The sequence below is a fragment of the Streptomyces sp. NPDC048290 genome (genome assembly GCF_040652095.1).
Taxonomy (GTDB): domain Bacteria; phylum Actinomycetota; class Actinomycetes; order Streptomycetales; family Streptomycetaceae; genus Streptomyces.
Genome location: NZ_JBEZLM010000010.1, coordinates 115,344 through 173,014, shown reverse-complemented (window position 1 = coordinate 173,014; position 57,671 = coordinate 115,344). Strand labels below are relative to the sequence as shown.

The following is a 57,671-nucleotide window of genomic DNA, read 5'->3' as shown; positions in this document are numbered from 1 at the left end:
TCCCACAGGTCGCCGATGCCCACGCCGGTGAGGCCCACATAGTCGGACGACCAGCCGAGGAGGCCGCCGGTGTCCGTGCCGAACGCGATGGAGAAGCCGTACAGCACCCACAGGATGGTGACGATGCCGAGGCTGATGAAGCTCATCATCAGCATGTTCAGGGTGCTCTTGACCCTGACCATGCCGCCGTAGAAGAAGGCCAGGCCCGGGGTCATCAGCATCACCAGGGCGGAGCAGATGAGCATGAAGCCTGTGTTCGCGGCCGACAATTCTGTCATCGGCGTCTCCTCGTCGTTGGATACGGCCCCGTGCGGGCGAAGCCTGAGCGGGCTGAAGGGCTGGGCCGGTCGATGGGCAGAGATTGGCGCAGCGCGGTTTCCGTGGAGGCCCCGCGTTGTTTCGCGGCGGTGACGAAGGCACCGCGCGTGTTACGCCTCGATGAATTGCCGGGTGCCCACCGCGGCGCCCGTCCCGGACACGCGGCCCGGTCGCCACGGCCCGTACGGGGAGACGGGAACCGGCCGCGGTCGGCCTTCCGATGACCTGGCATGGGGGAGCCGAGTCGGGCAGTTCGGGAAGGCCGGCCGCGGCCGGGGTACGGGGGGTTCGGGCGGCTGCCCGCGCCGGTCAGACCGCCTCGGCGGCCTCCGGCAGTTCGACGGCGAGTTTTCCGGTGAGGTCGACGACCTCGGCGAGATCGCCGTACTCCCGGACGGCGGTGTCGACGGTCTTGCGGATACGGGTGTTGACGCGCTCGGAGCGCACCTTCTTGGCGACCTGCATGGCCTGCTCGGCGAGGACCGCGCCGCGCTCGGGCTCCCGGCGCAGCAGATGGACGCTGGCCATGCCGATCAGATTGAGCGCGTACGACCGCTGGTGCTCGTCGTCGGTGGCGAACAGCGCGACGGCGCGCTCCATCTTGGGTTCGGCGAGGGAGGCGTAGGCGGGGCTGCGTCCGGCCACATAGGCGAGGTCACGGAAGGAGTGGGAGTTCTCGCCGTACAGCTCGGCCTCGGAGAAGAAGCGGATCCAGTCGGGGTCCGGCTCGTCCCACTCGGTGGCGTCGGCGAAGGTGTCCTCGGCCATCCGCACCGCCCGTTTGCACTTGCCGGGCTGCCCCATGGTGGCGTAGGCGCGGGCCTCCATCGCATACAGCATCGACTGGGTGCGGGGGCTGGCGCAGTCGCGGCTGCCGTACTGGGCGAGATGGATGAGTTCCAGCGCGTCCTCGGGGCGCCCGAGGTGGATCATCTGCCGGCTCATGCTGGACAGGATGTACGAGCCGAGGGGGCGGTCACCGGCTTCCTTCGCGGCGTGCAGCGCGAGCACGAAGTACTTCTGGGCGGTGGGCTGGAGGCCCACGTCGTAGCTCATCCAGCCGGCCAGTTCGGCGAGTTCGGCGGCGACCTTGAAGAGCCGCCGGGTGGTGGGCTCGGGCTGGGACTCCTGGAGCAGGTCGGTGACCTCGTGGAGCTGGCCGACGACGGCCTTGCGGCGCAGTCCGCCACCGCACCGGGCGTCCCAGCGGCGGAACATGACGGTGGTGGACTCCAGCAGCTCCAGCTCGGGCTGGGAGAGCTTGCCGCGGCTGCGCTCGGGGGCGGTGGCGTCGAGGTCCACGGCCGGGGACTGGGGTCCGGAGACCAGCCAGCGCTGCATGGGCTCGATGAGGGCGGGTCCGGCGGACAGCGCGAGGGAGGTGCCGAGGAAGCCGCGCCGGGCGAGCATCAGATCGCTGCGGGAGTACTCGCCGAGCAGGGCGATGGTCTGCGGGGCGGTCCAGGGCAGGTCGACGCCCGCGGCGGACGGGGCCTGGCGGGCGGTGCGCAGTCCGAGGTCCTCGATGGAGACGACACAGCCGAAGCGCTCGGAGAACAGCTCGGAGAGGATTCTGGGGATCGGCTCGCGCGGGTTCTCCCCGTCCAGCCAGCGGCGGACCCGGGAGGTGTCCGTGGAGATGTGGTTGGCGCCCAGCTGCCGGGCGCGCCGGTTGACCTGCCGGGCCAGCTCGCCCTTGGACCAACCGCTGCGTACGAACCATGAGTTCAGCAGCTCGTTGGGACGCTTCTCGGCGTTCGCCCCGCCTGCGCCGTTGCCGCCCACTGGAATGCCCCCATTCCTCCGACCGCCTGCCGCCCGGTGCGCCAAGCCCTATCAGATTGCCCGTCGACCCGGCCGCCCGTCCGGCGATCGCCACCCTTCGAACGGAAGAGCGACTTGCCTCCGGCATACCCACTAGTGCATGTGCCTCTGACCGGCGTGTACTCAAAGTAATCCTACGATCACGACCCGGCCATGGCGATCCGGGAAACGCCACCATTCGCCACCCCTTCGAAGGAACTCACCATCGCCTTCACACGATTCACTTGGCTGAGGACAGGCGCGAGTTGACGGAGCGATGCACACAGGGGCGCGCGGCCATGAGTGCACCACCCACCGCACCTCAACGCGCTGTCTGGATCGGGCGGCAGTGGGAAGCGGGAACGATGGGCGGTCACGTTCCGCGTTCGTCTCGTAACCCCCGGTATGTGGGGAGCGTTGGAGGAGGCATGGGCTTCACGATCGGTACCAGCCGGAGCATTCGCGACATCCGGACCGGGGCACGCCGCCGCGGCCGGTCCTCGGACTGCACCGCCGTGGCCGAGTACACCGGACTGTGGGGCTGGGCCGTCGTGCCGGGCGCCCGAGCGGCCGGGGGCGTCTGCTCCTGCGGCCGTACCGACTGTCCCGCGCCGGGGGCGCATCCGCTGGACTTCGCGCCCGAGGTGCCGGCCGGGGCGACACTGGACGAGGTGACCGAGGCATGGGCCCGGTTCCCGGGGGCCGCGGTGATGCTGCCGGCCGGGCGGGCGTTCGACGTCCTGGAGGTGGCGGAGACCGTCGGCCGCCGCGCACTGGTCCGGCTGGAGCGGATGGGGCTGCCGCTGGGCCCGGTCGCCGTCTCCCCCGAGGGCCGCGCCCAGTTCTTCGTCGCCCCCGGCGCCGCCGCCGAACTCCCGATGCTGCTCTACCGCATGGGCTGGGACGACCCCCGGCTCGATCTGCGGGCCCTCGGCCGCGGCGACCACATCACCGCCCCGCCCTCCGACCGGGGCGGCCTCGGCCCGGTCCGCTGGCTGCGCACCCCCGAACTGGACACCGCCACCAGGCCGCCGACGGCCCGACTGCTGCTGGGCACGCTGGCGTACGTGGCACACCGCTCCCGCATCTGACCACCGCGCCCCTCCGCTCCCCCTCCCCCTCCCAGTCCCCGTCCCGCAGACCGAAGCGCGTCCGTCCGGGCCGCGAGGCAACCCGCGTCCTCCAGCCCCGTCCCGCGCACACCGAAGCGGCCTCCGCCGGGACCCGCGCATCAACCCCCGTCCCGCACACCGAAGCGCCCGCTCCCCCACTTCCGGGGAACGGGCGCTTTCGGTACGGGCGTGCGCGAGACGCGATACGACGTCGACGTCACTCCCCGATAAGGGCGTCAACGAACGCCTCCGGCTCGAAGGGGGCCAGATCGTCGGCGCCCTCGCCGAGACCGACCAGCTTCACCGGGACGCCCAGCTCCCGCTGGACGGCGACGACGATGCCGCCCTTGGCGGTGCCGTCGAGCTTGGTCAGGACGATGCCGGTGATGTCCACGACCTCGGCGAAGACCCGGGCCTGGACCAGACCGTTCTGCCCGGTCGTGGCGTCCAGCACCAGCAGCACCTCGTCCAGCGGGGCCTGCTTCTCCACCACCCGCTTGACCTTGCCCAGCTCGTCCATCAGACCGGTCTTGGTGTGCAGCCGTCCGGCGGTGTCGATGAGGACCACACCGGCCCCCATCTCCTTGCCCTCCTTGACCGCGTCGAAGGCCACCGAGGCCGGGTCGCCGCCCTCGGGGCCGCGCACGGTGTAGGCGCCCACCCGCTCGCCCCAGGTCTGGAGCTGGTCGGCGGCGGCGGCCCGGAAGGTGTCGGCGGCGCCCAGCACCACGCTCTGCCCGTCGGCGATCAGCACCCGGGCGAGCTTGCCGGTGGTGGTGGTCTTGCCGGTGCCGTTGACCCCGACGACCATCACGACGCCGGGTCCGCCGGTCTCGGGCTCGGTCCGCACGGACCGGTCCAGATCGGGGCCGACCAGGGTGAGGAGTTCCTCGCGCAGCAGGCCGCGCAGCTCGTCGGGGGTGCGGGTGCCGAGCACCTTGACCCGCTCGCGCAGCCGTTCGACCAGCTCCTGGGTGGGCATCACGCCGACATCGGCGGTGAGCAGGATGTCCTCGATCTCCTCCCAGGTCTCGTCGTCCAGATGCTCGCGCGAGAGCAGGGCGAGCAGCCCCTTGCCGAGCGCGTTCTGGGAGCGGGAGAGCCGGGCGCGCAGCCGCACCAAGCGGCCCGCGGTGGGTTCCGGCACCTCGATCTCGACGGCCGGGAGCGCGTCGGCGGGGCCGGCGGGCGGCTCCTCGACGGCGGTCGGCGCGGCGGCGCCGGGGAGGTCCACCTCCTCGATGGTGCGGCGGGGTTCGTCCCGCGGGGTCTCGGCCTCGTCGCCGACATGCGGCTCGGCCGGAGGGGCGGTGAGGTCGGGTGTCGTGGGCGGCGGCGGGGGCAGCGGCTTCTTGCGCCGGCTGCCGACGATGAGCCCGCCGAGCGCGCCGAGCACGACCACGGCGATGACTACGGCAAGGATGACGGTTTCCATAACCCGACCAGTATCGGCCATGGGTCCCCGGCGGAACCCCCTTGGAGGTACTCCGCACGCCGTCGGAACATTTCAGCCCATAGCGGGATCAACGTACGATGACCGGTCATGAGCCCCGCCGCTCACCGTGAGCACTCCCGGCCCGCCGCCGGACACCGGCTGGAGACCCGGGGCATCGAGCCCGTCCCGGACGCCGAGCGCACCGGGCGGCCCCGCGGGCTGTTCGCCACCTGGGCCGCCGCCAACATCACCGTGCTGCTGCTGACCGTCGGCGCGAGCCTGTCCGTGACCTACGGGCTGAACTTCTGGCAGGCCCTGGCCGCCGGTCTCGCCGCGCCCGTGCTGGCGTTCGGGCTGGTGGGGCTGATCGGGATCGCCGGGAAGCGGGGCGGGGCGCCGGGAATGGCGCTGTCCCGGGCCGTGTTCGGACAGCGCGGGAATCTGCTGCCCGGGGCGCTGATCTGGGTGGCGCGCTGGGGCTGGGAGACGATCAACGCGGTGACCGGCGCCTACGCCCTGCTCGCGGTGCTGGACATCCTGTTCGAGGTGCGCCGCACCACCGCGCTGACCGTGCTCGCCCTGGTGCTCTTCGTGCTGGCGACCTTCGTGATCTCCGGGACCGGCATCCGGGCCGTGCAGCGGTGCACCACCTGGGCGACCGCGCTCTTCGCCGCCTTCTCGCTGCTGGTGCTGGTCCGGCTGGTGGCGGCGACCGACTGGGCGGAGGTCTTCGGGCGGCCCGCGGGCTCCACCGCCGCCCTGATCACCGGCGTGGGACTGGTCGCGGCGGGCGGCATCAGCTGGGCCCCGACCTCCCCCGACTTCACCCGCTATCTGCCGCGCACGGCGTCCTCCGCCGCGCTGGTGCGGCACACCGTCGGCGGCGCGGCGGTCGTCGTCCTGCCGCTGGTGCTGATGGGTGACGTGATGGGGACGGACACCCCGCGGCTGGCGTCGGCCGCGGACCCGGTGTCCTTCCTCGGGGAGATCCTGCCGCTGTGGCTGGCGGTGCCGTATCTGCTGACGGCGCTGGCCGGGATGGTGCTGATCAACGCCATGTCGATGTACTCCGCCGGTTTCACCGCGCAGACCCTGGGCTTCCGGGTCCCGCGCCCCTGGGCGGTCCTGCTGAACGCGGTGATCTCGCTCGCCCTCGGCTCCGTCCTGATGCTGGCCGCGACCAGCTTCCTGGGCTCCTTCATCGCCTTCCTGTCCCTGCTGGCGGTGGCCTTCTCGGCATGGGCCGGTGTGTTCGGCGTGGACATGCTCCGCCGGACGTCCTACGACCCGGCGGCGCTGCTCGACACCGGGCCCACCAGCGCCTACTGGTACCGGGGCGGCTTCAGCCCGGCCGCGGTCACCGCCTGGGCGGTCGGCCTGGCCACCGGTCTGCTGTTCCTGCGCTCGGACTGGTTCACCGGCCCGTTCGCCACCGGCAACCCGGTCGGCGCGTACGGCCTCGGCTGGGCCGCCACCATCACCGTCTCCGGACTGCTGTACGCCCTGCTGCCGAAGCCCTCCGCGCCCGCCCTGGAAATCTGACGTACTGTCAGATAGCCTCCCCGCGCCGAACCGCCCGCCCGCCCAGGCGAAGGGACGCCCATGCCCGTCTCGGTCGTACGTCTCAACCTCGTCGCACCCGGCGCCTCGCCCGCCGCGCTCGGCGCCCGCTACCGCGCCGCCCTGGAGCTGGCCGCCTACGCCGACACTCACGGTGTGACGATGATCCAGACCGAGGAGCACCACGGCGCCGAGAACAACTGGCTGCCCTCCCCGTTCGTCTTCGCGGGCGCGGTGCTCGGCGCGACCCGCCGGATCTCGGTGACCGTCTCGGCGGCCATCGGCCCGCTGCACGACCCGCTGCGGCTCGCCGAGGACATCGCCGTCCTGGACCTGGTCAGCGGCGGACGGCTGGTCACGGTCGCCGGGATCGGCTACCGGCCCGAGGAGTACGCGCAGTTCGGCGTCGACTGGGAGCGGCGCGGACGGCTCCAGGACGAGCTGCTGGAGACCCTGCTGAAGGCGTGGACCGGCGAGGAGTTCACGTACCGGGGCCGTACCGTCCGGGTCACCCCGCGGCCGTCCACCGAGCCGCATCCGCTGCTGCTGGTCGGCGGCTCCTCCCGGGCCGCCGCCCGCCGCGCCGCCCGCCTCGGCCTGCCGTTCTTCCCCAGCGCCCACCTGCCCGAGCTGGAGGCGTACTACAAGGACCGGCTCGCGGAGTACGGCACCGACGGCTGGACGATGATGCCGGGCGCCGAGACCCCGCTGCTGCATCTCGCCGAGGACCCGGACGAGACCTGGGCGCGCCACGGCGAGCACTTCCTGCACGAGGCCCGCACCTATGCCGCCTGGCAGTCGGGCGGGGCGATGCGCTCGGCGGTCCGGTCCGCCGCCGGGACGGTCGCGGAACTGCGCGCCGAGGGCGTGTACCGGGTGGTGACGCCGGACGAGTGCCTGGCCCAGGGCCTGGACAACCTCGTCCTGCATCCGCTGGTCGGCGGGATGCCGGTGGCGGAGGGACGGCGGAGCGTGGAGCTGTTCTGTACGGAGGTGCTGCCGCGGCTGGGCGGTTGACCGGGGCGCAGCGCATCGCCCCCGGCGGTTGACCGGGGGCTCGGCCCAGCGCCCGCGGCGGTTGACCAGGGCTCAGCCCAGCGCCCCCGGCGGCTGACCGGAGCTCAGCCCACCACTCCCAGCGGCTGACCGCGGCTCAGCGCATCGCCCCCGGCGGCTGACCCGGGGGCTCAGCCCACCGCCCCCAGCGGCTGACCCGGGGGCTCAGCTCAGCGCCCCCAGCGGCTTACCGCAGCTCAGCCCACCACCCCCAGCGGCTGACCCGGGGCTCGGCCCACCGCCCCCAACCACCGACCCCCGCCCAGCCCCCCGCTCCCCGGCCGCCGACCCCGGCTCAGCCCATCTCCTCCAGCGGTTTGCCCTTGGTCTCCTTCACGAACAGCAGCACGAACGGGATGGAGAGCGTGGCGAAGCAGGCGTAGATGACATAGGTCGCCGACAGGTTCCAGTCGGCCAGGGACGGGAAGCTGGCGGTGATGGCCCAGTTGGCGAGCCACTGCGCGGAGGCGGCCACGCCCAGCGCGGCGGCCCGGATCTTGTTGGGGAACATCTCGCCGAGGAAGACCCAGACGACCACGCCCCAGGACAGGGCGAAGAAGAGCACGAACACATGCGCGGCGATCAGGGCGACCGCGCCTTCGGCGGACGGGAGCTTGCCGTCGACCAGCGGGTGGGAGAACGCCCATGCCTCCAGGCCGAGCGCGAGGGCCATCCCCGTGGAGCCGATCAGCGCGAGCGGCTTACGGCCGATGCGGTCCACGAAGATCATGGCGATCACCGTGCCGATGATGTTCACGATCGAGGTGGTGAAGGAGTAGAAGAACGACTCCGTCGGGTCGATGCCGACCGACTGCCACAGCGTCGCCGAGTAGTAGAACGCCACATTGATGCCGACGAACTGCTGGAACACCGACAGACCGATGCCGATCCACACGATCCGCTGGAAGAAGAACGACCCGCCCAGCAGATCCTTGAACGTCGACTTGTGCTCGCGCCGCATGGCCTGCTCGATCTCGTCCACCCGCGCGTCGAGCCCCGGATGGTCGCCCTCCACCTCGGCGAGGACCTTGCGGGCCCGCTCCCGCTTGCCGACCGAGAGCAGGAAGCGCGGCGACTCGGGGATGGCCAGCGACAGCAGCCCGTACAGCACCGCCGGGATGACCATCACGCCCAGCATCACCTGCCAGACCTCGAGGCCGAGCAGCTTGCCGCGCTGATTGCCGCCGGCCGCGTTCAGCAGCCCCCAGTTGACCAGCTGCGACACCGCGATGCCGACGACGATCGCGGCCTGCTGGAACGACCCGAGCCGCCCCCGGTACGCGGGCGGCGACACCTCGGCGATGTAGGCCGGGCCGATGACGGACGCCATACCGATGGCGAAACCGCCGACGATCCGCCAGAAGGCCAGGTCGTACAGCGCGAACGGCAGCGCGGAGCCGACGGCGCTGATGGTGAACAGCACGGACGCGATCTGCATACAGCGGATACGGCCGATGCGGTCGGCGATCCGCCCGGCCGTCGCCGCCCCGATGGCACAGCCGATCAGCGCGATGGCGATCACCTGGGCGAGCGCCGCGGAGCCGATGTGGTAGCGGTCCCGGATGGCCTCCACGGCCCCGTTGATCACCGAGCTGTCGTAGCCGAAGAGGAAACCGCCCATCGCCGCGGCGGCGGCGATGAAGATGACGTGCGCGAGATGCTCGGGGTGGGCCGGAGCGGCTCCTGGCTGCGGCGTCTGCGCTGTGCTCGTCACATTCCACTCCTCGGGCCACCCGTTGGTGGTACCAGTGGCGCACAGGTCCGCGTGGGTCACCACTTGGGCGCATCCGTCGGGAACAGACGGGAACAGGACGGGAACAGGACAGGAACAGGACAGGAACAGGAGGGGCCGGCGCGGTCAGCGCAGTCGCTGGCTGATCACCTTGGACACTCCGTCGCCCTGCATGGAGACGCCGTACAGCGCGTCGGCGACCTCCATCGTGCGCTTCTGGTGGGTGATGACGATCAGCTGGGACGCCTCCTGGAGCTCCTGCATGATCCGGATCAGCCGCTGGAGGTTGGTGTCGTCGAGCGCCGCCTCCACCTCGTCCATCACATAGAACGGGCTCGGCCGCGCCTTGAAGATCGACACCAGCATGGCCACGGCGGTCAGCGACCGCTCCCCGCCGGACAGCAGCGACAGCCGTTTGACCTTCTTGCCCGGCGGCCGGGCCTCCACATCGACGCCGGTGGTGAGCATGTTGTCGGGATCGGTCAGCACGAGCCGTCCCTCGCCGCCGGGGAAGAGCCGCCCGAACACTCCCTCGAACTCCCGTGCGGTGTCCCGGTACGCCTCGGTGAAGACCTGCTCGACCCGTTCGTCGACCTCCTTCACCACCTGGAGCAGATCGGCCCGCGTCTTGCGCAGGTCCTCCAGCTGCTCACTGAGGAACTGATGGCGCTCCTCCAGCGCGGCGAACTCCTCGAGTGCCAGCGGATTCACCTTGCCGAGCTGCTGATACGCCCGCTCCGCCGCCCTGAGCCGCTTCTCCTGCTCGCCGCGCGCGAACGGCTTCGGCTGATTGCGCGGATGCTCCGGATCCTCGGGCAGCGCCTCGCCCTCGGCGGGCAGCGACGGCGGCACCGGGAGCTGCGGGCCGTACTCCTCGACCAGCGCGGCGGGCTCGACGCCCAGTTCCTCCAGCGCCCTGGTCTCCAGTTGCTCGATCCGCAGCCGCTTCTCCGCGCCGAGCACCTCGCCCCGGTGCACCGAGTCGGTCAGCTTGTCCAGCTCCGCCTTGAGGTCCCGGCCCTGCCCCCGGGCGGCGGTCAGCTCCTGCTCCCGCCGCGCCTTCGCGGCCTCGGCGACGGTACGTTCCTGCTCCGCCCGGCCGAGGGACACCTCGACATGCGCCAGCAACTGCCGGGCGCCCGCGGCGACCGCTCCCGCGACCGCCGCCTCGTGGTGCAGCCGGGCCCTGCGCTGCTCGGCCCGCGCGCGGGCCTCGCGCTCGGCCCGCGCGGCCCGGTCCAGCGAGTCGGCCCGCCCCGCCAGCCCCTTGACCCGCTCCTCATGCGTACGGACCTGGAGGCGGGCCTCCATCTCGGTCTGCCGGGCATTGGCCCCATCGGCGGCGAGCCGGTCCCGGGCGTACGTGTCGGGCTCCTCGTCGACCGGCAGTTCCTCGGCGACGACCAGTCGTTCGGCGAGTTCCTCGACGTCCAGGAGCGCCTTGTCCAGGGCGTCCTGCGCGCGGGCGGCGGCGGCCGTACCGCGCTCGGCCTCGCCCGCCGCGCCCCTCGCCTGGCCCGCGAGGCGGCCGAGTTGCTGGGCGACGGCGGACTTCTCGCGCTCCGCGGCGCGGCGGCGCTCGCCGAGTTCCTCGACCAGGGCGGCGCGCTCCGCGCGGGTCGCCCTGGCGGTGGCCTGGTCCTCGGTGAGGCGCTCGCAGCGGATCGCCAGCTCGGCGAGTTCGGCGGCGGCCTCGTCCACCGACGCCTGGACCTCCAGCAGGCTGGGGGCTCCGGCGGAGCCGCCGTGCGCGAGGTGCGCGCCGAGCAGGTCGCCTTCGGCGGTGGCCGCGGTGAGGTCGGGGCGGTGGCGGATCAGGTCCTCGGCGGCTTCGAGGGTGTCGACCACGACGATGTGGTGGAGGAGGCGGCGGACGGCGGGCATGAGGTCCGCGGGACCTCTCACGAGGGTGGCGGCGGGGCGCTCCGCGTGGGAGGTGGGGCGCGCCTGGTGGGGGGCGGCGATCGGTTGTCGGGCGGGTGCGGGTGTGTCGTGGCTGGTCGCGCAGTTCCCCGCGCCCCTTGGCTGCGGGGAGGCAGGGGTGGGGGCATGGGGATCGGGGTGTACCGCGTCCCTTAGGGGCGTTGCCGGGCGGGTGGGGTCATCGGGAGCACGGTCCACCGCGGCCCGTACCGGCGTTGTCGGCGCCCCCGGCTCCCGGGGGTCCGGGGCGCCGGCCAGGAGGAGGGTCGCTCTGCCGCCGTCCTGTTTGCGCAGGAGGCGGATCGCGTCGGCCGCCGCGGTCGGGGTCGTCACGGCGATGGCGTCGGCCGCCGCGCCGAACGCCGCCGCCAGGGCCAGCTCGTAGCCCGGTGTGACGGTGAGGAGTTCCGCCGCCGGGCCCAGGATGCCGGTGAGGCGGTCGCGGGCGTCCAGGAGTATGCCGGTGCCGTCCTTGCGGCGGAGCCCGAGGGCGAGTGCCTCGTGGCGGGCCTGGGTGGCGGCGCGGGCGCGCTCGGCGGCGGTGAGGGCGTCCCGGGCGGCGGTGGCGGCGGCCTCGGCGTCGGCGAGGTGGCGCTTGGCGGTGCCGTGCCGTTCGGCGAGTTCGGCGTCGCCCGCGTCGAGTCCGTCGACCTCGGCCTTGAGCTGCTCGTACTCCTCCTGTGCGGCGACCGCGCGTTCCTGGGCCTCGTCGCGGGCGGCGGCCAGGCGGTCGATCTCGGCCTGGGCGGAGGCGGCGCGGGAGCGGGCCGCGTTGACCTGTCCGCCGAGTCGGGCGAGCCCCTCGCGCCGGTCGGCGATGGCACGGGCGGCGTCCTTCAGACGGCGCTCCTCGGCGGCGAGTTCGCGCTCCAGTTCGGCACGGTGGGCGACGGTGTCGTCCAGGGCGCGCTGGGCGGCTTCGAGGGCAGCCTCCAGTTCGGCCTCCTGCTCCCGGACCCGCAGGGCCTCGCGCTCCAGGTCCTCGGGGTCACGGCCGCGCCGCTCCTCGGGCGGGGCGGAGGTGGCGCTCTTGACCCGGGCGTCGGCCAGCGAGACGGTGCCGCGCACCCGCTCGGCGAGCTGGGACAGTTCGTACCAGGTCTGCTGGGCGCGCTGGAGGCGCGGGCTGAGCCGGCGTACCTCGTCCTCCAGGAGCGCCTCCCGCTGGAGGGCCTTGCGCAGTTCCTGCTCGGCGGCTTCCTTGCGCTCCTTGAGGGCGGCCTCGTCGGCGACCTCGGTCTTCAGCGCGTCCCGCAGCCGCACCAGGTCGTCGGCGAGCAGCCGCAGCCGGGCGTCCCGCAGATCGGCCTGGATGACGGCGGCCCGGCGGGCGACGGCGGCCTGCCGGCCGAGCGGTTTGAGCTGGCGGCGCAGTTCGTCGGTGAGGTCCTGCACCCGGGCCAGGTTGGCCTGCATCGCGTCCAGCTTGCGCAGCGCCTTCTCCTTGCGCTTGCGATGCTTGAGCACACCGGCGGCCTCCTCGATGAAGGCGCGTCGGCCCATCGGATCGGCGTGCAGTACGGAGTCCAGCTGGCCCTGTCCGACGATGACATGCATCTCGCGGCCGATCCCGGAGTCGGACAGCAGCTCCTGGATGTCGAGCAGTCGGCAGGTGTCCCCGTTGATCTGGTACTCGCTGCCGCCGTTGCGGAACATGATCCGCGTGATGGTGACCTCGGCGTACTCGATGGGCAGCGCCCCGTCGGAGTTGTCGATGGTCAGGGACACCTCGGCGCGGCCCAGCGGGGGGCGGCCGGTGGTCCCGGCGAAGATGACGTCCTCCATCTTGCCGCCGCGCAGCGACTTGGCGCCCTGCTCGCCCATGACCCAGCTGAGCGCGTCCACCACATTGGACTTGCCCGAGCCGTTCGGTCCGACGACGCAGGTGATACCGGGCTCGAACCGGAGCGTGGTCGCGGAGGCGAACGATTTGAACCCACGGAGGGTCAGGGCCTTGAGGTGCACGCCGCTGGACTCTACCTTCCGGGGTTGTCCCACTCCATGAACCCGCGGTTTCGCCGTTGAACGCGCAGGGCACACCAGACGTTAAAGACGGTGAAAGAATGCGGGGGGAAAGAAAGAAGGGACGCCGAAGCGTCCCTTGCGACTTCTTGACAACTTAGCGGTTGGAGCGGTTGTTCGGGCGACCCCACCACTGCGTGTCGTGATGCGATGCAGTGATCAGGTGAGCGCGGGCTCCGCCTGGTGTGCGTCGATGCTCTCCATGATCTCGTGGTGAGAAGCGGCAGCCGAAAGCGCGTCGTTCTCGGCCTGGATTCGTACCAGCTCGGATTCCAGGTCCTGGACACGCTGCTGGAGCCGTCGCATCTCGGCGAGGAGTCGAGGGTCGGAGCCGCCGACGTAACCGAGAAGCGCCTTTGCCATGGGAATGGTCCTCCACACTGAGTGACCGACCGAAACGGTGTGGGTCGTGAGGGAATCGCACCCGCGGTGCTTGGCACATCGAGTGGTAACTCTGCTGTTCTGCCATGCCAAACAGCTAAGGTGCGCGGGGCTTTCAGCGTCTCACCAAAAAGTTTGACGGTCAACACGATCACACCCCGTATTGGCGGGCGGCCCGGGGGCGCGCGGCCTGGGACGGCGGCGCTGCGACTCCTGCGGGCCCGTGGGGCGTGGCGATCATTTTTCCCCGCACGGCCGGACAGGGCAAGGGTTTCTCGGCAATCACCAGGAGCTTTCCCCCCGGGGCGCACTCCGGGGCACGACCGCGGTCCGGTCGTGCGGGTCCGTACGACCCCCCGGATCAGCGGATCGCGAAGCCGTCGTAGCCGCCGCGCGGTGTGTCCCAGATCTCTGTCACTCCGTCCACGCGGCCGGGCGTGTCGCCGGTCTGGAGCCACTCCAGGAGCCCTTCGCAGCCCGGCCGCGGCCCCTCGGCGACCACCTGGACCCGACCGTCCGCCAAATTGAGAGCAAAGCCACTCAGACCCCCGATCTCCAGCGCTTTGGCCCGGGTGAACCAGCGGAAACCCACCCCTTGTACCCGTCCCCGCACCCAGGCCACCAGTCGCGCGTCCTCGTTCATGACTGCAACTTAACCGGGCGATGTCACGCACGACACTTCCCCTTCGGGCACCATGCGGTACCGTCCCGACCCAGTGATTCTCAAGTGAAACTCACTCGATCGAGTGACTTGCGTTGACCGGGAAGGGCCAGTCGAGCGCACGCCACGAGGAAGGCCAGGACATGGGACGCCACCGACGCTCGGCCGCCGGGCGCGCCGCCAGGGACCGCGCCACGGGGGTCGTACCGCAGGTTTCCGGCGGCGAAGACGACGGCCCGCGCGGGGACGGCCGCCCGGTCAGGGGCATCGCGCCCTACCTCGACCCGGAGGCGTACGCGCGGTCCACGGCCCGCAGCGAGGAGTTCCTCTACGCCACCGACGACGACTATCCGCGTACCGGTCAGACGTCGGTGTTCGGCGCGGACGGCGACACGCCCGGGACGGACGGGGGCAGCGGCGCGCACCGCCGTCCCCGTAAGAAGGGCGCCCGCCCGGTGCGCACGGGACTGCTCGGCGTGTCGGCCGCGGTCGCGCTCGGCACGGTCGCGGTCGCCACCGGTGTGGTGCCCGGCACCGACACCTACCGGTTCGGCGGCGACGGCGACAAGATCCAGGCCGCCGACTCCCCCACCGGCACCCCGAGCGCCCAGGGCGGCACCTCCGGCGACGCCGAGGGGACCACGCCGGGCACATCCGGTACGTCCGGCGGCGCCCGGACCCCCGCCGCCCCGGCCCCGGGCACCGCCCCGGCCTCGCCCGACGCGTCCGCCGACCGGAAGACCCCGGAGTCCAAGGCACCGCAGAAGTCGGCGTCGCCCAGTAAGCAGACCCCGGAGCGGAAGACGACGGCACCGTCGACACCCGCGTCGAAGCAGCCCACCACCAAGCCCGCCACGCCCTCCCCGAGCCGTACGGCGACCAAGGCGCCGGTCGTGCCGCCCTCCACCCCGGCCCAGCCCTCCAGCCCGGGGACGGTGTCGCGGGAGGCGGTCGCCGCCGCCGAGGTGCTGCGGCTGGTCAATGTGGAGCGGGCCACCGCCGGGTGCGGCCCGGTCGCCGCGAACAGCGCGCTGTCGGGGCTCGCCCGGAACTTCAGCGCGGACATGGCCGCCCGTGGCTTCTTCGACCACACCGACCCCGACGGGGACACCCCGTGGGACCGGGCGGCACAGGCCGGGATAACGAACCTCGGCGGCGAGAACATAGCCCGCGGCCAGGCCGACGCCGCCGCCGTGATGGACGCCTGGATGAACAGCGAGGGCCACCGCGCCAACATCCTCAACTGCGACTTCACCACGCTCGGTGTGGGCGTCCAGTTCGGCTCCGGCGGCCCCTGGTGGACCCAGAACTTCGGCTACTGACCCGCTGACCTGCACGCTCACCAGCGGTGAGCGCACTCTGTCGGTCAGCGCCCCACTCCCGTACGCTCCTTTTCATGGACTCCCCGGACACCCTCGACCCGTCGGCCGCCCCTGGGGAGGCCGGACCGGACCTCGTGTACGACGTGTTCGCCAGGGCGTGTCCCTCGCGCCGCACGCTGGAGCATGTCACCGGACGCTGGGGCGCCCTCACCCTCGGCGCGCTCCACGCGGGCCCGCTGCGCTTCAACGCGCTGCGCCGCCGGGTCGACGGCGTCAGCGAGAAGATGCTCTCCCAGACCCTGCACGCGCTGGAGCGCGACGGCCTGGTCCACCGTGAGGCCCAGCCGGTCAACCCACCCCGGGTGGACTACGAACTGACCCCGCTCGGCCACCGGATCACCGAGCGGCTGCTCACCCTGATCGGCTGTGTGGAGAGCAGCATGGACGAGGTCCTCGCCGCCCACGGCCGCTACGACGAGCGGCACGACGGGACCGTCAGGCCGTGACGCGCGGCGGGCGCTGGCACTTCGGGCAGTAGTAGCTGGACCGGTTCATCCAGGGACGGCGGCGCATCGGCGTACCGCATCGCTTGCAGGGCAGTCCCTCACGGCCGTATGCGTCGAGCGAGCGGTCGAAGTAGCCCGACTCGCCGTTGACGTTGACATACAGGCTGTCGAAGCTGGTGCCGCCGACCGCGAGGGCCTCGTTCATCACCGCCCGGACATGGCCGAGGAGTTCGGTGGTGCGGGGGCGGGTGAAGCCGGTGGTGGGGCGTTCGTAGTGCAGCCGGGAGCGCCACAGCGCCTCGTCGGCGTAGATGTTGCCGACGCCGCTGATCAGGGACTGGTCGAGCAGGGCCCGCTTGATGGTGGTGCGCTTGCGGCGCAGCGCCTGGTGGAACGCCTCGTCGTCGAAGAGCGGGTCCAGCGGGTCGCGGGCGATGTGCGCGATGACATCGGGCAGGCCGTCGGCCGTGGTGTCGTGCAGGGAGAGCCCGCCGAAGGTGCGCTGGTCCACGAAGCGCAGCTCGGTGTCGACGGCGTCGGCGAACCGCACCCGAATCCTGAGGTGCTTCTCGTCGGGTGCCGTGTGCGGCTGGACCAGCAGTTGTCCGCTCATCCCGAGATGGGCGAGAACCGCCTGGTCGGTGTCCTCCAGCGGCAGCCACAGATACTTGCCACGCCTGCTGGGCACTCCCACGCGATGCCCCTTGAGCCGGTGCCCGAAGTCCTCGGCACCGGCCAGATGGCGGCGCACCGCACGCGGATGCAGCACCTCGGCGTCGGCGACGGTGCGATGGGCGACCCACCGCTCCAGACCACGCCGGACGACTTCGACCTCGGGCAGTTCGGGCATCGGATACCCCTTGGTGAGCGGCGGGTGCGGGGCGTCCCGGCGGAGGTGGCCGGTGACGAACCGAGCGCCCGCCCCGGGGAGCGGGACGGGCGCTCGGGCCGTACGGTGTGGTGGCTCAGGCGGGGGCGGGCGGCGGGTCGCCCGCCGCGGAGTCCGGAGGTCCGGGCTCCTCGACGGCGTCGGCCTGCTCGGCGGCATCGGCCTGGGCCTTCGCCTCGGCCGCCGCGCGCTCGTCCGCGGCGGCGCGGATGGAGCGCCAGGCGGACTCGGCGGCCTGCTGCTCCGCCTCCTTCTTGCTGCGGCCGGTGCCGGTGCCGTACGAGACGCCTCCGACGCGGGCGGCAGCAGTGAAGGTCTTCTCGTGGTCGGGGCCGGTCTCCGTGACCAGATACTCGGGGACACCGAGCCCCTCGGTCGCGGTCAGTTCCTGGAGGGAGGTCTTCCAGTCCAGGCCGGCTCCGAGATTGGAGGACTTCTCGATCAGCGGGTCGAACAGACGGTGCACCAGCTCCGCCGCCGAGTCCAGGCCCTGGTCGAGATAGACCGCGCCGATCACCGCTTCCAGGGTGTCGGCGAGGATGGACGCCTTGTCCCGGCCGCCTGTGCCCTCTTCACCCCGGCCGAGCCGGATGAAGGCGCCCAGGTCGAGACCGCGGCCGACCTCCGCGAGCGCACGCGAGTTCACCACCGCTGCCCGCAGCTTGGCCAGCTGACCCTCGGGCAGATCGGGGTGGGTGCGGTACAGCGTGTCCGTCACCACCAGGCCGAGCACGGAGTCCCCGAGGAACTCCAGCCGCTCGTTGGTGGGCAGTCCGCCGTTCTCGTACGCGTACGAGCGATGCGTCAGCGCGCGCACCAGAAGGGCGGACTCCAGCTGGTAGCCGAGCCGCCCTTCCAGAAGTGCGTGGGACGAGGACTGGTGGTCCGCCGATTTCCGGCCCTTTGGGTCCGGGTTGGCGTCATCCGCCTTCTTTGGCGTGGACACAGTGCCTCTCACCAGCCGCTCAGACCTCTAGGACCTGGCGCTTGTTGTAGGTGCCGCACGACGGGCACGCGATGTGCTGCTGCTTGGGCTCGTGGCAGCGCTCGCACGCAACCAGGGTGGGGACCGCAGCCTTCCACTGCGACCGGCGGTGGCGCGTGTTGCTGCGCGACATCTTCCGCTTCGGAACAGCCACGGCTACTTCTCCTGCTTCTCGTCGACGCCCGTATCGGCGCCGCTCGACGTGTCCTGATCGCCTTCTTCGAGTGAATCGGCGATTCCCTGCAGTGCCGCCCAACGGATGTCGACGGCGTCATGGTGGTGGTCCGGGTCGTCCGCGAGCCGGGCTCCACAGGTGGAGCACAGACCCGGGCAGTCTTCCCGGCACACCGGCTGCATCGGCAGTGCGAGCACCACCGCGTCCCGCAGCACGGGTTCGAGGTCGAACAGTCCGTCCTCGATGAAGAGCCTGTCCTCGTCGTCCTCGGCGTCGTCGCCCGGTTCCGCGATCACACGGCCCCGGTCGTCGGCGTCAGGGTACGAGAACATCTCCTGGAATTCCGCTTCGAGCGACAGCTCCAGCGGCTCCAGACACCTTACGCACTCCCCTTTGGCCTTCGCACGGGCGGTGCCTGTGACAAGCACCCCTTCCATGACCGATTCCAGCCGGAGCGACAGCTCCACCGGGGTGCCTTCCGGCACCGCGACGACGCCCTGGAGACCGAGGTCCTTGGGAGCGTCGACCGTGCGGGTCAGGCGCTGGAGCGCACCGGGCCGCCGGCCCAGCTCGTGCGTGTCGAACACGAGGGGGTTGCGGTGGTCGAGGCGGGCGTTCAGAGCCATTCCTGCTTTCGATCTGCTCAGCTGAAGAGGAAAACGCTGCCCGCCGGTGTGCGTGGGCAGCGCTGATCGCGGAAGTACACACGACCGAAGAAACAGGATACTGGACCTTTCGCTCATGGCCCAATCCGGTGCCCCGCTACAGGCCCCGGCCCTGCTCGTACGCCCGTAGCTGCTCGGCGCTGATCATGCCGGTGTCGAACAGACTGGTCTCGTCCAGGGCGTAGCCCTGCTGCGGCGAGGACTGGTGGGGCGGGGGCTGGTGGGCCTGCTGCTGGGGCTGGCCCGGGTCGTAGGCGCTGCCCTGGGTCTGGTCGTAGCCCTGGTAGGCGGTGGCCGCGTAGGGGTCGGCCTGCTGCGCCTGCTGGTAGCCGTACGGGTCCTGCTGCGGGTCGTAGCCCTGCTGCGGATAGCCCGTGTACGGGTCCGGCTGCTGCTGGTAGGCGGCGTACGCGGGCTCGGGGGCGGCGGGGGGCCGCGCGGGCGGCGCCACGGGCGCCGGGGGCGCGGCGGCGGGGCGGCGGTCCGGGGTGTCGGTGAGGGCCGCGAGGTCGGCGAGGTAGTCGGCGTCGCTGGAGTGCTGGACGGTGGTGAGGTCGTCGGCGAGGGCGCCGAGGTCGTCGGAGGCGATCCGGCCGTGCAGCTTCTGCCGGCCGCGGCCGACGGCCTCCAGCGTCTTGGCGAGCACCGCCTCGAACGCGCCGAGCTTGGCGTCGACGTACTGGTCGGCGGTGCGGCGCAGGGTCTCGGGGTCCTGGCTGCGCTCGGGGGCGTCCGGGTCCTCATAGCCTTGTTCGTCCAGGCCGGGGCCGGTGCCGAGGAGCTTCTCGCGGCCCCGGCCGACGGAGCCGAGGGTCTTGGTGAGGACGACCTCGAAGTTGGCGAGCTTGGAGTCGACGTAGTCGTCGGCCTCGGCGCGGATCTCCTCGGCCTCGGTGCGGGCGTCGCCGAGGATGCGGTCGCCCTCGGCCTGGGAGCGGCGGGCGACCTCGGTGTCGGAGATCAGCGAACCGCGCTCGGCGTGCGCGCCCTGGATGATCCGGTCGGCCTCCAGCCGGGCCTGCTCGACCATCTGCTCCCGGCCGCCGATCAGCTCCTGCGCCTGGGCGAGGGAGCCGGGCAGCGCCGCCCGGACCTCCTCCAGCATCGAGAGCATCTCCGCGCGGTTGATCACGCACGAGGCCGACATGGGCATCGACCGGGCACTGGAGACCGCGGCGACGATCTCGTCGAGCTTCTTCTGCACGTCCACCGTGTGCTCGCCACTCTCTACAGCTGTGTTGGAGACGGACGGGACGACTGTACGGCCCTGGGGGCGCACGGGGACACCGGTTCCGTCAGGCGGGGCCGGTGCGGGGTCAGTCGCGCTTCAGCCGGGTGGTGAGGGCCTCGAAGACCTCCGGGGGGACCAGGTGGGAGACGTCGCCGCCCCAGGTGGCGACCTCCTTGACCAGGGAGGAGGAGAGGAAGGAGTAGGTGGGGTTGGTGGGCACGAACAGCGTCTCGATGCCCGACAGGCCGATGTTCATCTGGGCCATCTGGAGTTCGTAGTCGAAGTCGCTGACCGCCCGCAGGCCCTTGACGATGGCCGGGATGTCGCGCTGCTTGCAGAAGTCGACCAGCAGACCGTGGAAGGACTCCACCCGTACGTTCGCGTACTCGGCGGTGACCTGGCGGATCAGGTCGATCCGCTCCTCGATCTCGAACAGGCCCTTCTTGGACTTGTTGATCATCACCGCGACGTAGACCTCGTCGTACAGACGGGACGCACGGGCGATGATGTCGAGATGTCCGTTGGTGATCGGGTCGAACGACCCGGGACAGACGGCGCGGCGCACTAGTGATCCCTCGCTCTCCGGTCCGGTCATCGTGCGTCTTCGCACAAAGAGGCGGCGCGACCGTACCAAAAGGTTCCTTCGCCGTAGCGACGGGACCGCAGCGCCGTGAAACCGTCCGGCCACCGGAATTCCCCGCCTCTGGTGCTGCGCTCCACGGTGACGAGAGCACCCGCCGCGAGCCACCCCTCCGAGCGGAGTGTGAGCAGGATCTCCCGAAGATCGTCGTCCGTGACCACATACGGCGGATCGAGAAACACCAGGTCGTACGGGGCGGAGGGGGGCGACTGGATGATCTGCTCGGCCTTGCCGGTCCGGACCTCCGCGCCGGGCAGAGCCAGGCTCCGTACGTTCTCCCGGACGATCCGGGCGGCGCGGGTGTCGGCCTCCACCAGCAGGGCGTGGCCCGCCCCGCGGGAGAGCGCCTCCAGGCCCACGGCGCCGGAACCGGCGTACAGGTCGAGCACGCGCTCGCCGTCCAGCGGGCCGCCGAGGAGGGACTGCCAGGTGGAGAAGAGTCCTTCGCGGGCGCGGTCGGAGGTGGGGCGTGTGCCGGTGCCCGGTGGGACGGTGAGTCGGCGCCCGCCAGCTGCGCCGGCGATCACGCGGGTCATGTGGGGGTCCTTGTCGGTGGGGTGGGGTGGGGAGGAGGCGGAGAGGTCGGGGGCGGAGGGTGGTCCGTGCGGGCGGTGGGCGGCTGTGTGTTCAGTGTGGCCGGTCGGGCGGCTCCTCGCGTGCCTGGGGTGGGGTCGGGGGGTGAGGTCGGGAGGTGGGGTCGGTCCTGAGGGGGGTGTGCGGGGAGGATCGCTGCGTGGCTTCAGGTGCGGCCCGGCTGCAAGTCCGGCACTGCTTCAGGTGCAGCCCAGCTTCAGGTCCGGCCCTGCTCAGGTCCCGCCCCGCTTCCGGTTCAGCCCTTCTCCAGGTACTGCTCCCGTTCCTCGTCCAGCAGGGCGTCCAGGGCCGTGCGCAGGCCGGGGAGGTCGGTGAGGTCGGGGTCGGCGGCCACCAGTCTCGTCGCCTCCTCGCGGGCCTCGGCGATGATCTCCTCGTCCTCGATGACCGCGAGTACGCGCAGGCTGGAGCGGGCGCCGGACTGGGCCTGGCCGAGGACATCGCCCTCGCGGCGCTGTTCCAGGTCGATCCGGGAGAGTTCGAAGCCGTCGAGGGTCGCGGCGACGGCGGCGAGGCGCTGGCGGGCGGGGCTGGCCTCGGGCATCTCGGTGACCAGCAGACACAGCCCGGGGGCCGAGCCACGGCCGACCCGGCCGCGGAGCTGGTGGAGCTGGGAGACGCCGAACCGGTCGGCGTCCATGATCACCATGGCCGTGGCGTTGGGGACGTTGACGCCGACCTCGATGACGGTGGTGGCCACCAGGACGTCCGTCTCCCCGGCGGCGAAGCGGCGCATGACGGCGTCCTTGTCGTCGGGCTGCATCCGGCCGTGCAGCACCTCGATCCGCAGACCGGCGAGGGGGCCCTTGGCGAGCTGGTCGGCGACGTCCAGGACGGCGAGCGGGGGGCGCTTCTCGGCGTCGTCCCCGGCGGGGGGTTTCGCCTCCTGGGCGGCTGTGGAGGTAGCTGACTTGGTCGTCGTCTTGGGCGTCTTGGTCGTCTTGGGCGTCTTCTTGGGGTCGTCCTCCTCGTCGCCGATGCGGGGGCAGACCACGTACGCCTGGTGGCCGTTCGTGACCTCCTCGCGGACGCGCTCCCAGGCGCGGGCCAGGAAGTGGGGTTTGTCGGCGGCGGGGACGACATGGCTGGCGATGGGTGAGCGGCCGGCCGGGAGCTGGTCGAGGACGGAGGTCTCCAGGTCGCCGAAGACGGTCATCGCGACCGTGCGCGGGATCGGGGTGGCGGTCATGACCAGGAGGTGCGGGGGCTGGGTGCCCTTGCCGCGCAGGGCGTCGCGCTGCTCCACGCCGAAGCGGTGCTGTTCGTCCACCACGACCAGCCCCAGGTCGTGGAACTGCACCTTGTCCTCGATCAGGGCGTGGGTGCCGATCACGATCCCGGCCTCGCCGGTGGCCAGGTCGAGCAGGGCGTGGCGGCGGGCGGCGGCGCCCATGGAGCCGGTGAGCAGCACCACCTTGGTGGCGTGTTCGGAGCCGCCGAGCATGCCGCCCTCGGCCAGCTCGCCCATCATCTCCACGATCGAGCGGTGGTGCTGCTGGGCGAGCACCTCGGTGGGCGCGAGCATGGCCGCCTGGCCCCCGGAGTCGACCACGGCGAGCATCGCGCGCAGGGCGACCATGGTCTTGCCGCTGCCGACCTCGCCCTGGAGGAGGCGGTGCATCGGATGATCGGTGGCGAGGTCGTCGAAGATCTCGCGGGAGACCTTCCGCTGGCCTTCGGTGAGGGTGAAGGGGAGGCGGGCGTCGAAGGCCGTGAGCAGTCCGTCGGGGGCGGGTTCGCGGGGGACGGCGGGGAGCTGGGCGTCGGTGTGGCGGCGGCGGGCCAGGGCGACCTGGAGGACGAACGCCTCGTCCCATTTGAGCCGGGCACGGGCCTCCTCGATGTCGGCCTTGGTGCCCGGTCGGTGGATCTTCACCAGGGCCTCGGGCAGCGGGAGCAGGCCACGGCCCTCACGCAGCGAGGCGGGCAGCGGGTCCAGGGCCTCCTGCGCGCGGGGCAGCACGGTCTGGACGGCCTTGCCGATCTTCCAGGACTCCAGCTTGGCCGTCGCCGGGTACAGCGGGATGAGGGCGCCCGCCCAGCTCTCGGCCGACTCCTCCGCCTCGCCCGCCTCCCCGCTGAGCAGTTCGTAGGCGGGGTGGGCGAGTTGGACCTTGCGGTTGAAGACGGAGACCTTTCCGGCGAACATCGCGCGGGTGCCCGGCAGCAGGTCCTTGTGGGGTTTGTGGACACCGTTGCCGAAGAACACCAACTGGAGGCGGCCACTGCCGTCGGTGATGGTGACCTCCAGGCGCTGGCCCTTGCCCCGCGGCGCGCGGGCGGAGGCGAAGGTGTGCAGCCGGGCGTCGGCCACCATGGCCACCACGGTGACGTGCTCGTCCATGGGGAGGTCGGCGAGGTGGGTGAGCTGGCCGCGCTCCTCGTATCTGCGCGGATAGTGGTGGAGGAGGTCGCCGACGGTGAGCAGGCCGAGGTGCTCGGCCATCACCTTGGCGGTGGCGGGGCCGAGCACCTTCTTCAGTGGTTCTTCCAGTGCGGGCACGAGATCCATTGCACACCACAGCACTGACATTGCCGTATACGTCTGAGGAAACCCCTGGTCAGACGGCTCGTTCGGGCTCTAGGATGACCCGCCCCAGGCCATCCAAGGCCGGCTGTCCGTCCGTTCCGTTCCGTCCGTCCGCCCATCCGCGGTCACCCTCAGCGGGGCCGCCCGACCCCGCGCCGCCGCGAAACCCCCCACCGGCGCAGCGACGATGGATTCACAGACCTCACAGTCATCCCAGGCTTCTCAGCCTCCCCACCCACCCCATACGTTCCAGGTCGACCTGCGTGGTCTGGTGGACCTGCTCTCCCATCACCTCTACTCCAGTCCCCGGGTCTACCTGCGCGAGCTGCTCCAGAACGCGGTCGACGCGATCACCGCCCGGCGGGCCGAACAGCCCGACGCGCCCGCCCGCGTACGCCTGTACGCCGAGGGCGGCGCCCTGCGGGTGGAGGACTCCGGTGTCGGACTCACCGAGTCGGACGTGCACACCCTGCTGGCCACCATCGGCCGCAGCTCGAAGCGGGCCGAGGGGCTCCAGGAGGCCCGCTCGGACTTCCTCGGGCAGTTCGGCATCGGGTTGCTGGCGTGTTTCGTGGTCGCCGAGAAGATCCGCGTGGTCAGCCGCAGCGCCCGCAGGCCGGACGCCCGTCCGGTGGAGTGGACGGCGACCGACGACGGCTCCTACACCGTGCGGACGCTCCCCGACTCGGCCCGGCCCGAACCCGGTACCACCGTCCATCTGGAGGCCCGCGCGGGCGCGGCCGAGTGGCTGGCCGAGGGCCGGGTCCTGGAGCTGGCCCGGGACTTCGGCTCCCTGCTGCCGTACGACGTCCGGGTCGGGGCGGAGGAGGTCACCGACCTGCCCGCCCCCTGGGACCGCCCCTACCCGTCCCCCGCGACCCGGCGGGTGGCGCTGGCCCGGCACTGCCAGGAGCTGTTCGGGTTCGGCCCGCTGGACTCGATCGACCTGGGCGTGCCGCTCGCCGGGGTCAAGGGCGTCGCGTATGTGCTGCCCTCGGCGGTCAGCCCGGCGCAGCGCGCCCGGCACCGGGTGCATCTCAAGGGCATGCTGCTCACCGAGCGGGCCGAACAGCTGCTGCCCGACTGGGCGTTCTTCGTGCGGTGTGTCCTGGACACCGACAGCCTGCGGCCGACCGCCTCGCGCGAGGCGCTGTACGAGGACGAGACCCTGGCCGCCGTACGTGAGGCGCTCGGCGAGCGCATCCGCTCCTGGCTGACCGGGCTGGCGGCGGGCGACCCGCAGCGGCTCGCCGCGTTCCTTTCGGTGCACCACCTGGGCGTGAAGTCGCTCGCCCGGCACGACAAGGACATGCTCCGCACGATGCTGCCCTGGCTGCCGTTCGAGACCACGGACGGCCAGCTGTCGCTGGAGGAGTTCGCGCAGCGGCATCCGGTGGTGCACTTCACCCGGACGGTCGAGGAGTTCCGGCAGGTCGCCCCGATCGCGTCGGCCCAGGGCATCGGCGTCGTCAACGGCGGCTACACGTACGACAGCGAGCTGGTGGAGGCGCTGCCGTCGGTACGGCCGGGCTCGTCGGTGGCGGAGCTGGACGCCGACACGGTGACGGCCCATCTGGACGCCGTGGACCCGGCGGAGGAGTTGGCCCTGTCCGGCTTCCTGGGCGCCGCGCGGGCGGCCCTCGACCCGCTGGGCTGCGATGTCGTGCTCCGCGCGTTCCATCCGCTGTCGGTCCCGGCGCTGCATCTGGACGACCGCCAGGCACGGCACGAACAGGCCCGCGCGGAGGCCGAGGCGCAGGCCGACGACCTGTGGGCGGGCATCCTGGGCTCGCTGCGCGGCAGCGCCCCCCGCGCGCGGCTGGTCCTCAACCATCTCAACCCGCTGATCCGGCGGATCAGCGCCCTCCAGGACCGGGAACTGATCGGTACGGCCACGGAGTCGCTGTACGGGCAGGCCCTGCTGATGGCCCAGCGCCCGCTGCGCCCGGCGGACTCCGCGCTGCTGAACCGGGCGTTCATCGGGCTCCTGGAGTGGGCGACGCATGGGGACGGGTCGGGGGGCGGAGGGCCGGACGAGCCTGGCGGTTTCGGGGGGCCGGGCGGTTTCGGGGGTCCGGGGGGTCCGGGGGGTCCGGGGGGTCCGGGGGGCTTCGGAGGCCTTGGGGGCTCTGGGGGGCTTGGGGGCTCCGGGGGTCCTTGGGACTCGGGTGGCTCTGGGGGTCCGGGAGGCTTCGGAGGCTCAGGGGGTTCCGGGGGCTCTGGGGGCTCTGGGGGCTCGGGCGGCTCTGGGGGTCCTGGAGGCTCCGGGGGTTCCGGGGATTCCGGGGGCTCGGGCAGCTCTGGGAGTCCGGGAGGCTCAGGACGTTCCGGGGATTCTGGGGGCTCGGGCAGCTCTGAGGGTCCGGGAGGCTCAGGACGTTCCGGGGAATCCGGGGGCTCGGGGAGTTCCAGGAGCTCGGGCGGTCTGGGTTCCCCTGGCGACTCCGGGGGACCTGACGGCTCTGGGCGCTCGGGCGACTTGGGGGGCTCGGGTGGCTCCAGCGGCTTCGGTAGCTCGGGCGGTTTCGGAGGCTCAGGCGGTATCGGGGGCTCGGGCGGCTCCGGGGGCCCTGGAGATCCGGCCCCAGGCGGGGCGGGGGGCTCCGGCAGCTTCCGCGGCGCTGAGGGCTCAGGAGGCCAGGAGGGTCCCTCCAGGCCCTCCGACGGCTCCACCGGCCCTCGGGACTCCCTTGGTCCCGCTGGCCCGTCTGAGCCGTCTGGCCCGTCTAGGCCCGCCAGCCCCTCCGGGCGATCCGGGCAATCCGGATCCGGGCAATCCGAGCCGTCTGAGCCGTCCAGACCGTCCGGGCCAGCTGAGCTATCCGAACGGACGGAGCCATCGGGGTCATCGGTGACAACCGGGGCGTCCGGGCCACCGGGCCTCGCCGCGCGGTCCGGGCCACCCGCCTCGCCGCGCGGTCCGAAGCACCCGGTCCCGCCGCGCGCCCCGAGCCGCCCGAGCCCTCCGGCCCCTCCCGACTTCCTGGTCCCAGCGGCCCCGACTCAGACTCCCCCGGGAACGGTCACCGATGAGTGAGATCACCGACTTCGACTCGCTGCGCCAGGCCATGGCGGAGAACTCCGAACGCCCGGAGGGCCCGGCCCGCAACGCGCGCGCGGAGCAGTTGCTCGCCGAGGCCGAGAAACTGGACGTCCCGCTGGCCGTGATCGAGGCACTCGGCCACCAGCTGAAGGTCTACAACTACAGCTCCGAGAAGGACAAGATGTTCGTCCCCTTCGCGCGGCTGCTGCGCATGTGGGACGAACGGCCCGACGACTTCGACGCCTACGAGACGCACTCGTTGCACTGGGTCTTCAAGTGGATGTCGGCGGGCATGCTGGACCAGCCGCACATCCCGCTCGCCTCGATCGAGAAGTGGCTCGGCGAGATGGAGCACCGCTATCGGCTCGCCGGGCACTCGGAACGCGCGGTGCGCAGCGCCGAGTTCAGCGTCGCCGCACATGTGGGCGATGTGGAGCGCGCAGAGCGGGCCTACTCGGCGTGGCTGGCGGCGGACCGGGACGACATGGCCGACTGCCACGCGTGTGAGTTGCACGGACAGGGCTGGTGGCAGGCGGAGCGGGGCCGGGACGCGCAGGCGCTCGACCTGTGGGGGCCGGTCCTGGAGAGCGAGTACACCTGCGCGCACGAGCCGCACACCGCGCTCGCCTCGTCCCTGCTGCCGCTGCTGCGGCTCGGCCGCCTCGACGAGGCCCGCTCCCACCATCTACGCGGCTTCCGACTGGTGCGGCCGATGGAGAGCATGCGGGGCGCCTACGCGGACCATGTGGAGTTCTGCGCGTTGAGCGGGAACGAGGCCCGCGCGCTGGAGCTGCTCGCGGAGCGCCCGGCGTACTTCACCGACGCCGGGCATCCGCGCAGCCGGCTGGACTTCCTGAGCGTGGTGGCCCTGCTCATGGACCGGCTGACGGAACTTGGCCTAGGCGACGGCCCGGTGCCTGGTCCGGCGGGCCGCGCCTGGACGGCCGCCGACCTGGCCGGGCACGCCCGCGCGGAAGCCCTCGCCCTGGCGGCCCGTTTCGACGCCCGCAACGGCACCTCGTACGTCACCGAGCGGGCCCGCGAGCGGATGGCTCAACGCCCGCTGACGGAACGTCTGCCCCTCGGGGTGCGCTCCATACGCGCGGTGTCCACGACCGCCCCCGTCCGCCCCGGGCCGATCCTGGACGAGTCCCCCTCGGCACCCGATCTGGCGGCGCTGCTGGCCGAGGCGCGGCGCCAGTCGGACACGCTCCAGCCGCACGCCGTGGAGGCGTGGGCGGCGGTCGCGCGCGCCGCCGAGGGCGTCGAGCTGGAGGCGCGTGACCGCGCGGAGATCGCCGACCACCGCGCGATGGGGCTGGGCCCGGAGGGCTTGGAGTCCTTCGAGCGGGCGGCAGAGTTCTACGCGGCGGCGGGCGACCCCGGCGAGGCCCTGGCGGCACGCGCGCGGGCGCTGTACGTGCGGGCGCTGTCCGGACAGGTCGATGAGGCTCTCGCGCTGGTGGCGGGGCCGTACGACGAGGTGCTCGCGCTGTACGCGGCCGAGGGCACGGGTCTGCGGCAGACCGCGTCGGTGGTGATGGCGCGGGCCCGCATCCTGATGCGGCGCGTCCATGAGGCGGGCGAGGAGACCGGGCAGGGCGTCCTGGACACCGCCGAGACGGCTGTGCGCGAGGTGGCGGCCCTGGTCGAGGGCCGGACCGGGGAGGACGTACAGCTCGCCGCGCGGGCCGCCGAGACGCGGGCGATGCTCGCCGAGCTGGCGGCGCGCCGCGGGGACCTGCCGGGGGCCGCCGAGCTGTTCGAGCGGGCGGCGGCCGGGTTCGTGGACGCGGGGCTGCCGTGGTTCGCGGTGGAGTACGAGGCCCGGCTCGCCGGACTCGCGCACCACCTGGGCGATCCGGCCGGGGCCGAGCGGGCGCTGCGGGCCGCGCTGGAGCACGGCGGGGCGTATCTGGAGCCGCCCGGCCGGGCCCGGCTGAACCTCCAGTTGGCGGAGGTGCTCGGGGCGACCGGACGGCCCGCCGAGGCCGCCGATCACGCCCTGGAGGCCGCGCACTGGGCCGACGAGGCGGGCGAGGGCCCCGAGCTGGGCGCCTGGGCGCGGCAGCTGCTGGGCGGCTTCCTGCTGCCCCAGGGGCGCTTCGCGGAGGCCGCGGAGGTGCTGGAGTCCGCGCTCGGCGACCTGAGGGTCGAGACACACGGCGACGGGGCGGTGGTCCAGACGCAGTGGTGGCTCGGGGACGCGCTCAGCGAGCTGGGCGAGCACCGCGCGGCGGCGGAGCGGCGGCTCCAGGCGGCGGACCTCGCCCGGCACTGGCCGGAGCAGCAGGACCACGCCACGCTGGCCCATCTCGCCGCGGAGTCCCTCGGCGCCGCCGGGATGCTGACCGAAGCGGACCGGGCGTACGACCGCGCGGGCGAGCTGTGGCGCTCGCTGGGCGACCTCCACGGCCTCGTGCGTGCCCTGCGGGCCCGAGCCTGGCTGGCCCTGCGCGAGGAGGGCACTCGGGACGCCGCGCCGGAGCTGATGGCCCGCGCGGTGCGGGAGTGCGCGGCGGCCCTGGGGGCGGCTCCCGACGGCGAGTCCCGGCACGCGCTCACCCTGGAACTCGGGCACACCCATCGTCAGTTCGGCGATCTGCTGGCCCGCGCGGCGGGCGGCGACGAGGACGGGGACGGCGCTTTCGAGCCCGGCTTCGAGGCGGCGCTGACCGAGCTGACCCACGCCGTGGAGGTCTTCGGGTCCCTGGGCCCGGCCGCCCTCCACGCCCGCACGGGCGCCGAACTCGCCGCGGGCTGGCTGGAGGCCGACCTCGGCCGCCCCGACGCCGCCCGCAGCCGCGCACGGGCGGTCCTCGCCGCCTACGCCGACGCCGCCGCCGAGGACGGCGGCGGGAACGAGGCGGCGGGCCTGCGCCGCCGGGAGGCGGAACGGATGCTGGAGACCCTGACGGAGGACGACACCGCCACCGAGGACGGGGAGGCATAGCGGGGAGCGGCCCCACGCGGGAGCCCCGTCCAGCGAGGGCGCCGCACAGGACCCTCGTCCACAGCAAGGCCGTCACACAGGAGCCTCGTCCAGACAGGCGACCGCTGCACAGGAGCCCCGGCCCGGGAAAGCCACCCAGGGCCGGGGCTCCCGACGGAACCGCACCCCCTACTCCACCCCGATCAGCAGCAGCGCACCCTGCCGACCGCCCCGGTACACCACCGTGTCCACCGCCAGGTACGACTCCCGGACCCGGGACTCCAGATGCTCGGCGATCGCGGCGGGTGCCTCGTCCCCGAGGACGAGGGTGACCAGCTCGCCCCCCGCAGACAGCATCCGGTCCAGGACCTTGGCCGCGATGGCGGTGACCTCGGAGCCGATCACCGCGACATCGCCGTCGATCAGCCCGAGCACGTCCCCGGCCTGGCAGATCCCCGCCATGGTCCAGGACTGGCGCTCCGCGACCGCCACCTCGGCGTAGCGGGTGGCCCCGGCCGCCGAGGTCATGGCGACCACGTCCTCGTCGAACCGCCGCTCCGGGGCGTGCACGGCGAGCGCCGCGATGCCCTGCACCGCCGACCGGGTCGGGATCAGCGCCACCCGGACGCCCTCCACACGTGCCTGCTCCGCCGCCGCCGCTGCCGTGTGGCGCAGCTCGGCGTCGTTGGGCAGCAGCACGACCTCGCGCGCGTGGGCCCGCCGTACCGCCTCCACCAGTTCCCCGCTCGCGGGCGGCTCCCCGGGGCGGGCCAGCACGGTCGTCGCCCCCGCCTCCGCGTACAGCCCCGCCAGCCCCTCCCCCGGCACCACCGCCACCACGGCTCGCTGCGCCCGCTCCCGGGGCATCCGCTCCGTCCGCGCGCTGTGCACGTCCCCGGCACCGAAGTGGGTGATCCGGATGCGGTACGGCCGCCCGGCCTCGACCCCGGCCTCCACGGCGGCCCCGGCGTCGTCGACGTGCACATGGACGTTCCACAGCCCGTCCCCGCCGACCACGACCAGCGAGTCGCCGAGCGCGTCGAGCCGTTCCCGCAGCCGTGCCACGGCCGGTTCACCGGCTTCCAGGAGGTAGATCACCTCGTAGGCGGGGCCTTCGCCGTCATGGGTCTCGTCGGCGCACTCCACGGCGGGGGCCGCGTCCGGGACCGGTCCGGCGAGGCTCGCGGGCGGCGCCCCGGGGCTCTCCCCCGTGAACGTCTCCACCAGCGCCCCCAGCACCGCCACCAGGCCCCGTCCCCCGGCGTCCACGACCCCGGCGCGGCCGAGCACGGCCAGCTGTCCGGGCGTCGCCGCCAGCGCCGTACGGGCGGCCTCGTAGGCCGCTCGCGCGACCGTCCCGCAGTCGTCCCCGGGGCGGGCCGCCCGGGTCGCGTCGGCGGCGGCGGAGGCCACCGACAGCACGGTCCCCTCCACGGGGTGCGCCACGGCCTCGCGGGCCGCGTCGGCCGCGTGCCGCAGGGCGCGCCCCAGCCGCGGGCCGTCGGCACGGACCGCGCGGGCGCCGCCACCGTCGTCACCCGTCCTGTCCAGGTCGCCGCTCCCGTCCGCGGCACGCCCGTCCCCGTCCCCGGCCCCGTCCCTGGCCAGCACCTGCGCCATGCCCCGCAGCAGCTGCGCCAGGATCGTCCCGGAGTTGCCCCGCGCCCCGATCAGTGCACCGTGGGCCATCGCGTGCGCCGCGTCGGCGAGCGAGGGCCCCTCGGTGGTGCGGGTGCCGACCTCGTGGCCCGCGAAGACCGCCTCCACGGCCGCGGCGGCCGACTCGACGGTCAGATAGAGATTCGTCCCGGTGTCCCCGTCCGCGACCGGATAGACATTGATCGCGTCGATCTCCTCCCGCGCGCGACCCAGTGCCTCCAGCGCGAGACCGCACCAGGTACGCACCGCGAGAGCATCGAAGAATGTCTGCGGCACCTGCGCCACTGCGCCTCCTAGGGACCTGCCGGACGTGGGACGCAGCGTAGTCCCGGGCCCGCCGACGGGCCCGAGGAGGGCGGGGCGGGCAGGGCAGGCGGGGATCGGGCCGCTCAGGGGCCATGGTAATTTCGTTGCACCGCTGCAGCCGTTGTATGCTGCTTCGGTTGCCCGATCCTGATCGGGCCATTCCCCCTGGCAACGCCACCCAGATCATTTCGATCCCGGCCCGCCGGGGTCCACCGTAAGTTCATCTGAAGTCTTTGGAGTGACCCGTGGCTGCCAACTGCGACGTCTGCGGCAAGGGGCCGGGCTTCGGCAACAACATCTCGCACTCGCACCGCCGTACGTCCCGCCGCTGGAACCCGAACATCCAGCGTGTACGTACCGTGGTCGGCGGGACGCCGAAGCGCGTGAACGCTTGCACCTCGTGCATCAAGGCCGGCAAGGTCTCGCGCTGACGCTCAGCTGAGCGCGCGGCCACAGCTGGTTCGCCGCATCGAGCCGACCCACTTCGGTGGGTCGGCTTTTTGCCGTGCCCAGACTTCCGTGGGGGTCGCCTGGACCGCCGTACGGAACAGGGCCATAGGCGGCTGTACGAGAGGAATCCGTACCGCACGCATCCGCCCCCTCCGGGCCACCTACCCGCGCCCAGACCCAGACCCCGTCCCCCGCGCCAGCTCCCACCCGTGGTCCACCGGTCCGATCCCGCCGCCCAGCGCGAATCCGGCCGCTATCGCCCCGGTCACATAGCGTTTCGCCGCGGTCACCGCCTCCGGTACCGGGTCGCCGAGGGCGAGCCGGGAGGCGATCGCGGAGGCGAGGGTGCAGCCCGTGCCATGGGTGTGGCGGTTGTCGTGGCGCGGGGCCCGCAGCCAGTGCTCCTCGGAGCCGTCCGTGAGCAGGTCCACCGCCTCGCCGGGCAGATGCCCGCCCTTCACCAGCACCCAGCGCGGGCCCCATACGAGGAGCGCTTCGGCGGCCGTGCGCATGTCCGCCTCCGAGCCGACCCGGACGCCGGTGAGCTGGGCCACCTCGTCCAGGTTCGGGGTGACGACGGTCGCGCGGGGCAGCAGCAGGCCGCGTACGGAGTCCAGCGCGGACGCGGCAAGCAGGGAGTCGCCGTGCTTGGAGACGCCGACCGGGTCGATCACGGCGGGGGCGTCCGTGCCGCCGAGCAGGTCGGCGACCGTCTCCACGAGTTCGGCGGAGGCCAGCATGCCGGTCTTGACCGCCTGGACGCCGATGTCGTCGACGACACTGCGGAACTGGGCGCGGACGGCCGCCACCGGGAGTTCCCAGGTGCCCTGCACACCGAGCGAGTTCTGCGCGGTGACGGCGGTGAGAACGCTCATGCCGTGCACGCCGAGGGCAAGCATGGTCTTCAGATCGGCCTGGATACCGGCGCCGCCGCCGGAGTCGGAGCCTGCCACGGTCAGGACGCGCGCGGGGGCGGTGCTCATGACTCGATGTCCCCGAAGTGGTCCCAGCCGCCCTTGCGGGTCCATGGTGCCCCGTCCACGGTCACCTGCGGCAGCGCCGAGGGGTTCAGCACCTCGCCGATCACCTTCCAGCGGGCGGGCAGTTTCACGTCCGGCGGGAAGGTGGCGACGATCGCATGATCCTCGCCCCCGGTCAGCACCCATTGGAGCGGGTCCACGCCGACGGCCTGGCCGATGTCGTTCATCTGGGAGGGGATGTCGATGGCGCCGGAGCGGATGTCGATCCGTACCTTGCTGGACTCCGCGATGTGCCCGAGGTCGGCGATCAGCCCGTCGCTGACGTCGCACATGGCGGTCGCGCCCAGCCCGGCGGCGGCCGGTCCCGCGTGGTAGGGCGGCTCGGGGCGGCGGTGGGCCTCGACGAAGGCGCGCGGTGAGCGGAAGCCGCGCGAGAGCACCGCGAACCCGGCCGCGGACCAGCCAAGCCAGCCGGTCACCGCGACCAGGTCGCCCGGCCGGGCACCGGCCCGCGTCACCGGCTCCTGGTTGCGCAGATCGCCGAGCGCGGTGATCGACACCATGATGGTGTCCCCGCGCACCACATCGCCGCCGACCACGGAGGCACCGGCGACCTGGCACTCGTCGCGCAGTCCGTCCATCAGCTCGGTCGGCCAGGTGACCGGGAGTTCGGCGGGGACCACGAGGCCCAGCAGCAGGGCGGTCGGCACGGCCCCCATGGCGGCGATGTCCGCGAGGTTCTGGGCGGCGGCCTTGCGGCCGACGTCGTAGGCGGTGGACCAGTCGCGGCGGAAGTGCCGGCCCTCCAGCAGGATGTCGGTGCTCGCCACGACACGCCGGTCGGGCGCGGCGACCACCGCGGCGTCGTCGCCGGGGCCGACCCGGACCGCCGGGTTGGTGGTGAGCCGGGAGGTCAGCTCCCTGATGAGCCCGAACTCACCCACCTCACCCACAGTGCCCTTCATTGCGCTTACGCCCCTTCTGTCCCGGTACGACCGCGGCGGCCGTCAACGTCCGTCGTATGTGCACCCTGGCGCGTGCGCGCCCGGCCTCGCCAGGTCTCCCCGTGGCGTGCGGCGACGCGATACCGTGGCGTTCCTTTTCCCCACATGATCCTCGTGGCCGCCCTGGAGGTTCCGTGGTACAGGCGTACATCCTGATCCAGACGGAGGTCGGCAAGGCGTCGGCCGTCGCCGACACGATCAGCAAGATCCCTGGTGTCGTCCAGGCCGAGGACGTGACGGGTCCCTATGACGTCATCGTCCGCGCCCAGGCCGACACCGTCGATGACCTGGGCCGCATGGTGGTCGCGAAAGTCCAGCAAGTGGACGGCATCACGCGCACCCTGACCTGCCCGGTGGTCCATCTGTAGCCCCCGTCTACGCTGGGCCGGTGCGTCTCTTCCGTCACCGGCCGCTCGGCCTGCCCCCGCTCGTGCTCGTCCTCGCGATCACCGTCGCGGGCTGCTCATCAGCAGACGACACCGCCACCGCCGAGGTTCCGTCGCCGGACGCGACGGTGACCGAACTGTGCGGAAAGCTGGACGATGCGCTGCCCGCGACGGTGGCCGGTCGGGAACGTGACGATCCGCAGCCGGCTTCCACGCTGACCGCGGGGTGGGGGAGCCCGGCGATCATACTGCGGTGCGGGGTCGTACGACCGCCGAAGATGATCGATCCCAAGGTGGCGGAGGGCGGTGACGCCGACGCCGTCGCGGGGGGCGTCGACGGGGTCGACTGGCTCCAGGAGAAGGCCGGTGACGGGGGGTTCCGCTTCACCACCGCGAGCCGGGTCGCGTATGTGGAGGTCACGGTGCCCGGGGAGCGCGAGGGCGACAGCGCGGGGGTGCTGGTGGATCTGGCACCGGCGATCAAGGGGGCCGTTCCCGAGGGGATCGCCGACTGACGGCCGGGCGGGGCGTTCTGGAGGCGTTCAGTCCAGGCGCCAGGCGGCCTACCTGTGTCCCGCCCGGGTATCCGGCCCGTGTCCCGCCGGGCGCCCCACCTGTGTCCCGCCCCGGTATCCGGCCCGTGTCCCGCCGGGCGCCCTACCTGAGCCCCGTCGAGCGGTCCAGCGCCGCCTGGATGAGCCGGTCGACCAGCTCCGCGTAACCGACCCCGCTCTTCTCCCACATCTGCGGGTACATGGAGATCGGCGTGAAGCCGGGCATCGTATTGATCTCGTTGATCACGAAGTCACCGGAGTCGGTCAGGAAGAAGTCCGCGCGGACCAGTCCCTCGCAGGACGCGGCCTCGAACGCGGCCACGGCCAGCCGCTGCACCTCGGCGGTCTCCTCGGGCGTCAGCGGCGCGGGAACGATTCCGGGCGTGGAGTCGATGTACTTGGCCTCGAAGTCGTAGTACGCGTGCTCCTGCGGCGGCGGGATCTCGGCCGGTACGGAGGCCCGCGGGCCGTCCTCGAACTCCAGCACCCCGCACTCGATCTCCCGGCCCCTGAGCGCCGCCTCGACCAGGATCTTCGGGTCGTGGCGCCGCGCCTCGGCGAGGGCCTCGTCCAGTGCGGCGGGGCCGTCGACCTTGGTGATGCCGATGGAGGACCCCGCGCGGGCGGGCTTCACGAACAGCGGCCAGCCGTGTTCCGCGGCGAACTCCACGATCCGCGCGCGGACGGCGGACTCGTCACCGCGCCACTCCCGGGGGCGGATCACCAGATACGGGCCCACCGCGAGCCCGAAGGAGGTGAACACCCGCTTCATGTACTCCTTGTCCTGGCCGACGGCCGAGGCGAGCACCCCGGAGCCGACATAGGGAATCCCGGACAGCTCCAGCAGCCCCTGAAGGGTGCCGTCCTCGCCATAGGGGCCGTGCAGCACCGGGAAGACGACATCGACCTCGCCCAGCGCCTTGGGCACCGAGCCGGGTTCGCTGTAGACGACTTCACGGTTCGCGGGGTCCACGGGGAGCACCACGACCCCCTCGTCTGACTCGGCCAGGTCGTCCACGCTGGGCGTCCGACGCTCGGAGATCGCCATCCGCTCCGGGGCGTCGGCGGTGAGCGCCCAGCGGCCGTCCTGGGTGATGCCGATCGGCAGGACCTCGTACCTGGTCCGGTCGATGGCCCGCAGGACGGCACCGGCGGTGACCACGGAGATCCCGTGCTCGGAGCTGCGCCCACCGAACACGACGGCCACACGCGGCTTACGGAAGGTCTGTCCGGGACTCTGGGGGAGGTTCTCGCTGCTCATATCGCGTTGAGCGTACCCGCAGACCTGCCCGGCTCCTAGCGCCCCGGTCCGGGGCGTCGCACATATGTCCCGGCTCCGGGAGGCGGCACATACGCGGGGGCGGGCCGGACCGTATGTCCCTCGTCCGCCCCCTCACATGCACGGAACCCGCCCGACCGTACGGCCGCACGGAACCTGCCCGGCCCTATGGCCCTCTCCGACCCGACCCGGCCGCCGGACCCGCGTACCGGGTTCCTCGGAACTCCCCAGGAACAGCCCTGGAACTCGCCGGTTCCCCGCGCGTCATAGGCGCCGCGCCCGGTCACCGCTCCCGGCGACACACGGTCACCTGCCCCGGTCACCGTTCCGGGCGAAGCCCGGTCACCCGCCCGGTCTCCCGCTCAGCGGCGTTCCGGCTTGGCGCTGCGGGACATCAGTTCCTTGAGGGCGACCACAGGCGGTTTGCCCTCGTGGACGATCCCGACGACCGTCTCGGTGATGGGCATGTCGACACCGTGGCGACGGGCCAGATCGAGCACCGACTCGCAGGACTTGACGCCCTCGGCGGTCTGCTTGGTGACCGCGATCGTCTGCTCCAGGGTCATGCCCTTGCCGAGATTGGTGCCGAAGGTGTGGTTGCGGGACAGCGGCGAGGAGCAGGTGGCCACCAGGTCGCCGAGCCCGGCGAGGCCCGAGAAGGTCAGCGGATCGGCGCCCATGGCGAGCCCGAGCCGGGTGGTCTCGGCGAGCCCGCGGGTGATGAGCGAGCCCTTCGCGTTGTCCCCGAGACCCATGCCGTCCGCGATACCGACGGCCAGCCCGATGACGTTCTTCACCGCGCCGCCCAGCTCGCAGCCGACCACGTCGGTGTTGGTGTACGGGCGGAAGTACGGGGTGTGGCAGGCGGCCTGAAGACGCTGGGCGACCCCTTCGTCGGCGCTGGCCACGACGGCGGCGGCGGGCATCCGCGCGGCGATCTCCCGGGCGAGGTTGGGCCCGGTGACCACGGCGATGCGGTCGGGGTCGGACTTGGTGACGTCGGCGACGACCTCGGTCATCCGCATGGTGGTGCCCAGCTCGACCCCCTTCATCAGGGAGACCAGGACCGTGCCGGGGGCCAGCAGCGGGGTCCAGGCGGCGAGATTGGCGCGCAGGGTCTGCGAGGGGACGGACAGCACGGTGAAGTCGGCGTCCGCGGCGGCCTGGGCGGGGTCGGTGGTGGCCCGCAGATTGCGCGGCAGCTCGACACCCGGGAAGTAGTCGGGGTTGGTCCGGGTGGAGTTGATGGCGTCCGCGACCTCCGCGCGGCGCGCCCAGAGGGTGACCTCGCACCCCGCGTCGGCGAGCACGATGCCGAACGCCGTGCCCCACGAACCGGCGCTGAAGACCGCCGCCTTGACCGCCTTGCTCACTTGCTCCGCCCCTCCGCCTGCTTGCCCTGCGACTGCGACTGCTTGCCCTGCGCCTGCGCCCGCGCCTGCTTGCCCTGCGACTGCGATTCGGACTGCGCCCCGGACCGCGAACGCGACCGCGCCGAAGCCTCCACCTGCTCAGGCTCAGACTCAGGCTCCAGCTCCGACGCTGGCTCCTGCTCCTCGTGCCGCGCACCGGTCTGCTCGCGAGACTCGTCGTCCCGGGTCCGCTCACGGGACGGGTCCCGCGTCTGCTCCTGGGTGCGCCGACGCTGCTCGATACGCTCCCGGCGAGGATCGTAGGGCGTGGCGGGCGCCTGCTCGCCGCGGATCTCCTCAAGATGGCGGGTGATCGCGGCCATGATGACCTCGGTCGCCTCCTTGAGCACCTCCGCGGTCATCTCCCGGCCGTAGAAGCCGGAGAGGTCCACCGGCGGCCCGGCCAGCACATGGTGGGTCTTGCGCGGGAAGATCCGGAGCTTCTTGCTGTACGGCGGGAGCAGCTCGTTGGCGCCCCACTGGGCGACCGGCACGACCGGGCACTTGGTCTTCAGGGCGACCCGCGCGGCCCCGGTCTTGCCGGTCATGGGCCAGCCGTCCGGGTCCCGGGTGATGGTGCCCTCCGGGTAGAAGGCGACGCACTCACCGCGCTCCACGGCGCCGATGGCGGCCCGGAAGGCGCTGAGGGCGTCGGTGCTCTCCCGGTAGACGGGGATCTGCCCGGTGCCGCGCATGGCGGCGCCCACGAACCCCTTCTTGAAAAGACCGCTCTTCGCCAGGAATCGCGGAACGCGTCCGGTGTTGTACTGGAAGTGCGCGTACGCGAAGGGGTCGACGTGGGAATTGTGGTTCACCACCGTGATAAATCCGCCCTCGGCCGGAATGTGCTCCATTCCGCGCCAGTCCCGCTTCAGCAGAACCAGCAGGGGCGGTTTGCAGAGGACCGCGGCCAAGCGGTACCAGAAGCCCTTTCTGCGGCGGGGCACGCGAACACCTTCCTCTAGGGCCTGGGGGGCCGCACAAGTGTCGCCCCAGGCCGCCTGTCTGTCGAGAACACCGTACGCCCGCCGGTCACCGGCCACCGCTCCCCGCCGTGGCCCCGCACGCTCCGGCCGAGGAAACCGTGTGACGGTCCGGGTGACAATGGCCGCGACAAGAGAAGGACGGAAACGCTGGTGCAGTGGACCCTGGTGATACCCCTGAAGCCCTTGGCGCGGGCCAAGAGCAGGCTCGCGGACACCGCCTCCGACACACTGCGGCCGAGTCTGGCGCTGGCTTTCGCCCAGGACACCGTGGCGGCGGCCCTGGCCTGCCCGGCGGTGCGCGATGTGGCCGTCGTCACGGACGACGCCCTGGCCACCCGTGAGCTGTCCGCGCTGGGCGCGGGCGTCCTCCCCGACGAGCCGGGCCGCGGTCTGAACGCCGCGCTGGAGTTCGGCGCCGCAAAGGTACGGACCGCCCTCCCCAATACCCCGGTGGCTGCCCTCAACGCCGATCTCCCGGCACTGCGCCCCACGGAATTGGCCCGGGTACTGGACGCGGCGGCGCAATTCCCGCGCGCTTTCCTGCCGGATGCGGCCGGTGTCGGCACCACTCTCCTCGCCGCGGGCCCCGGCATGGAATTGCGTCCGGCATTCGGCACGGATTCCCGAGCCCGCCACCACGCCTCCGGCGCCCGGGAACTCGTCCTCGACACGGTGGATTCGGTACGACAGGACGTGGACACCGGCGCCGATCTGCGTGCGGCACTGGCCCTCGGCGTGGGTCCGTGGACGGCCGCGGCCGGGGCGCGGCTGCTGATCGCCGGGCAGTAGGCTGCGGTCATGCAGGCGACCGCATACACGTACGACGCCGACACCCGCAGCGGTCAGGTGCTGCTGGACGACGGCACCCCGGTGCCGTTCGACGCCGCCGCCTTCGACGCGGGCGGGCTGCGGCTGCTCCGTCCCGGCCAGCGGGTGCGCATCGAGACGGCGGGCGAGGGCGAGGCCCGCCGGATCACCCTGGTGACCCTCCAGACGCTGTAGCCCCTCCCGTCACCAGGGCCACAGCCCTGCCGCGAGGCCACACACCCGGACCGCGCCGGAACCAGCCGGGGCGCGGGCGAACCCCGCCGGTCGGCAGCGAAACCAGCCCGCCCACGGCAAAACCAGCCCGCCCAAGGTAAAACCGGCCCACCCACGGCGAACCCAGCCACACCGCAACGAACCCAGCCAGACCCCAGCAAAGCCCGCCAAACCACGGCGAACCCAGAAAACCACAGGTCAAACCCCCCACCCACCCCCCCGATCCCCCACACACCCACCCATTGACTCGTGACACGCCGCGGGCCGGGCTCCCTGGGGAGCCCGGCCCGGCGCGTGAGTGCCCTGCGGTCCGCCTACTTGCGGGCGGTGGCCTTCTTGGCGGTGGTCTTGCGGGCCGTCGACTTCTTGGCGGGGGCCTTCTTGGCCGTCGCCTTCTTCGCCGGGGCCTTCTTGGCCGTCGCCTTCTTGGCGGTGGTCTTCTTCGCCGCCGTCTTCTTGGCCGCCGCCGTGGTCTTCTTGGCGGTGGTCTTCTTGGCCACGGCCTTGGTGGCCACCTTCTTCGCGGTGGTCTTCTTCGCCGTGGTCTTCTTGGCCACGGCCTTGGTGGCCGCCTTCTTCGCGGTGGTCTTCTTGGCCGCGGCCTTCTTCACCGTGGCCGAGGCACCCCCGGTCAGGCTGCCCTTGGGGGCCTTCTTCACGGCAATGTCACCCTTCGGGAGCTTCTTCGAGCCGCTGACCAGGTCCTTGAAGCCCTGACCCGCGCGGAAGCGCGGCACAGAGGTCTTCTTGACCCGAACCCGCTCGCCCGTCTGAGGGTTGCGGGCGTAGCGAGCGGGACGCTCGACCTTCTCGAACGAGCCGAACCCGGTGACCGAGACCCGGTCGCCGGCGACGACCGCGCGGACGATGGCGTCCAGGACCGCGTCGACGGCATCGGCGGCCTGCTGACGGCCGCCCATCTTGTCGGCAATCGCTTCTACGAGCTGCGCCTTGTTCACGTCTTCCCCTTCGGAGACATTGCCGGAACGAAAGTGTTCAGGCTTTTTCGCACGTTAGGCAGATATATACCGCAAATCAAACACGAAACGGGCTTATCACCCTTGTGCCGCAACGGACTCGACTGCCCTGTCTCGTTCAGCCTTCCTCGTCGGGGAATCGACCCTCGTCGAGATCAGCGGTGAACGCCTCCAGACGCCTTGCCGCATCGGCGAGATCGTGCTTGGCCGCGGCCGTAATGACCAGCAGCTTCCGGGTCAGCGCCATCCGTACGCCCTCCGGGACTTGCAGTGCGCGCACTGCTGTGTGCGCTTCCTTGAGCTGGTCCGCGACCGCCGCATAGAGCTTGAGTTGGCCGTCGTGTCCCATGCACAGATTGTGCCATCTGGGGCGAGTTGTCGCCTGCTCGGGGGGCAACTGCCCCCTCTAACGGCCCTTTCGGGGCCCGCCCGGGGCTCCCCGGCCCACGCCCCGATTTCCGTCAACCACCCCTGTGACATGGGACGTTGTGGACCGCTCCGGCACGGCATGCCGCCGTACGGGTACAGAAACGCCCGTACCCCCGATCGGGCCGATCGGGGGTACGGGCAGGGTATGCGATGGCCGAATTTCGACCGTGAGACAAGGTCGGGCGGGGTCGGGCGGGTCGCGGGGACCCGCCCGGCTCACACGCTCAGGGTGCGCGGCTTGTAGGAGGGCCGTCCGGCCTCGTACGTGGCGATGTCGGCCTCGTTCTGGAGCGTGATGGAGATGTCGTCCAGCCCGTTCAGCAGCCGCCAGCGGGCGTTCTCGTCCAGTTCGAAGGCGGCGGTGATGCCCTCGGCCCGGACCTCACGGCTCTCCAGGTCGACGGTCACCTCGGCCTCGGGGTCGCGCTCGGTCAGCTCCCAGAGCGCGTCCACGATCTTCTGCTCCAGCACCACGGTGAGCAGGCCGTTCTTCAGCGAGTTGCCCCGGAAGATATCGGCGAACCGGGAGGAGATCACGGCCTTGAAGCCATAGTTCTGGAGCGCCCAGACGGCGTGCTCACGGGACGAGCCGGTACCGAAGTCGGGCCCGGCGACCAGCACGGTCGCCCCCTGCCGCTCCGGACGGTTGAGCACAAAGCTCTCGTCCTTGCGCCAGGCCTCGAACAGCCCGTCCTCGAACCCGTCCCGGGTGACCTTCTTGAGCCAGTGGGCGGGGATGATCTGGTCGGTGTCCACATTGCTGCGGCGCAGCGGGACGGCCCGGCCGGTGTGGGTGGTGAATGCTTCCATGGCGGTTCAGACTCCAGCGGGCGTGCGGTCGTCGGTCAGGTCGGCCGGGGAGGCGAGGTGCCCGAGCACCGCGGTGGCAGCCGCGACCTGCGGAGACACCAGATGCGTACGGCCGCCCTTGCCCTGCCGTCCCTCGAAGTTGCGGTTGGAGGTGGACGCCGAGCGCTCCCCCGGGGCCAGCTGGTCCGGGTTCATGCCCAGACACATCGAGCAGCCCGCGTGCCGCCATTCGGCGCCGGCGTCCTTGAAGACCGCGTCCAGACCCTCGGAGACGGCCTGGAGCCCGACCCGCGCGGAGCCCGGCACGACCAGCATCCGTACCCCGTCGGCGACTTTGCGGTCCTTGAGGATGGCCGCCGCGGCCCGCAGGTCCTCGATCCGCCCATTGGTGCAGGAACCTACGAAGACGGTGTCCACGTTGATGGAGCGCAGCGGCTGCCCGGCCGCCAACCCCATGTACTCCAGGGCCTTTTCGGCGGCGAACCGCTCCGAGGCGTCTTCGTACGAAGCCGGGTCGGGGACGTCCGCCGAAAGGGGCGCACCCTGGCCCGGGTTGGTGCCCCAGGTGACGAACGGCGACAGCGCGGCGGCGTCGATGACGACCTCGGCGTCGAACTCGGCGTCGGCGTCCGTGCGCAGCGTGCGCCAGTAGGCGACGGCGGCGTCCCAGTCCTCGCCCTCGGGGGCGTGGGCGCGTCCCTTGAGGTAGGCGAAGGTGGTCTCGTCGGGGGCGATCATGCCCGCGCGGGCACCGGCCTCGATGGACATGTTGCAGATGGTCATCCGGGCTTCCATCGAGAGCTGCTCGATGGCCTCGCCGCGATACTCCAGGACATAGCCCTGGCCGCCGCCGGTGCCGATCTTCGCGATGATCGCCAGGATCAGGTCCTTGGCGGTGACCCCGTCGGGCAGCGCGCCGTCGACCGTGATCGCCATGGTCTTCGGGCGGGCCATCGGCAGCGTCTGGGTGGCGAGCACATGCTCGACCTGCGAGGTGCCGATACCGAACGCCAGCGCACCGAAGGCGCCGTGCGTGGAGGTGTGCGAGTCGCCGCAGACCACGGTCGTGCCGGGCTGGGTCAGGCCCAGCTGCGGGCCGACGACATGGACGACGCCCTGCTCGACGTCCCCGAGCGGGTGCAGTCGGACCCCGAAGTCGGCGCAGTTCTTGCGCAGCGTCTCCAGCTGGGCGCGGGAGACCGGGTCCGCGATGGGCTTGTCGATGTCGAGGGTCGGGGTGTTGTGGTCCTCGGTGGCGATGGTGAGGTCCAGGCGGCGCACGGTACGCCCGGTCTTGCGCAGTCCGTCGAACGCCTGCGGGCTGGTCACCTCGTGCAGCAGGTGCAGATCGATGTAGAGAAGGTCGGGCTCGCCCTCCGCGCGCCGGACGACATGGTCGTCCCAGACCTTCTCCGCGAGTGTCCTACCCATCGCTTTCCCTCCGGCCGGCGCACTGCGCTCCGGCCCAACTAGAGATCGAGAGGCGGCGGCGCCCTCCCCCTCGGTTCCGGGCGCGGACCGCCAGGCCCCTGCGAAACCGCGGGCCCCTGTGCCTTCGTGTATGTCCAGAGTGGCGCGTTCCACGAAAAATTGAACTTGCGTTTCACAGAGTGAGACGCGAATATCGTTGCATGGACAACAGTAGCGGCGTCGGCGTTCTGGACAAGGCGGCCCTCGTCCTGAGCGCTCTGGAGTCCGGCCCGGCCACCCTCGCGGGTCTGGTCACGGCCACCGGACTGGCACGACCCACGGCTCACCGCCTGGCCGTGGCCCTGGAACACCACCGCATGGTGGCACGCGACATGCAGGGCCGTTTCATTCTCGGTCCGCGTCTCGCCGAGCTGGCGGCGGCGGCCGGCGAGGACCGTCTGCTGGCCACGGCCGGCCCGGTCCTCACGCATCTGCGGGACGTCACGGGCGAGAGCGCCCAGCTCTACCGCCGCCAGGGCGACATGCGGATCTGTGTGGCGGCGGCGGAACGCCTGTCCGGCCTGCGGGACACGGTCCCGGTCGGCTCGACGCTCACCATGAAGGCGGGCTCCTCCGCCCAGATCCTGATGGCCTGGGAGGAGCCGGAGCGGTTGCACCGCGGCCTCCAGGGCGCCCGCTTCACGGCCACGGCCCTGTCGGGCGTACGCCGCCGGGGCTGGGCCCAGTCGATCGGCGAGCGTGAGCCCGGTGTCGCCTCGGTCTCGGCGCCGGTACGCGGCCCGTCCAACCGCGTGGTGGCCGCCGTCTCGGTCTCCGGCCCCATCGAACGCCTCACCCGCCACCCCGGCCGTATGCACGCCCAGGCCGTCATCGACGCGGCAGGCCGCCTCTCAGAGGCCCTCCGCCGCACCGGCTGACCAGCGGAGAGGGCGGAAGGGGGCCCCAACGCCGCGACCCCCGCACCGCCCACCTGCTCGCCAAACCCAAGGGAACCCGCACCCCCAGCGACCCTCTTCGTGATCACCGGGAACGCAGGGACCTGCGCACCTTCGAGGAACAAGGGGACCTGCGCATTGTGCGGGGGCACGGGAAACTCCGCGCCTTTCGGGAACGCGGGCACCCGCACGTCTTTTGAAGCGGAACAGGGGGCCCGCACGTCTTTTGATCGGGAACAGGGGCGGACGTCTTTTGATCGGGGGCGCGGGGAACTGTGCATCTCTTAGGGGCGCGGGGAACTGCGCAAAACCCCCCACAACCCGCACCCGCCCCCCAACCCCAGCGACCCCACCCCCGTAGGCACAACGCCCACCAAAGTCACCCGGCACACGAAAAATGGCCCCCCACCCAACCTCCCGGTCAGGCGAAGAGCCATCGTTCCCGTACCCCCGACCGGATTCGAACCGGCGCTACCGCCTTGAGAGGGCGGCGTGCTAGGCCGCTACACAACGGGGGCGAGGATCATACGTTTCCGCAGATCCGAGCTGGTCTACCTGGACTCGAACCAAGACTAACTGAACCAGAATCAGTCGTGCTGCCAATTACACCATAGACCAATGTGGTTTAGACCAGTTTGTACCCCCGACCGGATTCGAACCGGCGCTACCGCCTTGAGAGGGCGGCGTGCTAGGCCGCTACACAACGGGGGCCCTAGCGATCCTGCATCGACGTCAGCGGGAGCGACCCTGCTGTCATCGCGGGAAGGATCTGTACCCCCGACCGGATTCGAACCGGCGCTACTGCCTTGAGAGGGCAGCGTGCTAGGCCGCTACACAACGGGGGCTTTGCGGATGAGATCCGCGGTGCAGATGAAGCTCTGCGAGCTGGCCTACCTGGACTCGAACCAAGACTAACTGAACCAGAATCAGTCGTGCTGCCAATTACACCATAGGCCACTGGAACGCAAGCCCCTGCGGGGATCTTGTTCTAGTCTGCGACGCTGGGTCTGGCCTCTCGGCCCGCTCTCCGGCGGCGCAGGAAGAACATTACCCGAAGGTGGACGGGGCTCCAAAACGGGTATCCGCGCCGAGCAGCGCGGGGAGTTCGGCGAGCGAGACGATCCGGTGGCCGCCCTCGGGGACGGCGGCGGTGTCCGTGCCGGTCCGGTCGATCCACACCGACAGCAGCCCGGCGCTCGCCGCCCCGCGGCCGTCGATCTCCGGGTGGTCGCCGACGTAGGCGATCTCGTGGGCGGGCAGGGCGAGGGCCTCGCAGGCGGCGTGGAAGGCGGCGGGCTCGGGTTTGCTCACGCCGAGATCGGCGGCGCAGAGCACGGCCTCGAAGCGGTCGCGGACCCCGAGCAGGCGCAGCTTGCGGTCCTGGACGTGGAGGCTGGAGTTGGAGAGGACGGCGTGCCGGTGGCTGGCGGCGAGGGCGTCGAGGACCGGCAGGACGTCCGGGAAGAGCGACCAGGCGGCCTCGTAGTGGGTGACGTACCGCGCGTACCAGTGCTCGGCCTCGGTGTCGGTGAGGTTCTGGTCGAGGAAGACGCGGACCCGGTCGCGGCGCTGTTCCTCGAAGGTGACCTCGCCGGCGGCGAAGCGGGCCCACTGGCGGTCGGTGATCGTCCGCCAGCGGGTGAGGGCGGCCTCGGCGCCGCCGTGCGCGTCGAGCAGGCCCTCGGCGGCGAGATGGCTGCCCATGCCGGACCGGTCGGCGGTGGTGTAGTCGAACAGGGTGTCGTCGACGTCCCAGACCACGGCTCGGATGCTCATGATCCGACGGTAACCCGCGCGGCGCGAACGGGGCAGGGGGCGGCGCCCGGTGGAAGGGCGCCGCCCCCTGGCGGACGTACGGGCCGGTGGTCAGGCGGTGAGCCGGGCCAGGGCGCTGTCGATACGGGCGAGAGTGGTGTCCTCGCCCAGCACCTGGAGGGACTCGAAGAGCGGGAGGCCGACCGTGCGGCCGGTGACGGCGACGCGGACCGGGGCCTGCGCCTTGCCGAGCTTGAGGCCATGGGCCTCACCGGCGGCCAGGACGGCGTCCTTGAGGGAGTCCGGGGAGGTCCAGTCGGCCGCCGCCAGCTTCTCGCGGGCGGTGCGCAGCAACGCGTCCGAGCCCTCCTTCATCGCCTTGGTCCAGCTGGCCTCGTCGTGGACCGGCTCGGCGAGGAAGAGGAAGTCGACGTTGTCGGTGATCTCGGAGAGGACCTTGAGGCGGGTCTGCGCGTGCGGGGCGATCGCCTGCCACTTGGTCTCGTCGAAGTCCTCCGGGGCCCAGGGGGCGAAGGGGGCGCGCAGCCAGGGGGCGCAGCGCTCGGTGAAGTCCTTCACGTCCAGCAGCCGGATGTGGTCGGCGTTGATCGCCTCGCACTTCTTGAGGTCGAAGCGGGCCGGGTTGGGGTTCACGTCCTTGATGTCGAAGGCCGCGACCATCTCGTCGAGGGAGAAGATGTCCTGGTCGGCGGAGAGCGACCAGCCCAGCAGGGAGAGGTAGTTGAGCAGTCCCTCGGGCAGGAAGCCGCGCTCGCGGTAGAGGTTGAGGGAGGACTGCGGGTCGCGCTTGGAGAGCTTCTTGTTGCCCTCGCCCATGACGTAGGGGAGATGGCCGAAGGCGGGGACGTCCTTGGCGATGCCCAGTTCGATCAGCGCCTTGTAGAGGGCGATCTGGCGGGGGGTGGAGGAGAGCAGGTCCTCGCCGCGCAGGACGTGGGTGATCTCCATCAGGGCGTCGTCGACCGGGTTGACCAGGGTGTAGAGCGGGGCCCCGTTGGCGCGGACGATGCCGTAGTCCGGGACGTTCTCCGGGGTGAAGGTGAGGTCGCCGCGGACCAGGTCGGTGAAGGTGATCGTCTCGTCGGGCATCCGGAAGCGGACGATCGGGGCGCGGCCCTGGGCGCGGTACTCCTCGACCTGGGCGGGGGTGAGGTCGCGGCAGTGGCCGTCGTAGCCGGAGGGCCTGCCCGCGGCGCGGGCGGCGTCGCGGCGGGCGTCCAGCTCCTCCTGGGAGCAGTAGCAGTGGTAGGCGTGCCCGGCGTCCAGGAGCTTCGCGGCCACGTCGGCGTAGATGTCCATGCGCTGCGACTGGCGGTAGGGGGCGTGCGGGCCGCCGACCTCGGGGCCCTCGTCCCAGTCGAAGCCGAGCCAGCGCAACGCGTCGAGCAGCTGCTCGTAGGACTCCTCGGAGTCGCGGGCCGCGTCGGTGTCCTCGATGCGGAAGACCAGGGTGCCCTGGTGGTGCCGGGCGAACGCCCAGTTGAACAGGGCGGTGCGAACCAGGCCCACATGGGGGTTACCGGTGGGCGAGGGGCAGAAACGGACGCGTACGGGGGCGGGTGCGCTAGCCACGCTTGACAACCTTGTTGGTGAGAGTGCCGATGCCTTCGATGCTGACGGCGACCTCGTCGCCGACGTTGAGGGGGCCGACCCCGGCGGGGGTGCCGGTGAGGATGACGTCTCCGGGGAGCAGGGTCATGGCCTCGGTGATGTGGACGATCAGATCCGCGATGGAGTGGATCATCTCGCTGGTGCGGCCGAGCTGGCGCTGGGCGCCGTCGACCGTGAGCTGGACGGTGAGGTCGGACGCGGTGGCGAGGTCCATGCCGGTCTCGACCCAGGGGCCGAGCGGACAGGCGGTGTCGAAGCCCTTGGCCCGCGCCCACTGCTTCTCGCTGCGCTGGACGTCCCGCGCGGTGATGTCGTTGGCGCAGGTGTAGCCGAAGATCACTTCCTCGGCGCGCTCCCGGGGCACCTCGCGGCAGAGCCGCCCGATGACGACGGCCAGCTCCGCCTCGTGGTGGACCTCCTGGGAGAAGGAGGGGTACTGGATGTCGTCGCCGGAGCCGATCACCGAGGTGGACGGCTTGAGGAAGGCGAAGGGGGCGTCGGGGACCTCGTTGCCGAGTTCGCGGGCGTGCTCGGCGTAGTTGCGGCCGTAGGCGACGATCTTGCTGGGGAGCACCGGGGGCAGCAGCCGTACCTTGCTCAGCGGGACCTTGGTGCCGGACAGCTCGAAGTCCGTGAAGGGGATGCCCTTGATGATGTCCAGGACGAGCTGGTCGGGCTGGTCGCCCTCGACCGCGCCGAAGGCGACGTTCCCGTCGATGGAGAACCTGGCGATACGCACGGGATGCTCGCGCCCCTCACTTCACTGGACCGGACCGCGCGGGACCGGCGGGAGTCTGACGCTCCAGGCTATCCCGGCGGCGGGGGCCGGACAGGACTGGAGGGCCGCTCCGCGGGGTGCGGGGCGGCCCTCCTGTCCGGTCCTGGTCCGGGTCCGGGTCCGGGTCCGGTCAGGGTCACTCGGGGAGCGCGGCCATGGTGGCCGGGATCTCCATGAGCGTGGTGCGCCGCGGGTTGGCGGTGGTGGCGGGGAGGTCGACGGAGTGCTCCAGCTCCGGGGTGTGCAGCTCGTCGGCGTCCGCCAGGTGTGCCAGGGTGGTGCGCCGCGGGTTGGCTGTCGTACGGAACATCATGGTCTTCACTGGGGTCCGGGACCTTGTCGTCTACGGGCGCTCCGGGCCGCCGGGGCGGTGTCGGGTACGCCGGGTTGTCAGAGTGTCACCTCGTGTAAACCGTCAGGCTAAACATCCGATTCCCCTGCCACCGGGCGGGGACCCCATGATCGGCGTGTGAGTTTGCTCACGACGTCAACCCCAAAACCCCCCATTCCCACCGCGTATCACCCTTCGATGAATCGGACATTGGTTCATCGAAGCGAGCATTCCGCTCCTGATCATGGCGACTGGGACACCGGGATCGGCTCGTTGACTCGCTCCGGTATGCCCGATATATGGGATACGTTGGCCCACGCCCGGTGATACGGCCCTCACAAGCAGTCACAGATGTCACAGCCTGACCAACTGGCCTTGTTGGAGATGCGGCACTGTGCTGGAATTCCAGCGACCGCCGCAGGATCGAGCCGGCGCGCAGGGGGCGCCAAGACGCGCGCCGAGTGGCGGCGAGACTAAGGGGGAGCCAGCGCCGGTCACTCACGACCACTCGGGGACGTATTCAGGGCGTTCCCGACCACGCCGACACCGTCCGTCCGGTCACCCGGAAGGGCGCCTGGTCCAGAGGTTGCGACGCTAGTGCAGGGACGTTTCAAGAGGGATGGCAGCGCTTCGGCGGAGCCGGAGCCGCACGGCGGGACTGGCCCCATGGCCGGCAGCTCCGCGCCCCAGCACGCCCAGAACCCAGGCCAGCAGGCAGCCGCGGCGGACGGCGGTGAGCGGTCCGGACGCGCTTCGGCGACCCCGCCCGCGGCCGTGTCCACCCCGGCGGTCAAGCCGCCCCAGGGGGCGACCGGGCCCGGTCCGCGAATAGCGCTGCGCAACTGGCGCATCTCCACCCGTCTGGTGGCCCTGCTGACCCTCCCCGTGGTCGCCGCCACCACCCTGGGCGCGCTCCGGATCGACCAGTCCATGGACGACATACAGCAGCTCGACAACATGAAGCTGCTGACGGACATGACCAAGCAGGCCACCGAACTGGCCACCGCGCTCCAGGAGGAGCGGGACAAGTCGGCCGGTCCGCTGGCCAACGGGTCGACCTCCAGCGCCATCACGGTCAAGGGCCTCCAGGACAAGACCGACCGGGCCGTCGAGAACTTCGTCAACGCCTCCGAGGAGATCGACGCCTCCGCGCGCGACGGCAACCTCCAGGGCGTCCGCGACACCCTGGTCGGCCTGGTCGGCGAACTCGGCACGCTGGCCCGTATCCGCAACACCGCGTACGAGGCCGACGACAACGCGACCCAGACGGTGGACGCCTACCACCGGGTGATCAGCCATCTGCTGGACCTCTCCCAGGACATGGCGGAGGCCACCAGCAACCCCGAGATGATCGCGCGCACCCGTACCCTGGCCGCCTTCTCCTCGGCCAAGGAGTACGCCTCCATCCAGCGCGCGGTGATCGCCGCGGCGCTGCCCGCGAACAAGACCACCGCCGGGAAGCTCTCCGAGAACGACCGCCTCTACGCCGAGTCGGCGCTGGAGAGCGAGTCCTCGGAACTGAGCAGCTTCCGCTCCATCTACGGCGACGAGTCCGCCGCCGAACTGCTCCAGCCCATCGAAGAGGGCAACGCGATCATCGAGGCGACCGACACCTACGCCTCCCGCGCGCTGAGCAGCAAGGACGGTCTGGCCGACCGGCCCAAGCGGTCGTACCAGGACTGGGTGGACGACAGTTCCACCAAGATCCAGCAGATGCGCAACATCGAGCGGCGGCTGCTGGAGGACCTGGAGCAGACCGCCCGTACGCTGCGCAGCGACTCCGAGCGCGAGGCGTACATCTCCGGTGCGCTGATCCTGCTGGTCCTCGGTGTCTCGCTGGTCGGCGCGTTCGTCGTCGCCCGGTCCATGATCCGCTCGCTGCGCCGGCTCCAGGAGACCGCCACCAAGGTCGCCCAGGACCGGCTGCCCGAGCTGGTCAAGCAGCTCTCCGAGTCCGACCCGCAGGACGTGGACACCTCCGTGGAGTCGGTCGGTGTGCACTCCCGGGACGAGATCGGCCAGGTCGCCGCGGCCTTCGACGACGTCCACCGCGAGGCGGTCCGGCTGGCCGCCGAGCAGGCGCTGCTGCGGGGCAACGTCAACGCGATGTTCACCAACCTCTCGCGCCGCTCGCAGGGCCTCATCCAGCGCCAGCTGTCGCTGATCTCCGAACTGGAGTCCCGCGAGGCCGACCCGGACCAGCTGGCCTCGCTGTTCAAGCTGGACCACCTCGCCACCCGTATGCGCCGCAACGGCGAGAACCTGCTCGTCCTCGCCGGTGAGGAGCCGGGGCGGCGCTGGACGCGTCCGGTGCCGCTGGTCGACGTGCTGCGCGCCGCCGCGTCCGAGGTGGAGCAGTACGAGCGGATCGAACTGGCGTCGGTGCCCACCACCGAGGTGGCCGGGCGGGTCGTCAACGACCTCGTGCACCTGCTCGCCGAGCTGCTGGAGAACGCCACCTCGTTCTCCTCCCCGCAGACCAAGGTCAAGGTCACCGGTCACGCGCTGCCCGACGGGCGGGTGCTGATCGAGATCCACGACACCGGTATCGGCCTCTCCCCCGAGGACCTCGCCGCGATCAACGAGCGGCTCGCCTCGCCGCCCACCGTGGATGTCTCCGTCTCCCGCCGCATGGGTCTGTTCGTGGTCGGCCGGCTGTCCCAGCGGCACGGCATCCGCATCCAGCTGCGGCCGTCCGACTCCGGTGGTACGACCGCGCTGGTCATGCTGCCCGTCGATGTCGCCCAGGGCGGCAAGAAGCCGCAGCCCAAGCCGGGTCAGCCCGGTCAGCCGGGGATGCCCGCGGGCGGTCCGGCCGCCGCGCAGGCCGCCGCCGGTGTGGCCGCGGCCCGCCGTCAGGGCGGTGGCGCGGTCGGCGCCGGCGCGGGTGCGCCCGGTGGGCGGCTCGGCACCGGTCAGGGACCGCGGGCCGCGCTGCCCGGTGACCCGGGCGGACGTCCCGGCGGACCGGGTGTGCCCGGTGTGCCCGGTGTGCCCGGACAGGCTGCGCCTGGTGCGCCCGGTGCGCCGCGTGGTCCGCAGCAGGGTCGGCCGCAGCCGGCCGGTGCGGGGGCCGGGTTCGGCGGTCAGGCGCCGGGTGCGCCGCAGGGTCTCCAGGCGGCCGGGGCGGGTGCGGGCCAGGACATGTTCGGCGGCGCCCGGGGTCCCGTACCGCCGCAGCGCGGTGGTGGGGACGGTCAGCAGCCGCGCGGGCGTCAGCCGCAGTTGCCGCCGCGGGGCGGACCGCGGGCCGAGCTGCCCGGCGGCGCCGGACCGCAGCAGCGGCCCAGCTGGAGCGACGAGAACGCGCAGCCGCCGCTCTCCCCGGCCTCGCTGGACGCCCCGCGCGGCCATGACGAGCCGGACAGCGGGCGCACCGCGCGGATGCCCCGGGTGGACGACCGCCAGGGTCCGGGTGCGACCACCGAGATCCCCCAGGTCGACGCGGGCGCCCCGGCGCCGACCGGCCAGTATCCGCAGGCCACCGGTCCGTTCGCGGCTCCGGGCGGCAATGGACCGCAGGACACCGGGCAGTTCCCGCAGTTCGGTGCGGACGCCCCGCGGGAGAGCGACCCGTTCGCCGCCCCGCCGGGACTGGGCGGCGGCCGTCAGGGCGGTGGCCCGTTCGTCCGCTCCGATGTCTTCGGGACGCCCGCGCCCGGACAGCCGCCGGTCCCACAGGGCTACGACAGCGGCTCCACGGGTCAGACTCCGGTCCCGCAGGGCTACGACAACGGCTCCACCGGGCAGTTCCCCCCGGTCCCGCAGGGCTACGACAGCGGCTCCACGGGTCAGTTCCCGGTGCCGAACCCCGTGGACCCGGGCCGGGGCATGTCGCCGGGGCCGCGCAACGGGCAGCAGACCGGCCAGCAGACCGGCCAGTTCGAGCGACCGCAGGTCCCGCAGCGGCCGGTGCGTGAGCCGGAGGCGCTGCCCCCGGCCGCCGGTCCCGGCGACGGCCGGACTCCGCTGTACGACACGCTGGAGACCGACTGGTTCCGCGGCCAGCAGGAGCAGCGCACGGCCGGGCACGCCACGGGCGCCCCGGACATGGCGCCCGCTCCGCAGCAGCAGCCGTCGGCTGCTCCCCCCCAGCGTCCCGCCGCCGGTCCTGGCGGACCCGGCGGTTCGTGGCGCAGCTCGCCCAACGACGAGCTGGTCCGCCGGGCCGAGCGGGTGCGCCAGCCCGCCGCCGGTGGAGTGACGACGTCCGGCCTTCCGCGCCGGGTGCCCCGGGCCAACCTGGTCCCGGGCACGGCTCAGCAGCAGCCGCAGCAGAGCGGTCCGCAGGTCTCGCGCGCCCCTCAGGACGTGCGCGGCCGGCTGACCAACCTCCGTCGGGGCATCGCGCAGGGCCGTCAGGCCGGTGGCACCGGTCAGACGGACAGCTTCACGAGCCCCACTCACCAGCAGGAGCGTTAGTTGAGCCCGATGAGCCAGGCGGCACAGAACCTGAACTGGTTGATCACCAACTTCGTGGACAACACCCCCGGGGTGTCCCACACCGTCGTCGTGTCCGCCGACGGTCTCCTCCTGGCGATGTCGGAGGGCTTTCCGAGGGACCGGGCCGACCAACTGGCGGCGGTCGCGTCCGGACTCACCTCGCTGACGGCCGGCGCGTCCCGGATCTTCGAGGGCGGCAATGTGGCGCAGACCGTCGTGGAGATGGAGCGGGGCTTTCTCTTCCTGATGTCCATCTCGGACGGCTCGTCCCTCGCCGTGCTCGCGCACCCCGAGTGCGACATCGGTCTGGTCGGCTACGAGATGACGCTCCTGGTCGACCGGGCGGGGGCCGTCCTGACCCCCGACCTCCGTGCCGAGCTACAAGGAAGTCTGCTTCACTGACCGGCTCCACAGCCACCCGTCTCACCACATCGACATCCGGCCGTCACACTCCCCCCACCGGCCACGTCAGATAGCACGACTGACCCACATGCTGTCCCGCCCGGAGGATTCATGACCCCGCCCACCGCTCCTCACGATCCGTACACAGAGGCGTACGGGGACGAGGGCGACGAGCCGCTGGTACGTCCGTACGCCATGACCGGTGGCCGGACCCGGCCGCGCTACCAGCTCGCCATAGAGGCGCTGATCAGCACCACGGCCGACCCGGCGGCGCTCATGGGGCTCCTTCCGGAGCACCAGCGCATCTGCCATCTGTGCCGTGAGGTGAAGTCGGTGGCCGAGGTGTCGGCGCTGCTCACCATGCCGCTGGGCGTCGCCCGGATCCTCGTCGCCGACCTGGCCGAGGCCGGTCTGGTCGCCATCCACCAGCCGGGCGGCGACGAGACCACCGGTGCGCCCGATGTGACGCTGCTCGAAAGGGTGCTCAGTGGACTTCGCAAGCTCTAGCGCCGGGCAGACGGCACCGGGCCGCTCCACCACATCGGCGAAGATCGTGGTGGCGGGTGGCTTCGGCGTGGGCAAGACCACGTTCGTCGGCGCCGTCTCGGAGATCAACCCGCTGCGCACCGAGGCCGTCATGACGTCCGCGAGCGCCGGTATCGACGACCTCACGCACACCGGGGACAAGACGACCACCACGGTCGCCATGGACTTCGGCCGGATCACCCTCGACCAGGATCTAATCCTGTACCTGTTCGGTACGCCCGGTCAGGACCGGTTCTGGTTCATGTGGGACGACCTGGTGCGGGGTGCGATCGGCGCCGTCGTGCTGGTCGACACGCGTCGGCTCGCGGACTGCTTCCCGGCCGTCGACTACTTCGAGAACAGCGGACTGCCGTTCGTCGTGGCGCTCAACGGGTTCGACGGGCAGCAGCCCTACTCCCCCGACGAGGTGCGGGAGGCGCTCCAGATCGGGCCGGACACCCCGATCATCACCACCGACGCCCGGCACCGCGCCGATGCCAAGTCCGCGCTGATCACGCTGGTCGAGCATGCCTTGATGGCGCGGCTGAGGTAGGGCCCAAGTCCGGAAGCGCGTACGGAAGTTGTCGTAGACACTTCGGAGCCGGCTGTGGCTTTTGACACGGTCGGCTCCGCTGTTCATAACGTTTCGGCAGTGGAATCGGGTGGTACCGCAACGCGTCGCGGTCATATGGTCTCGCTGTGCGCACGACAGCCCCGTCTTTTGACGGGGCTCGCTCTTTATGACCGTTTTATCTAGTACTTACTTCACCTGGAATCTGGGGTTCCCCATGTTTGGAGGAGTCCTGGATGACGTGCTGGAATGCCTGAACTGCCCATGGGTCAATGACGTACTCCCCATCGATGCCGTTCGATGGCGTCGACGGCAACGGGCTCTGAGACACTGCGGCACGACGAAGGTGCCGACCGCCGAGAGGTTGTTGGTCGAGTGAGGCGAAGCAACAAAGGTCCCGAGCCGCCCGCCCGGGGCAACTTCACCCCGCCGGCGCGCGGAGCGGCCCCCGTCCCTGTGCCCGGCCCGGACAGGACGGCACCGCCCGCCCCGAGCGGCGGTCGGCTCTCCCCGCGCAACTGGCGGGTGCCCACCCGGCTGAACGCGATCCTGCTCATACCCGTGCTGGTCGGGCTGGTCATGGGCGGTTTCCAGGTCAAGAGCTCCACCGACACCTGGCAGGAGGCCGAGGACGCCCACAAGGTGGCGCTCCTGGTCCGCGCCGCCGGCGACTACGGCACCGCCCTGCTCAACGAGCGCGACCTGTCCGCCGCCGACCTGCTGACCGGCAAGGGCGAGACCGACGCCGTCAAGAAGTTGCGCGCCGACACCGACGCCGCCAAGCAGCGGTTCGACGAGGCCGCCCTGGACCTGCCGAGCACCGCCCGCCTCGACCGCCGTATGGAGCTGTTCCGCTCCAACGAGACCAAGCTCGGCGCGCTGCGGGAGCGGGCCTTCACCCCCGCCATGGACCCGGTCGCCACCGAAGAGGGCTATGTCGCGGTCCAGCACTCGCTGACCGAGTTCGCCAACGAGCTGGGCCTCGGCACCGGCAACGTCACCAGCTACGGCCGTACCGTCTACGCCATCTCGCTCGCGAAGGCCTCCGCCTCGCTGGAGCGGGCGATCGGTGTGCATCTGCTGCTGCGCCCCGCCGACCAGGCGAACGTGGCCGCCCAGCAGCGGGTCTCGCTGGTCTCGTACCGCTATCTCGAAGGCATCGCCGTCAACGAGTTCGTCTCCGGTGCCGAGGTGGCCGACGTCGAGCGGCTGAACGCGGTGATGGCGGAGAAGCGCGCCGATGTCGGTGACAAGGGCGAGGCCGTCGACGCCGGGTCCTCCACCCAGGGCGGGGCCTACACCGCCATGCCGCTCGCGGACACCATGGTGCAGGGCATCGCGGGCGGTCTGGACGCCGACGCGCTGGAGCAGCGCGGGGTGACCCCCACCACCTGGATGGGGGTGGCCACCGCCAAGTTCGAGGGCTACGACGAGGTCGAGAAGGAACTCGTCGACAAGGCCGTGAACGAGGCCGCCTCGCTGGCCGACGGCGCCCGGCAGGACGCCATCGTCACCGGGGCCATCGTTGTCGTGGCGCTGCTCGCCGCGTTCATCCTGGCCGGCATGGTGGCCCGCCAGATGAGCCGCTCGATGCGCCAGCTGCGCAACGCCGCCTTCAGCATCGCCGAGCAGCGGCTGCCGATGCTGGTCGACCAGCTCTCGCGCACCGACCCCGGCCGGGTCGACACCCGGGTCGCGCCGATCCCGATCACCTCGACCGACGAGATCGGCGAGGTCGCCCGCGCGTTCGACCAGGTGCACCGCGAGGCGGTGCGGCTCGCCGCCGAGCAGGCGCTGCTGCGGGGCAACATCAACGCGATCTTCACCAACCTCTCGCGCCGCAACCAGTCGCTGATCGAGGGCCAGCTGACCCTGATCACCGACCTGGAGAACAACGAGGCCGACCCGGACCAGCTGGAGAACCTCTTCAAGCTGGACCACCTCGCCACCCGTATGCGCCGCAACGGCGAGAACCTGCTGGTCCTCGCGGGCGAGGAGCCCGGCCGCCGCTGGGACCAGCCGGTCCCGCTGGTGGATGTGCTGCGCGCCGCCTCCTCCGAGGTGGAGCAGTACGAGCGCATCGAACTCCAGGGCGTGCCGGAGGCCGAGATCCACGGCCGGGCCGTCACCGACCTGGTCCATCTGCTGGCCGAGCTGCTGGAGAACGCCACCACGTTCTCCTCCCCGCAGACCAAGGTGCGGGTCACCGCGACCCGGCTGCCGGACGGCCGGGTGATGATCGAGATCCATGACAAGGGCATCGGCCTGACCGCCGAGGACTTCGCGGACATCAACCACAAGCTGGCCAACCCGCCGACCGTGGACGCCGCGATCTCGCAGCGCATGGGCCTGTTCGTGGTCGGCCGGCTGTCCGACCGGCACGGCATCCGGGTCCAGCTGCGCCCCTCCGGCGAGCAGGCCGGGACCACCTCGCTCATCATGCTCCCGGACGCCATCACCCACGGTGGTGGCGGCGAGGGCCCGCTGGAGCGCGAGGAGTTCACCGTCTCCCAGATCATCCCGGAGCAGAACTTCAGCGGTGGCGAGAGCTTCGGCCTCCCGGCCCAGCAGCCGCCGCAGCCGCTCACCGCGGCCGACCTGGGCTTCGACGACAGCCGCTACAACACCGAGGTCCCCGACGACCTGCGCGATCTGGACCCGGTGGGCCGCTCCCTGATGCGCGAGGAGCGCCGCGCGGCCCTGGAGGCGCAGACCCACCAGGCACCCGGCACGGACACCCCGAACGCCCCCGCCTACGACGGGTTCACCGCCCCCCGCCCACAGCAGCCGCCGTACGACCCCGGCACCGCCGGATACGACACGGCGGCCCCCGGGTACGACACCGCGGCCACCGGCTACACCACCGGCCAGGCGCAGCCCGGCTACGCCGAACCGGACACCTACGGCCAGCAGCAGCCGTCGTACGACGAGCAGCCCGCCTACGACGGGCAGCCGCAGCAGCCCGCGTACGGCGAGCCGTACTTCGCGCCCACCGGCGACCTGCCGCAGCACGAGGGCTACCCGGCCCAGGGCGGCTACCCGCAGACCCCGTATGCGGAGCCGCCACAGAGTGAGCGGAC

46 protein-coding genes, 5 tRNA genes and 1 pseudogene (2 of these 52 cut by a window edge) are annotated in these 57,671 nt (G+C 71.9%); 18 read left to right on the top strand and 34 right to left on the bottom strand.

The annotated features are described in order from the left end of the window. Positions 1 to 278, bottom strand: the 5' portion of a protein-coding gene (locus AB0D49_RS19385; protein WP_362758657.1) for an ammonium transporter. The gene continues 1,039 nt to the left of window position 1, outside the view; 278 of the gene's 1,317 nt are visible here — the first part of the coding sequence; the start codon lies at positions 276 to 278; the stop codon falls past the left edge of the window. 349 nt (positions 279 to 627) lie between these two features. After that, complete coding sequence (locus AB0D49_RS19380) at positions 628 to 2,103, bottom strand: hypothetical protein (protein WP_362758655.1); 1,476 nt, start codon at positions 2,101 to 2,103, stop codon at positions 628 to 630. Positions 2,104 to 2,549: 446 nt separating this feature from the next. Between AB0D49_RS19380 and AB0D49_RS19375 the strand changes: the two genes are divergently transcribed. Further along, the gene (locus AB0D49_RS19375; RefSeq protein ID WP_362758653.1) at positions 2,550 to 3,212 is read left to right on the top strand and encodes a bifunctional DNA primase/polymerase; all 663 of its coding nucleotides are present in this window, start codon (positions 2,550 to 2,552) and stop codon (positions 3,210 to 3,212) included. A 238-nt stretch (positions 3,213 to 3,450) separates the two neighbouring features. Here AB0D49_RS19375 and ftsY read toward each other — a convergent pair whose 3' ends face one another. Beyond that, positions 3,451 to 4,668, bottom strand: coding sequence for a signal recognition particle-docking protein FtsY (ftsY, locus tag AB0D49_RS19370; protein ID WP_362758651.1), 1,218 nt, complete (start codon positions 4,666 to 4,668; stop codon positions 3,451 to 3,453). A 108-nt stretch (positions 4,669 to 4,776) separates the two neighbouring features. Between ftsY and AB0D49_RS19365 the strand changes: the two genes are divergently transcribed. Both AB0D49_RS19365 and AB0D49_RS19360 read left to right on the top strand, forming a co-directional pair. Next, positions 4,777 to 6,210 (top strand): cytosine permease, encoded by a 1,434-nt coding sequence (locus tag AB0D49_RS19365; RefSeq protein WP_362758649.1) that lies wholly within the window; start codon positions 4,777 to 4,779, stop codon positions 6,208 to 6,210. Between the two features lie 60 nt (positions 6,211 to 6,270). Further along, positions 6,271 to 7,245, top strand: coding sequence for an LLM class flavin-dependent oxidoreductase (locus AB0D49_RS19360; protein WP_362758647.1), 975 nt, complete (start codon positions 6,271 to 6,273; stop codon positions 7,243 to 7,245). A gap of 334 nt (positions 7,246 to 7,579) precedes the next feature. Here AB0D49_RS19360 and AB0D49_RS19355 read toward each other — a convergent pair whose 3' ends face one another. From AB0D49_RS19355 to AB0D49_RS19340, 4 genes are all read right to left on the bottom strand, one after another. Then, entirely contained in the window at positions 7,580 to 8,998 is a 1,419-nt protein-coding gene (locus tag AB0D49_RS19355) for a sugar porter family MFS transporter (RefSeq protein WP_362758645.1), read from the bottom strand. A 144-nt stretch (positions 8,999 to 9,142) separates the two neighbouring features. Then, positions 9,143 to 12,904 (bottom strand): AAA family ATPase, encoded by a 3,762-nt coding sequence (locus AB0D49_RS19350; RefSeq protein ID WP_362758643.1) that lies wholly within the window; start codon positions 12,902 to 12,904, stop codon positions 9,143 to 9,145. Between the two features lie 216 nt (positions 12,905 to 13,120). Then, a complete protein-coding gene (locus AB0D49_RS19345; RefSeq protein WP_355742418.1) occupies positions 13,121 to 13,324 on the bottom strand; it encodes a hypothetical protein in 204 nt (67 codons plus the stop codon). Between the two features lie 379 nt (positions 13,325 to 13,703). Further along, entirely contained in the window at positions 13,704 to 13,985 is a 282-nt protein-coding gene (locus tag AB0D49_RS19340; RefSeq protein ID WP_362758641.1) for an acylphosphatase, read from the bottom strand. 161 nt (positions 13,986 to 14,146) lie between these two features. On the opposite strand from AB0D49_RS19340, the gene AB0D49_RS19335 reads away from it, so the two are divergent. Both AB0D49_RS19335 and AB0D49_RS19330 read left to right on the top strand, forming a co-directional pair. After that, entirely contained in the window at positions 14,147 to 15,325 is a 1,179-nt protein-coding gene (locus AB0D49_RS19335) for a CAP domain-containing protein (RefSeq protein WP_362758639.1), read from the top strand. Positions 15,326 to 15,399: 74 nt separating this feature from the next. After that, the gene (locus AB0D49_RS19330) at positions 15,400 to 15,831 is read left to right on the top strand and encodes a helix-turn-helix domain-containing protein (protein ID WP_362758637.1); all 432 of its coding nucleotides are present in this window, start codon (positions 15,400 to 15,402) and stop codon (positions 15,829 to 15,831) included. Here the strand turns inward: AB0D49_RS19330 and mutM are convergent. The 8 genes from mutM to recG all read right to left on the bottom strand — a co-directional run bounded on the left by mutM (position 15,821) and on the right by recG (position 23,522). After that, positions 15,821 to 16,681: a bifunctional DNA-formamidopyrimidine glycosylase/DNA-(apurinic or apyrimidinic site) lyase gene (gene mutM / locus AB0D49_RS19325; RefSeq protein WP_362758635.1), complete on the bottom strand. Its 861-nt coding sequence runs from the start codon at positions 16,679 to 16,681 to the stop codon at positions 15,821 to 15,823. The two genes, AB0D49_RS19330 and mutM, sit on opposite strands and share 11 nt — an antisense overlap. Positions 16,682 to 16,796: 115 nt before the next feature. Beyond that, positions 16,797 to 17,678 carry a ribonuclease III gene (gene rnc / locus AB0D49_RS19320; protein ID WP_362758633.1) on the bottom strand — a complete coding sequence of 294 codons (882 nt, stop codon included), beginning with the start codon at positions 17,676 to 17,678 and terminating at the stop codon, positions 16,797 to 16,799. 7 nt (positions 17,679 to 17,685) lie between these two features. After that, on the bottom strand, positions 17,686 to 17,859 hold the full coding sequence (rpmF, locus tag AB0D49_RS19315) for a 50S ribosomal protein L32 (RefSeq protein ID WP_003951102.1): 174 nt from the start codon (positions 17,857 to 17,859) through the stop codon (positions 17,686 to 17,688). 2 nt (positions 17,860 to 17,861) lie between these two features. Next, the gene (locus tag AB0D49_RS19310) at positions 17,862 to 18,506 is read right to left on the bottom strand and encodes a YceD family protein (RefSeq protein ID WP_362758631.1); all 645 of its coding nucleotides are present in this window, start codon (positions 18,504 to 18,506) and stop codon (positions 17,862 to 17,864) included. Positions 18,507 to 18,642: 136 nt separating this feature from the next. Further along, positions 18,643 to 19,755 (bottom strand): cell division initiation protein, encoded by a 1,113-nt coding sequence (locus AB0D49_RS19305; RefSeq protein ID WP_362758629.1) that lies wholly within the window; start codon positions 19,753 to 19,755, stop codon positions 18,643 to 18,645. 106 nt (positions 19,756 to 19,861) lie between these two features. Continuing rightward, positions 19,862 to 20,341: a pantetheine-phosphate adenylyltransferase gene (gene coaD, locus AB0D49_RS19300; protein ID WP_362758902.1), complete on the bottom strand. Its 480-nt coding sequence runs from the start codon at positions 20,339 to 20,341 to the stop codon at positions 19,862 to 19,864. A 26-nt stretch (positions 20,342 to 20,367) separates the two neighbouring features. Then, positions 20,368 to 20,952, bottom strand: coding sequence for a 16S rRNA (guanine(966)-N(2))-methyltransferase RsmD (gene rsmD / locus AB0D49_RS19295; RefSeq protein ID WP_362758627.1), 585 nt, complete (start codon positions 20,950 to 20,952; stop codon positions 20,368 to 20,370). A gap of 293 nt (positions 20,953 to 21,245) precedes the next feature. Beyond that, positions 21,246 to 23,522, bottom strand: coding sequence for an ATP-dependent DNA helicase RecG (gene recG, locus AB0D49_RS19290; protein ID WP_362758625.1), 2,277 nt, complete (start codon positions 23,520 to 23,522; stop codon positions 21,246 to 21,248). Between the two features lie 205 nt (positions 23,523 to 23,727). Between recG and AB0D49_RS19285 the strand changes: the two are divergent. Both AB0D49_RS19285 and AB0D49_RS19280 read left to right on the top strand, forming a co-directional pair. Then, positions 23,728 to 25,551, top strand: a pseudogene (locus tag AB0D49_RS19285) (HSP90 family protein); the annotation flags it as partial. Positions 25,552 to 26,569: 1,018 nt separating this feature from the next. Further along, positions 26,570 to 29,536, top strand: coding sequence for a tetratricopeptide repeat protein (locus AB0D49_RS19280; RefSeq protein ID WP_362758623.1), 2,967 nt, complete (start codon positions 26,570 to 26,572; stop codon positions 29,534 to 29,536). Between the two features lie 168 nt (positions 29,537 to 29,704). Here the strand turns inward: AB0D49_RS19280 and AB0D49_RS19275 are convergent, their stop codons facing one another. After that, positions 29,705 to 31,459, bottom strand: coding sequence for a DAK2 domain-containing protein (locus AB0D49_RS19275; RefSeq protein WP_362758621.1), 1,755 nt, complete (start codon positions 31,457 to 31,459; stop codon positions 29,705 to 29,707). A 266-nt stretch (positions 31,460 to 31,725) separates the two neighbouring features. Between AB0D49_RS19275 and rpmB the strand changes: the two genes are divergently transcribed. Then, on the top strand, positions 31,726 to 31,911 hold the full coding sequence (gene rpmB / locus AB0D49_RS19270) for a 50S ribosomal protein L28 (RefSeq protein ID WP_003993230.1): 186 nt from the start codon (positions 31,726 to 31,728) through the stop codon (positions 31,909 to 31,911). Positions 31,912 to 32,091: 180 nt separating this feature from the next. On the opposite strand, the gene thiD is transcribed toward rpmB, so the two are convergent. Beyond that, positions 32,092 to 32,913 (bottom strand): bifunctional hydroxymethylpyrimidine kinase/phosphomethylpyrimidine kinase, encoded by an 822-nt coding sequence (thiD, locus tag AB0D49_RS19265; RefSeq protein ID WP_362758619.1) that lies wholly within the window; start codon positions 32,911 to 32,913, stop codon positions 32,092 to 32,094. Continuing rightward, a complete protein-coding gene (locus tag AB0D49_RS19260; protein ID WP_362758617.1) occupies positions 32,910 to 33,875 on the bottom strand; it encodes a thiamine-phosphate kinase in 966 nt (321 codons plus the stop codon). The genes thiD and AB0D49_RS19260 overlap by 4 nt, the downstream gene beginning before the upstream one ends. A gap of 173 nt (positions 33,876 to 34,048) precedes the next feature. Between AB0D49_RS19260 and AB0D49_RS19255 the strand changes: the two genes are divergently transcribed. Both AB0D49_RS19255 and AB0D49_RS19250 read left to right on the top strand, forming a co-directional pair. After that, positions 34,049 to 34,282, top strand: a complete 234-nt coding sequence (locus AB0D49_RS19255) for an Lrp/AsnC ligand binding domain-containing protein (RefSeq protein ID WP_362758615.1) — start codon at positions 34,049 to 34,051, stop codon at positions 34,280 to 34,282. A gap of 20 nt (positions 34,283 to 34,302) precedes the next feature. Further along, positions 34,303 to 34,815, top strand: a complete 513-nt coding sequence (locus AB0D49_RS19250; RefSeq protein ID WP_362758613.1) for a DUF3515 domain-containing protein — start codon at positions 34,303 to 34,305, stop codon at positions 34,813 to 34,815. A 142-nt stretch (positions 34,816 to 34,957) separates the two neighbouring features. On the opposite strand, the gene AB0D49_RS19245 is transcribed toward AB0D49_RS19250, so the two are convergent. The 3 genes from AB0D49_RS19245 to AB0D49_RS19235 all read right to left on the bottom strand — a co-directional run bounded on the left by AB0D49_RS19245 (position 34,958) and on the right by AB0D49_RS19235 (position 38,492). Beyond that, the gene (locus tag AB0D49_RS19245) at positions 34,958 to 36,115 is read right to left on the bottom strand and encodes a D-alanine--D-alanine ligase family protein (protein WP_362758611.1); all 1,158 of its coding nucleotides are present in this window, start codon (positions 36,113 to 36,115) and stop codon (positions 34,958 to 34,960) included. 380 nt (positions 36,116 to 36,495) lie between these two features. Then, positions 36,496 to 37,506: an NAD(P)H-dependent glycerol-3-phosphate dehydrogenase gene (locus AB0D49_RS19240; RefSeq protein WP_362758609.1), complete on the bottom strand. Its 1,011-nt coding sequence runs from the start codon at positions 37,504 to 37,506 to the stop codon at positions 36,496 to 36,498. Then, entirely contained in the window at positions 37,503 to 38,492 is a 990-nt protein-coding gene (locus tag AB0D49_RS19235; protein WP_362758606.1) for a lysophospholipid acyltransferase family protein, read from the bottom strand. The genes AB0D49_RS19240 and AB0D49_RS19235 overlap by 4 nt, the downstream gene beginning before the upstream one ends. Before the next feature lie 189 nt (positions 38,493 to 38,681). On the opposite strand from AB0D49_RS19235, the gene cofC reads away from it, so the two are divergent. Both cofC and AB0D49_RS19225 read left to right on the top strand, forming a co-directional pair. Beyond that, positions 38,682 to 39,320 carry a 2-phospho-L-lactate guanylyltransferase gene (gene cofC, locus AB0D49_RS19230; RefSeq protein WP_362758604.1) on the top strand — a complete coding sequence of 213 codons (639 nt, stop codon included), beginning with the start codon at positions 38,682 to 38,684 and terminating at the stop codon, positions 39,318 to 39,320. 9 nt (positions 39,321 to 39,329) lie between these two features. Then, positions 39,330 to 39,533 (top strand): hypothetical protein, encoded by a 204-nt coding sequence (locus AB0D49_RS19225; protein WP_362758602.1) that lies wholly within the window; start codon positions 39,330 to 39,332, stop codon positions 39,531 to 39,533. 353 nt (positions 39,534 to 39,886) lie between these two features. On the opposite strand, the gene AB0D49_RS19220 is transcribed toward AB0D49_RS19225, so the two are convergent. The 4 genes from AB0D49_RS19220 to leuC all read right to left on the bottom strand — a co-directional run bounded on the left by AB0D49_RS19220 (position 39,887) and on the right by leuC (position 43,219). Continuing rightward, positions 39,887 to 40,531 carry an HU family DNA-binding protein gene (locus AB0D49_RS19220; RefSeq protein WP_362758600.1) on the bottom strand — a complete coding sequence of 215 codons (645 nt, stop codon included), beginning with the start codon at positions 40,529 to 40,531 and terminating at the stop codon, positions 39,887 to 39,889. 136 nt (positions 40,532 to 40,667) lie between these two features. Beyond that, a complete protein-coding gene (locus AB0D49_RS19215) occupies positions 40,668 to 40,898 on the bottom strand; it encodes a hypothetical protein (RefSeq protein WP_355744072.1) in 231 nt (76 codons plus the stop codon). Positions 40,899 to 41,194: 296 nt separating this feature from the next. Continuing rightward, a complete protein-coding gene (gene leuD / locus AB0D49_RS19210; protein WP_362758597.1) occupies positions 41,195 to 41,788 on the bottom strand; it encodes a 3-isopropylmalate dehydratase small subunit in 594 nt (197 codons plus the stop codon). A gap of 6 nt (positions 41,789 to 41,794) precedes the next feature. After that, on the bottom strand, positions 41,795 to 43,219 hold the full coding sequence (leuC, locus tag AB0D49_RS19205) for a 3-isopropylmalate dehydratase large subunit (RefSeq protein WP_362758596.1): 1,425 nt from the start codon (positions 43,217 to 43,219) through the stop codon (positions 41,795 to 41,797). Between the two features lie 200 nt (positions 43,220 to 43,419). On the opposite strand from leuC, the gene ndgR reads away from it, so the two are divergent. Further along, positions 43,420 to 44,136, top strand: a complete 717-nt coding sequence (gene ndgR, locus AB0D49_RS19200; RefSeq protein ID WP_355744063.1) for an IclR family transcriptional regulator NdgR — start codon at positions 43,420 to 43,422, stop codon at positions 44,134 to 44,136. Positions 44,137 to 44,599: 463 nt separating this feature from the next. Here the strand turns inward: ndgR and AB0D49_RS19195 are convergent. The 9 genes from AB0D49_RS19195 to AB0D49_RS19155 form a co-directional block, all read right to left on the bottom strand. After that, a tRNA-Glu gene (locus tag AB0D49_RS19195) sits at positions 44,600 to 44,672 on the bottom strand. 28 nt (positions 44,673 to 44,700) lie between these two features. Then, positions 44,701 to 44,772, bottom strand: a tRNA-Gln gene (locus AB0D49_RS19190). A 20-nt stretch (positions 44,773 to 44,792) separates the two neighbouring features. After that, a tRNA-Glu gene (locus AB0D49_RS19185) sits at positions 44,793 to 44,865 on the bottom strand. A gap of 61 nt (positions 44,866 to 44,926) precedes the next feature. Then, positions 44,927 to 44,999, bottom strand: a tRNA-Glu gene (locus AB0D49_RS19180). Positions 45,000 to 45,039: 40 nt separating this feature from the next. Further along, positions 45,040 to 45,111 (bottom strand) — tRNA-Gln (locus AB0D49_RS19175). Positions 45,112 to 45,201: 90 nt separating this feature from the next. Next, complete coding sequence (locus tag AB0D49_RS19170; RefSeq protein WP_362758594.1) at positions 45,202 to 45,930, bottom strand: HAD family hydrolase; 729 nt, start codon at positions 45,928 to 45,930, stop codon at positions 45,202 to 45,204. Between the two features lie 90 nt (positions 45,931 to 46,020). Further along, complete coding sequence (gene gltX / locus AB0D49_RS19165; RefSeq protein ID WP_362758592.1) at positions 46,021 to 47,502, bottom strand: glutamate--tRNA ligase; 1,482 nt, start codon at positions 47,500 to 47,502, stop codon at positions 46,021 to 46,023. Beyond that, positions 47,495 to 48,280 (bottom strand): fumarylacetoacetate hydrolase family protein, encoded by a 786-nt coding sequence (locus tag AB0D49_RS19160; RefSeq protein WP_362758590.1) that lies wholly within the window; start codon positions 48,278 to 48,280, stop codon positions 47,495 to 47,497. Before AB0D49_RS19160 ends, gltX begins: the two co-directional genes overlap by 8 nt. Before the next feature lie 175 nt (positions 48,281 to 48,455). Then, complete coding sequence (locus AB0D49_RS19155) at positions 48,456 to 48,641, bottom strand: hypothetical protein (protein WP_362758917.1); 186 nt, start codon at positions 48,639 to 48,641, stop codon at positions 48,456 to 48,458. 606 nt (positions 48,642 to 49,247) lie between these two features. On the opposite strand from AB0D49_RS19155, the gene AB0D49_RS19150 reads away from it, so the two are divergent. The 5 genes from AB0D49_RS19150 to AB0D49_RS19130 form a co-directional block, all read left to right on the top strand. Further along, entirely contained in the window at positions 49,248 to 53,072 is a 3,825-nt protein-coding gene (locus tag AB0D49_RS19150) for a nitrate- and nitrite sensing domain-containing protein (RefSeq protein WP_362758588.1), read from the top strand. Between the two features lie 9 nt (positions 53,073 to 53,081). Further along, positions 53,082 to 53,495, top strand: coding sequence for a roadblock/LC7 domain-containing protein (locus tag AB0D49_RS19145; protein WP_355744125.1), 414 nt, complete (start codon positions 53,082 to 53,084; stop codon positions 53,493 to 53,495). Positions 53,496 to 53,606: 111 nt separating this feature from the next. Next, positions 53,607 to 54,002, top strand: coding sequence for a DUF742 domain-containing protein (locus AB0D49_RS19140; protein ID WP_362758586.1), 396 nt, complete (start codon positions 53,607 to 53,609; stop codon positions 54,000 to 54,002). After that, entirely contained in the window at positions 53,983 to 54,573 is a 591-nt protein-coding gene (locus tag AB0D49_RS19135) for an ATP/GTP-binding protein (RefSeq protein WP_362758584.1), read from the top strand. Before AB0D49_RS19140 ends, AB0D49_RS19135 begins: the two co-directional genes overlap by 20 nt. A 393-nt stretch (positions 54,574 to 54,966) precedes the next feature. Beyond that, positions 54,967 to 57,671: the 5' portion of a nitrate- and nitrite sensing domain-containing protein gene (locus AB0D49_RS19130; RefSeq protein ID WP_362758582.1), read on the top strand. The gene runs 622 nt beyond the window's last position; the window shows 2,705 of its 3,327 coding nt (coding positions 1-2,705); it begins with the start codon at positions 54,967 to 54,969; its stop codon lies beyond the right edge, outside the window.

Excerpts from the sequence above, each read along its gene's own strand:
- AB0D49_RS19375 (WP_362758653.1), top strand. The coding sequence starts at position 2,550 with ATGGGCTTCACGATCGGTACCAGCCGGAGCATTCGCGACATCCGGACC.
- ftsY (WP_362758651.1), bottom strand. The coding sequence starts at position 4,668 with ATGGAAACCGTCATCCTTGCCGTAGTCATCGCCGTGGTCGTGCTCGGC.
- AB0D49_RS19365 (WP_362758649.1), top strand. The coding sequence starts at position 4,777 with ATGAGCCCCGCCGCTCACCGTGAGCACTCCCGGCCCGCCGCCGGACAC.
- AB0D49_RS19360 (WP_362758647.1), top strand. The coding sequence starts at position 6,271 with ATGCCCGTCTCGGTCGTACGTCTCAACCTCGTCGCACCCGGCGCCTCG.
- AB0D49_RS19345 (WP_355742418.1), bottom strand. The coding sequence starts at position 13,324 with ATGGCAAAGGCGCTTCTCGGTTACGTCGGCGGCTCCGACCCTCGACTC.
- AB0D49_RS19340 (WP_362758641.1), bottom strand. The coding sequence starts at position 13,985 with ATGAACGAGGACGCGCGACTGGTGGCCTGGGTGCGGGGACGGGTACAA.
- AB0D49_RS19335 (WP_362758639.1), top strand. The coding sequence starts at position 14,147 with ATGGGACGCCACCGACGCTCGGCCGCCGGGCGCGCCGCCAGGGACCGC.
- AB0D49_RS19330 (WP_362758637.1), top strand. The coding sequence starts at position 15,400 with ATGGACTCCCCGGACACCCTCGACCCGTCGGCCGCCCCTGGGGAGGCC.
- mutM (WP_362758635.1), bottom strand. The coding sequence starts at position 16,681 with ATGCCCGAACTGCCCGAGGTCGAAGTCGTCCGGCGTGGTCTGGAGCGG.
- AB0D49_RS19310 (WP_362758631.1), bottom strand. The coding sequence starts at position 18,506 with ATGGCTCTGAACGCCCGCCTCGACCACCGCAACCCCCTCGTGTTCGAC.
- rsmD (WP_362758627.1), bottom strand. The coding sequence starts at position 20,952 with ATGACCCGCGTGATCGCCGGCGCAGCTGGCGGGCGCCGACTCACCGTC.
- recG (WP_362758625.1), bottom strand. The coding sequence starts at position 23,522 with ATGGATCTCGTGCCCGCACTGGAAGAACCACTGAAGAAGGTGCTCGGC.
- AB0D49_RS19280 (WP_362758623.1), top strand. The coding sequence starts at position 26,570 with ATGAGTGAGATCACCGACTTCGACTCGCTGCGCCAGGCCATGGCGGAG.
- thiD (WP_362758619.1), bottom strand. The coding sequence starts at position 32,913 with ATGAGCACCGCCCCCGCGCGCGTCCTGACCGTGGCAGGCTCCGACTCC.
- AB0D49_RS19260 (WP_362758617.1), bottom strand. The coding sequence starts at position 33,875 with ATGAAGGGCACTGTGGGTGAGGTGGGTGAGTTCGGGCTCATCAGGGAG.
- AB0D49_RS19245 (WP_362758611.1), bottom strand. The coding sequence starts at position 36,115 with ATGAGCAGCGAGAACCTCCCCCAGAGTCCCGGACAGACCTTCCGTAAG.
- AB0D49_RS19225 (WP_362758602.1), top strand. The coding sequence starts at position 39,330 with ATGCAGGCGACCGCATACACGTACGACGCCGACACCCGCAGCGGTCAG.
- AB0D49_RS19215 (WP_355744072.1), bottom strand. The coding sequence starts at position 40,898 with ATGGGACACGACGGCCAACTCAAGCTCTATGCGGCGGTCGCGGACCAG.
- leuD (WP_362758597.1), bottom strand. The coding sequence starts at position 41,788 with ATGGAAGCATTCACCACCCACACCGGCCGGGCCGTCCCGCTGCGCCGC.
- leuC (WP_362758596.1), bottom strand. The coding sequence starts at position 43,219 with ATGGGTAGGACACTCGCGGAGAAGGTCTGGGACGACCATGTCGTCCGG.
- ndgR (WP_355744063.1), top strand. The coding sequence starts at position 43,420 with ATGGACAACAGTAGCGGCGTCGGCGTTCTGGACAAGGCGGCCCTCGTC.
- AB0D49_RS19170 (WP_362758594.1), bottom strand. The coding sequence starts at position 45,930 with ATGAGCATCCGAGCCGTGGTCTGGGACGTCGACGACACCCTGTTCGAC.
- AB0D49_RS19145 (WP_355744125.1), top strand. The coding sequence starts at position 53,082 with ATGAGCCAGGCGGCACAGAACCTGAACTGGTTGATCACCAACTTCGTG.
- AB0D49_RS19140 (WP_362758586.1), top strand. The coding sequence starts at position 53,607 with ATGACCCCGCCCACCGCTCCTCACGATCCGTACACAGAGGCGTACGGG.